Source organism: Mycolicibacterium bacteremicum, from assembly GCF_002086115.1.
Taxonomy (GTDB): Bacteria; Actinomycetota; Actinomycetes; order Mycobacteriales; family Mycobacteriaceae; genus Mycobacterium; species Mycobacterium bacteremicum.
Genome location: NZ_MVHJ01000022.1, coordinates 1 through 55,993, shown reverse-complemented (window position 1 = coordinate 55,993; position 55,993 = coordinate 1). Strand labels below are relative to the sequence as shown.

General features: G+C 68.0%; 59 protein-coding genes and 2 pseudogenes (1 of these 61 cut by a window edge). 41 read left to right on the top strand and 20 right to left on the bottom strand.

Annotated features, from left to right (window positions below; genetic code table 11):
* The 5 genes from BST17_RS21230 to trmD all read left to right on the top strand — a co-directional run.
* On the top strand, window positions 1-155 hold the end of the coding sequence (locus BST17_RS21230; RefSeq protein WP_083060879.1) for a nuclear transport factor 2 family protein. The gene continues 265 nt to the left of window position 1, outside the view; the window shows 155 of its 420 coding nt (coding positions 266-420); its start codon lies beyond the left edge, outside the window; its stop codon occupies window positions 153-155.
* A gap of 246 nt (window positions 156-401) precedes the next feature.
* Complete coding sequence (gene rpsP / locus BST17_RS21225) at window positions 402-854, top strand: 30S ribosomal protein S16 (protein ID WP_083060878.1); 453 nt, start codon at window positions 402-404, stop codon at window positions 852-854.
* Window positions 851-1,093 carry an RNA-binding protein gene (locus tag BST17_RS21220; RefSeq protein ID WP_003928628.1) on the top strand — a complete coding sequence of 81 codons (243 nt, stop codon included), beginning with the start codon at window positions 851-853 and terminating at the stop codon, window positions 1,091-1,093. The genes rpsP and BST17_RS21220 overlap by 4 nt, the downstream gene beginning before the upstream one ends.
* A 4-nt stretch (window positions 1,094-1,097) precedes the next feature.
* Window positions 1,098-1,625, top strand: a complete 528-nt coding sequence (gene rimM / locus BST17_RS21215; protein WP_083060877.1) for a ribosome maturation factor RimM — start codon at window positions 1,098-1,100, stop codon at window positions 1,623-1,625.
* Window positions 1,626-1,629: 4 nt separating this feature from the next.
* Window positions 1,630-2,313, top strand: a complete 684-nt coding sequence (trmD, locus tag BST17_RS21210) for a tRNA (guanosine(37)-N1)-methyltransferase TrmD (RefSeq protein WP_083060876.1) — start codon at window positions 1,630-1,632, stop codon at window positions 2,311-2,313.
* 81 nt (window positions 2,314-2,394) lie between these two features.
* On the opposite strand, the gene BST17_RS21205 is transcribed toward trmD, so the two are convergent.
* Complete coding sequence (locus BST17_RS21205) at window positions 2,395-3,336, bottom strand: serine hydrolase (RefSeq protein WP_083060899.1); 942 nt, start codon at window positions 3,334-3,336, stop codon at window positions 2,395-2,397.
* A 320-nt stretch (window positions 3,337-3,656) separates the two neighbouring features.
* Between BST17_RS21205 and rplS the strand changes: the two genes are divergently transcribed.
* The 5 genes from rplS to BST17_RS21180 all read left to right on the top strand — a co-directional run bounded on the left by rplS (window position 3,657) and on the right by BST17_RS21180 (window position 6,403).
* Window positions 3,657-3,998 carry a 50S ribosomal protein L19 gene (rplS, locus tag BST17_RS21200; protein WP_083060875.1) on the top strand — a complete coding sequence of 114 codons (342 nt, stop codon included), beginning with the start codon at window positions 3,657-3,659 and terminating at the stop codon, window positions 3,996-3,998.
* Between the two features lie 70 nt (window positions 3,999-4,068).
* Entirely contained in the window at window positions 4,069-4,893 is an 825-nt protein-coding gene (gene lepB / locus BST17_RS21195; RefSeq protein ID WP_083060874.1) for a signal peptidase I, read from the top strand.
* Window positions 4,894-4,904: 11 nt separating this feature from the next.
* Window positions 4,905-5,639, top strand: a complete 735-nt coding sequence (locus BST17_RS21190) for a ribonuclease HII (RefSeq protein WP_083060873.1) — start codon at window positions 4,905-4,907, stop codon at window positions 5,637-5,639.
* Window positions 5,636-5,941, top strand: a complete 306-nt coding sequence (locus BST17_RS21185) for a DUF2469 domain-containing protein (RefSeq protein WP_019511324.1) — start codon at window positions 5,636-5,638, stop codon at window positions 5,939-5,941. Before BST17_RS21190 ends, BST17_RS21185 begins: the two co-directional genes overlap by 4 nt.
* A gap of 42 nt (window positions 5,942-5,983) precedes the next feature.
* Window positions 5,984-6,403 (top strand): nitroreductase family deazaflavin-dependent oxidoreductase, encoded by a 420-nt coding sequence (locus tag BST17_RS21180; RefSeq protein WP_083060872.1) that lies wholly within the window; start codon window positions 5,984-5,986, stop codon window positions 6,401-6,403.
* A gap of 25 nt (window positions 6,404-6,428) precedes the next feature.
* On the opposite strand, the gene BST17_RS21175 is transcribed toward BST17_RS21180, so the two are convergent.
* Complete coding sequence (locus tag BST17_RS21175) at window positions 6,429-7,124, bottom strand: dienelactone hydrolase family protein (protein WP_083060871.1); 696 nt, start codon at window positions 7,122-7,124, stop codon at window positions 6,429-6,431.
* 47 nt (window positions 7,125-7,171) lie between these two features.
* Between BST17_RS21175 and BST17_RS21170 the strand changes: the two genes are divergently transcribed.
* From BST17_RS21170 to BST17_RS21160, 3 genes are read left to right on the top strand one after another with little or no spacing between them, the layout of a single operon-like run.
* A complete protein-coding gene (locus tag BST17_RS21170; RefSeq protein WP_083060870.1) occupies window positions 7,172-7,849 on the top strand; it encodes a hypothetical protein in 678 nt (225 codons plus the stop codon).
* A gap of 21 nt (window positions 7,850-7,870) precedes the next feature.
* Entirely contained in the window at window positions 7,871-9,058 is a 1,188-nt protein-coding gene (locus tag BST17_RS21165; protein WP_207573690.1) for a CoA transferase, read from the top strand.
* Window positions 9,055-9,852 (top strand): acyl-CoA thioesterase, encoded by a 798-nt coding sequence (locus BST17_RS21160; RefSeq protein ID WP_083060868.1) that lies wholly within the window; start codon window positions 9,055-9,057, stop codon window positions 9,850-9,852. Before BST17_RS21165 ends, BST17_RS21160 begins: the two co-directional genes overlap by 4 nt.
* Here BST17_RS21160 and BST17_RS29925 read toward each other — a convergent pair.
* From BST17_RS29925 to BST17_RS21135, 5 genes and pseudogenes are all read right to left on the bottom strand, one after another.
* Window positions 9,834-12,236, bottom strand: a pseudogene (locus BST17_RS29925) (AMP-binding protein); the annotation flags it as partial. The gene BST17_RS21160 and the pseudogene BST17_RS29925 overlap by 19 nt on opposite strands.
* Window positions 12,233-13,285: an ABC transporter ATP-binding protein gene (locus tag BST17_RS21150; protein WP_083060867.1), complete on the bottom strand. Its 1,053-nt coding sequence runs from the start codon at window positions 13,283-13,285 to the stop codon at window positions 12,233-12,235. The gene BST17_RS21150 and the pseudogene BST17_RS29925, both read right to left, overlap by 4 nt.
* Entirely contained in the window at window positions 13,282-14,838 is a 1,557-nt protein-coding gene (locus BST17_RS21145; protein WP_083060866.1) for an ABC transporter permease, read from the bottom strand. Before BST17_RS21145 ends, BST17_RS21150 begins: the two co-directional genes overlap by 4 nt.
* Window positions 14,839-15,855, bottom strand: a complete 1,017-nt coding sequence (locus BST17_RS21140; RefSeq protein ID WP_083060865.1) for an iron ABC transporter substrate-binding protein — start codon at window positions 15,853-15,855, stop codon at window positions 14,839-14,841. It abuts the gene before it with no gap.
* Between the two features lie 51 nt (window positions 15,856-15,906).
* Window positions 15,907-16,800, bottom strand: coding sequence for a hypothetical protein (locus tag BST17_RS21135; RefSeq protein WP_083060864.1), 894 nt, complete (start codon window positions 16,798-16,800; stop codon window positions 15,907-15,909).
* A gap of 84 nt (window positions 16,801-16,884) precedes the next feature.
* On the opposite strand from BST17_RS21135, the gene BST17_RS21130 reads away from it, so the two are divergent.
* Window positions 16,885-17,250 carry a heme-binding protein gene (locus tag BST17_RS21130; RefSeq protein ID WP_083060863.1) on the top strand — a complete coding sequence of 122 codons (366 nt, stop codon included), beginning with the start codon at window positions 16,885-16,887 and terminating at the stop codon, window positions 17,248-17,250.
* Here the strand turns inward: BST17_RS21130 and BST17_RS21125 are convergent.
* Together BST17_RS21125 and BST17_RS21120 are read right to left on the bottom strand one after the other, a co-directional pair.
* Window positions 17,247-17,579, bottom strand: coding sequence for a DUF1330 domain-containing protein (locus BST17_RS21125; RefSeq protein WP_083060862.1), 333 nt, complete (start codon window positions 17,577-17,579; stop codon window positions 17,247-17,249). The two genes, BST17_RS21130 and BST17_RS21125, sit on opposite strands and share 4 nt — an antisense overlap.
* Before the next feature lie 42 nt (window positions 17,580-17,621).
* Window positions 17,622-18,440, bottom strand: coding sequence for a DUF1206 domain-containing protein (locus BST17_RS21120; protein ID WP_083060861.1), 819 nt, complete (start codon window positions 18,438-18,440; stop codon window positions 17,622-17,624).
* Between the two features lie 150 nt (window positions 18,441-18,590).
* Between BST17_RS21120 and BST17_RS21115 the strand changes: the two genes are divergently transcribed.
* From BST17_RS21115 to dprA, 6 genes are all read left to right on the top strand, one after another.
* On the top strand, window positions 18,591-19,070 hold the full coding sequence (locus tag BST17_RS21115) for an MSMEG_6728 family protein (protein ID WP_083060860.1): 480 nt from the start codon (window positions 18,591-18,593) through the stop codon (window positions 19,068-19,070).
* Window positions 19,071-19,256: 186 nt separating this feature from the next.
* Window positions 19,257-20,012, top strand: coding sequence for a DUF1206 domain-containing protein (locus BST17_RS21110; RefSeq protein ID WP_234807764.1), 756 nt, complete (start codon window positions 19,257-19,259; stop codon window positions 20,010-20,012).
* A 45-nt stretch (window positions 20,013-20,057) separates the two neighbouring features.
* Window positions 20,058-20,555 carry a GAF domain-containing protein gene (locus tag BST17_RS21105; protein WP_083060858.1) on the top strand — a complete coding sequence of 166 codons (498 nt, stop codon included), beginning with the start codon at window positions 20,058-20,060 and terminating at the stop codon, window positions 20,553-20,555.
* Window positions 20,556-20,660: 105 nt separating this feature from the next.
* Window positions 20,661-21,029 carry a YraN family protein gene (locus BST17_RS21100; protein ID WP_083060857.1) on the top strand — a complete coding sequence of 123 codons (369 nt, stop codon included), beginning with the start codon at window positions 20,661-20,663 and terminating at the stop codon, window positions 21,027-21,029.
* Entirely contained in the window at window positions 21,029-22,540 is a 1,512-nt protein-coding gene (locus tag BST17_RS21095; RefSeq protein ID WP_083060856.1) for a YifB family Mg chelatase-like AAA ATPase, read from the top strand. Before BST17_RS21100 ends, BST17_RS21095 begins: the two co-directional genes overlap by 1 nt.
* Window positions 22,537-23,661, top strand: a complete 1,125-nt coding sequence (gene dprA / locus BST17_RS21090; RefSeq protein ID WP_083060855.1) for a DNA-processing protein DprA — start codon at window positions 22,537-22,539, stop codon at window positions 23,659-23,661. Before BST17_RS21095 ends, dprA begins: the two co-directional genes overlap by 4 nt.
* 29 nt (window positions 23,662-23,690) lie before the next feature.
* On the opposite strand, the gene BST17_RS21085 is transcribed toward dprA, so the two are convergent.
* Window positions 23,691-24,626 (bottom strand): alpha/beta hydrolase, encoded by a 936-nt coding sequence (locus BST17_RS21085; protein ID WP_083060854.1) that lies wholly within the window; start codon window positions 24,624-24,626, stop codon window positions 23,691-23,693.
* A 112-nt stretch (window positions 24,627-24,738) separates the two neighbouring features.
* Between BST17_RS21085 and BST17_RS21080 the strand changes: the two genes are divergently transcribed.
* The 3 genes from BST17_RS21080 to BST17_RS21070 are packed head-to-tail and all read left to right on the top strand — an operon-like array spanning window position 24,739 to window position 27,691.
* Window positions 24,739-25,590: a siderophore-interacting protein gene (locus BST17_RS21080; protein ID WP_083060853.1), complete on the top strand. Its 852-nt coding sequence runs from the start codon at window positions 24,739-24,741 to the stop codon at window positions 25,588-25,590.
* 5 nt (window positions 25,591-25,595) lie between these two features.
* Entirely contained in the window at window positions 25,596-26,756 is a 1,161-nt protein-coding gene (locus tag BST17_RS21075) for a lactate 2-monooxygenase (protein ID WP_083060852.1), read from the top strand.
* A gap of 47 nt (window positions 26,757-26,803) precedes the next feature.
* The gene (locus tag BST17_RS21070) at window positions 26,804-27,691 is read left to right on the top strand and encodes a tyrosine recombinase XerC (protein ID WP_234807763.1); all 888 of its coding nucleotides are present in this window, start codon (window positions 26,804-26,806) and stop codon (window positions 27,689-27,691) included.
* 52 nt (window positions 27,692-27,743) lie between these two features.
* Here BST17_RS21070 and BST17_RS21065 read toward each other — a convergent pair whose 3' ends face one another.
* Window positions 27,744-28,238 (bottom strand): M23 family metallopeptidase, encoded by a 495-nt coding sequence (locus tag BST17_RS21065; RefSeq protein ID WP_083060850.1) that lies wholly within the window; start codon window positions 28,236-28,238, stop codon window positions 27,744-27,746.
* Window positions 28,239-28,549: 311 nt separating this feature from the next.
* Here BST17_RS21065 and rpsB point away from each other — a divergent pair, with 311 nt between their 5' ends.
* From rpsB to BST17_RS21020, 9 genes are all read left to right on the top strand, one after another.
* Complete coding sequence (gene rpsB, locus BST17_RS21060) at window positions 28,550-29,374, top strand: 30S ribosomal protein S2 (RefSeq protein WP_083060849.1); 825 nt, start codon at window positions 28,550-28,552, stop codon at window positions 29,372-29,374.
* A gap of 21 nt (window positions 29,375-29,395) precedes the next feature.
* Complete coding sequence (gene tsf / locus BST17_RS21055; RefSeq protein WP_083060848.1) at window positions 29,396-30,211, top strand: translation elongation factor Ts; 816 nt, start codon at window positions 29,396-29,398, stop codon at window positions 30,209-30,211.
* Window positions 30,212-30,673: 462 nt separating this feature from the next.
* On the top strand, window positions 30,674-32,032 hold the full coding sequence (locus tag BST17_RS21050; protein WP_234807762.1) for a sugar transferase: 1,359 nt from the start codon (window positions 30,674-30,676) through the stop codon (window positions 32,030-32,032).
* Window positions 32,033-32,069: 37 nt separating this feature from the next.
* On the top strand, window positions 32,070-33,464 hold the full coding sequence (locus BST17_RS21045) for an amidase (protein ID WP_083060846.1): 1,395 nt from the start codon (window positions 32,070-32,072) through the stop codon (window positions 33,462-33,464).
* Between the two features lie 118 nt (window positions 33,465-33,582).
* Window positions 33,583-34,746, top strand: coding sequence for an ABC transporter permease (locus BST17_RS21040; RefSeq protein WP_234807761.1), 1,164 nt, complete (start codon window positions 33,583-33,585; stop codon window positions 34,744-34,746).
* A gap of 34 nt (window positions 34,747-34,780) precedes the next feature.
* Window positions 34,781-35,344, top strand: a complete 564-nt coding sequence (locus BST17_RS21035) for an FtsX-like permease family protein (RefSeq protein ID WP_207573687.1) — start codon at window positions 34,781-34,783, stop codon at window positions 35,342-35,344.
* A gap of 2 nt (window positions 35,345-35,346) precedes the next feature.
* Complete coding sequence (locus BST17_RS21030; protein WP_083060897.1) at window positions 35,347-36,066, top strand: ABC transporter ATP-binding protein; 720 nt, start codon at window positions 35,347-35,349, stop codon at window positions 36,064-36,066.
* A complete protein-coding gene (locus BST17_RS21025) occupies window positions 36,063-37,577 on the top strand; it encodes an APC family permease (protein WP_083060844.1) in 1,515 nt (504 codons plus the stop codon). Before BST17_RS21030 ends, BST17_RS21025 begins: the two co-directional genes overlap by 4 nt.
* Window positions 37,574-39,550 (top strand): primary-amine oxidase, encoded by a 1,977-nt coding sequence (locus tag BST17_RS21020; protein WP_083060843.1) that lies wholly within the window; start codon window positions 37,574-37,576, stop codon window positions 39,548-39,550. The genes BST17_RS21025 and BST17_RS21020 overlap by 4 nt, the downstream gene beginning before the upstream one ends.
* Here the strand turns inward: BST17_RS21020 and BST17_RS21015 are convergent.
* The gene (locus BST17_RS21015; RefSeq protein WP_083060842.1) at window positions 39,547-39,972 is read right to left on the bottom strand and encodes a MarR family winged helix-turn-helix transcriptional regulator; all 426 of its coding nucleotides are present in this window, start codon (window positions 39,970-39,972) and stop codon (window positions 39,547-39,549) included. The genes BST17_RS21020 and BST17_RS21015 overlap by 4 nt on opposite strands.
* Before the next feature lie 45 nt (window positions 39,973-40,017).
* On the opposite strand from BST17_RS21015, the gene BST17_RS21010 reads away from it, so the two are divergent.
* The 4 genes from BST17_RS21010 (at window position 40,018) to BST17_RS20995 (ending at window position 42,993) form a co-directional block, all read left to right on the top strand.
* The gene (locus BST17_RS21010) at window positions 40,018-40,704 is read left to right on the top strand and encodes a class I SAM-dependent methyltransferase (protein WP_083060841.1); all 687 of its coding nucleotides are present in this window, start codon (window positions 40,018-40,020) and stop codon (window positions 40,702-40,704) included.
* Between the two features lie 94 nt (window positions 40,705-40,798).
* On the top strand, window positions 40,799-41,542 hold the full coding sequence (gene pyrH / locus BST17_RS21005) for a UMP kinase (RefSeq protein WP_083060840.1): 744 nt from the start codon (window positions 40,799-40,801) through the stop codon (window positions 41,540-41,542).
* A gap of 24 nt (window positions 41,543-41,566) precedes the next feature.
* Window positions 41,567-42,124: a ribosome recycling factor gene (frr, locus tag BST17_RS21000; RefSeq protein ID WP_083060839.1), complete on the top strand. Its 558-nt coding sequence runs from the start codon at window positions 41,567-41,569 to the stop codon at window positions 42,122-42,124.
* Entirely contained in the window at window positions 42,124-42,993 is an 870-nt protein-coding gene (locus tag BST17_RS20995; RefSeq protein WP_083060838.1) for a phosphatidate cytidylyltransferase, read from the top strand. Before frr ends, BST17_RS20995 begins: the two co-directional genes overlap by 1 nt.
* Here BST17_RS20995 and BST17_RS20990 read toward each other — a convergent pair.
* A complete protein-coding gene (locus tag BST17_RS20990) occupies window positions 42,904-43,875 on the bottom strand; it encodes a DMT family transporter (protein WP_407937761.1) in 972 nt (323 codons plus the stop codon). The genes BST17_RS20995 and BST17_RS20990 overlap by 90 nt on opposite strands.
* A gap of 148 nt (window positions 43,876-44,023) precedes the next feature.
* On the opposite strand from BST17_RS20990, the gene BST17_RS20985 reads away from it, so the two are divergent.
* Together BST17_RS20985 and rlmN are read left to right on the top strand one after the other, a co-directional pair.
* Window positions 44,024-44,875: a LysR family transcriptional regulator gene (locus tag BST17_RS20985; RefSeq protein WP_083060836.1), complete on the top strand. Its 852-nt coding sequence runs from the start codon at window positions 44,024-44,026 to the stop codon at window positions 44,873-44,875.
* Between the two features lie 14 nt (window positions 44,876-44,889).
* Window positions 44,890-45,981, top strand: coding sequence for a dual-specificity RNA methyltransferase RlmN (gene rlmN, locus BST17_RS20980; RefSeq protein ID WP_083060835.1), 1,092 nt, complete (start codon window positions 44,890-44,892; stop codon window positions 45,979-45,981).
* A gap of 8 nt (window positions 45,982-45,989) precedes the next feature.
* On the opposite strand, the gene BST17_RS20975 is transcribed toward rlmN, so the two are convergent.
* Genes BST17_RS20975 through BST17_RS20955 form a run of 5 tightly spaced genes read right to left on the bottom strand, consistent with a single transcriptional unit; the run spans window position 45,990 to window position 50,023 of the window.
* Entirely contained in the window at window positions 45,990-46,403 is a 414-nt protein-coding gene (locus BST17_RS20975; RefSeq protein ID WP_083060896.1) for a nuclear transport factor 2 family protein, read from the bottom strand.
* Window positions 46,400-46,792 carry a nuclear transport factor 2 family protein gene (locus BST17_RS20970; RefSeq protein ID WP_083060834.1) on the bottom strand — a complete coding sequence of 131 codons (393 nt, stop codon included), beginning with the start codon at window positions 46,790-46,792 and terminating at the stop codon, window positions 46,400-46,402. The genes BST17_RS20975 and BST17_RS20970 overlap by 4 nt, the downstream gene beginning before the upstream one ends.
* Window positions 46,789-48,273: an aldehyde dehydrogenase family protein gene (locus tag BST17_RS20965; RefSeq protein WP_083060833.1), complete on the bottom strand. Its 1,485-nt coding sequence runs from the start codon at window positions 48,271-48,273 to the stop codon at window positions 46,789-46,791. Before BST17_RS20965 ends, BST17_RS20970 begins: the two co-directional genes overlap by 4 nt.
* Before the next feature lie 54 nt (window positions 48,274-48,327).
* Entirely contained in the window at window positions 48,328-48,867 is a 540-nt protein-coding gene (locus BST17_RS20960) for a TetR/AcrR family transcriptional regulator (RefSeq protein ID WP_083060832.1), read from the bottom strand.
* A 25-nt stretch (window positions 48,868-48,892) separates the two neighbouring features.
* Window positions 48,893-50,023, bottom strand: a complete 1,131-nt coding sequence (locus BST17_RS20955) for a phosphotransferase (protein WP_234807759.1) — start codon at window positions 50,021-50,023, stop codon at window positions 48,893-48,895.
* 67 nt (window positions 50,024-50,090) lie between these two features.
* On the opposite strand from BST17_RS20955, the gene BST17_RS20950 reads away from it, so the two are divergent.
* Window positions 50,091-51,260, top strand: a complete 1,170-nt coding sequence (locus BST17_RS20950) for a CaiB/BaiF CoA transferase family protein (protein WP_083060831.1) — start codon at window positions 50,091-50,093, stop codon at window positions 51,258-51,260.
* On the opposite strand, the gene BST17_RS20945 is transcribed toward BST17_RS20950, so the two are convergent.
* Window positions 51,248-53,473, bottom strand: coding sequence for a glycoside hydrolase family 3 C-terminal domain-containing protein (locus BST17_RS20945; protein WP_083060830.1), 2,226 nt, complete (start codon window positions 53,471-53,473; stop codon window positions 51,248-51,250). The genes BST17_RS20950 and BST17_RS20945 overlap by 13 nt on opposite strands.
* Window positions 53,474-53,503: 30 nt before the next feature.
* On the bottom strand, window positions 53,504-54,034 hold the full coding sequence (locus BST17_RS20940) for a TetR/AcrR family transcriptional regulator (protein WP_083060829.1): 531 nt from the start codon (window positions 54,032-54,034) through the stop codon (window positions 53,504-53,506).
* A gap of 85 nt (window positions 54,035-54,119) precedes the next feature.
* On the opposite strand from BST17_RS20940, the gene BST17_RS20935 reads away from it, so the two are divergent.
* The gene (locus BST17_RS20935) at window positions 54,120-55,376 is read left to right on the top strand and encodes a cytochrome P450 (RefSeq protein WP_083060828.1); all 1,257 of its coding nucleotides are present in this window, start codon (window positions 54,120-54,122) and stop codon (window positions 55,374-55,376) included.
* Between the two features lie 299 nt (window positions 55,377-55,675).
* Window positions 55,676-55,993, top strand: a pseudogene (locus BST17_RS29720) (HNH endonuclease); the annotation flags it as partial.

Here is a 55,993-nt window from a genome sequence, read left to right as displayed (position 1 = left end):
CGCGCACGCTCTGCTTCAACCCGATGGTGCTGGGCGGTGACGACGCCCAGGTGCTGTTCTGTGGGCTCTGGTACGACGACGAGTTCATCCGCACCGCCGATGGCTGGCGGATGACCAAGCGCGTCGAGGAGAAGTGCTTCGACCGGGTCGTCTGAGCCGGATCGACGCTGCGAGCGACCCCAAAGTGTCATCGGGTACGGCGTGTCGGTGTACGGACACGGTCACTGGCGCAGAGTGCGGCGGGATTTGGGCACGCCCCGGCCGTTCTGGCACAATGATCGGCTGTCCGTACGCGACTCGTTAGATGCGCCGCGCGGCGGTCACACACGTAAGGCAAAACCGGATCCCGGCATCCCGCCGGAGATCGCCGCATTGCAGCGTGGCAAGCACAGGAGTGATTCATGGCTGTCAAAATCAAGCTCACCCGGTTGGGCAAGATCCGCAATCCCCAGTACCGCATCGCCGTCGCCGACGCGCGTAACCGCCGCGACGGCCGCTCCATCGAGGTCATCGGCCGCTACCACCCGAAGGAAGAGCCGAGCCTGATCGAGATCGACTCCGAGCGTGCGCAGTACTGGCTGGGCGTCGGCGCCCAGCCCACCGAGCCCGTCCTGGCGCTGCTGAAGATCACCGGCGACTGGCAGAAGTTCAAGGGCCTGCCGGGCGCTGAGGGCACCCTGAAGGTCAAGGAGCCCAAGCCGTCGAAGCTGGATCTCTTCAACGCCGCGCTGGCCGCCGCCGATGATGCGCCCGCCGGCCAGGCCGTGACCCAGAAGAAGAAGAAGGCCCCGAAGGCCGACGAGGCGGCTGCCGACGCGGCTGAGGCTCCCGCCGAAGAGCCCGCCGCCGAATGAGCTCCGTCGTCGTCGACGCCGTAGAGCACCTGGTGCGCGGGATCGTCGACAACCCCGACGATGTCCGCGTCGACATGGTCACCAACCGGCGCGGACGCACCGTCGAGGTGCACGTGCACCCCGATGACCTGGGCAAGGTCATCGGGCGCGGCGGTCGCACGGCGACCGCACTGCGCACGCTGGTCGCCGGGATCGGTGGCCGCGGCATCCGCGTCGACGTGGTGGACACCGACCAGTAGCGTCATGGAGCTGGTCATCGGGCGGGTCGCCAAGGCACATGGTGTCACCGGTGAGATCGTCGTGGAGGTCCGCACCGATGATCCGGCGCGACGCTTTGCCCCGGGTGCGGCGCTGCGCGGACGCAAACCGCGCGGTGGCCCGGAGCGGGCCTATGTCATCGAAACGGTGCGTGAGCACGCCGGTCGACTGCTGGTGCGGTTGACCGGCGTCTCCGACCGCAACGCCGCCGATGATCTGCGCGGCACCCTTTTCGTGGTGGAGTCCGCCGACCTGCCGCCCATCGAGGACCCCGACGAGTTCTACGACCACCAGCTCGAGGGCCTGGCCGTGCGGACCGTCGACGGGACCGCCGTCGGCACCGTGACCGAGGTGCTGCACACCACGGCCGGGGAGCTGCTGTCGGTCAAGACTCCCGAGGGTGCCGAGGTGCTGGTGCCGTTCGTCAGCGCCATCGTCACCGCGGTCTCGCTGGCCGACGGAACGGTCGACATCGATCCGCCCGACGGTCTGCTCAACATCGAAGATCTGTAGCGACATGCGGCTGGACGTCATCACGATTTTTCCCGCGTACCTGGACGCGCTGCAACAAGCGTTGCCGGGCAAGGCAATTGCGGCCGGAATTCTCGAACTCGGGGTGCACGATCTACGGCGCTGGACCCACGATGTGCACCGGTCGGTCGATGACTCGCCCTACGGCGGCGGTCCCGGCATGGTGATGAAGGCCCCGGTCTGGGGTGCGGCCCTCGATGAGGTCTGCACACCGGATTCTTTGCTGGTGGTACCCACCCCGGCGGGCAGGCCGTTCACGCAGGCGACCGCGCAGCGGTGGAGCGTCGAGAACCACCTGGTGTTTGCCTGCGGCCGCTATGAGGGTATTGATCAGCGCGTGGCCGATGACGCGGCACGGCGGATGCGGGTGGAGGAGGTCTCCATCGGCGACTACGTGTTGGCCGGTGGTGAATCCGCCGCGCTGGTCATGATCGAGGCCGTTGTCCGGCTGATACCCGATGTCCTCGGCAATCCCGCGTCTCATCGCGAGGACTCGCACTCCGACGGCCTGCTGGAGGGCCCGAGCTACACCCGGCCGCCGGTCTGGCGTGAGCTGGAAGTCCCGTCGGTGTTGCTCTCGGGCGATCACGCGAAGATCGCCGCCTGGCGTCACGAGCAGTCGGTGCAGCGCACGCGCGAGCGCAGGCCGGATTTGCTGGGGCGCGAGTGAAGCGACGGGGGAATTGCTGGGGGCGAGCGAAGCGACGGGGGAATTGCTGGGCGCGAGTGAAGCGACGGGCAAGCCTGAGCCCTAGAGGTGTCCGCCCGGGAAGATCGTCTGCACCGCCTCGGTGATCGTGCGACGGGCCTCATCGGCGCCGGTGGCCTGCATCGAGCTGATCGCCATCACGAACCGCCGGTCCGGGCCGATCACCCCGGTCGACAGGTGCATCCAGTCGGCGCCCACACAGCACATCCAGCCCTGCTTGACCGCGACCGGTTCGGCGGGCACCCCCTCGGGAATGCCGAACCGCTGCGGGTACACCCCGCCGGGCACCATGCCGTCGGGCGCGGTGGGGGTGGACTGCGACAGGTTGGCCATGATGATGCTGGCGCGTTCCGGCGGCAGCCCACCGGTGCCGGCCAACAGCTCGTCGTAGTAGCGCACCAGATCGGTGACCGTACTGATGGTGTTGAACCACCGGCCGTTGCCGGGCGCCCTGGTCGAGGTCAACCCGTAGCGGTCGACGACACGGTCGATGATGTCGCTGCCGCCGCTGCGATTCCAGAACACCTCGGCCGCACTGTCATCCGAGGACCGCAGCATCACATCGAGCATGACCCGGTCCTCGGGGCTCAGTTCGGTCTCGCCGCGGGCCTCCTGCAACAACAGGTCGTCGGCGATGAAGAGTTTGACCACCGAGGCGATGGCCACCGTGTCCGGCACACCGTTGGTGATTACCTGACCGGTATTGCGGTCCAGGATTGCGACGGTGAGGTCGGCGCCGGCCGCGGCGGCGTCGGCACTGGCCTTGTTCACGCGGCCCTGTATGCCGTCGAAGGTGGCGGCCGGCTGATGGGGCGGTGCCTCCGGCAGTGGGGCAGAGGTGGCCAGCGGTGCGACGACGGTGAGCTGCGGTGCGGCCGGCGAGGCCGGCGGCGCGCTGTAGCCGCGGGCCTCGCATCCCGCGAGCAGAGTTGTCGCACACGCCGCGGCCAGGGCCATCTGCAGAGCGTTCGACGGCCGCGGCATGCAATCCTCCGAGATCACTGGTCCGACACGACTGGTGGGGCGGGGGAGGTCCCGGCCACGATGACGAGTCCTCTACCCCGGTCCCGGGTAGCCTAATCCGCATCCGCCGCGGCCGCGGACCCGGCGGGGGCGTGTTCGGCCGACCGGATCGGGCGCGATTTCGCCTGCTGCGCCTTGTCTGGCACAATTGAGCAGTTGCCTGCGCAGGGTCCTTCTCTGCTGCCCGGCACACCAAGTCAGATCCGCCCGAATACGTCGGCTCGGCTGCGTGACCACAACGCCGCCCGCGAAGAGCCGCCCACAGCAAGGAAGAGTCACCGATGAACACGCTTGACTTCGTCGACCAGGCGTCGCTGCGCGACGACATCCCGGCATTCGGCCCCGGCGACACCGTCAACGTGCACGTCAAGGTCATCGAGGGTTCCAAGGAGCGCATCCAGGTCTTCAAGGGCGTCGTGATCCGTCGCCAGGGTGGCGGTATCCGCGAGACCTTCACCGTGCGCAAGGAAAGCTACGGCGTCGGCGTCGAGCGGACCTTCCCGGTGCACTCGCCCAACATCGATCACATCGATGTCGCCACCCGCGGTGACGTCCGTCGCGCCAAGCTGTACTACCTGCGCGAGCTGCGTGGCAAGAAGGCCAAGATCAAGGAAAAGCGCTGACGCTGACCCGTGTGGTCATCCCGACACGCCTGCCGGTCCGGCTCACAGCCGCGCTGGCTACCCTGATGCCGTGACCGACGACGCCGAGGACATCGCCCAGCCCGCTCCGGGCGCCGACACCGACGGTGACGAGCAGCCGAAGCCGAAGAAAAAGGGCGGCGCGCTGCGTGAAGGCGCCATCCTGGTCACCATCGCGCTGGTGCTCTACTACGTGATGCTGACCTTCGTGGCCCGTCCGTACCTGATCCCGTCGGAGTCGATGCAGCCGACGCTGCACGGCTGCCCGGGCTGCGTGGGCGACCGGATCATGGTCGACAAGCTCACCTATCGGTTCACCGAGCCCGAGCCGGGCGATGTCGTCGTGTTCAAGGGTCCGCCCAATTGGAACATCGGCTACAAGTCGATCCGATCGGACAACACTGCGATCCGCTGGGTGCAGAATGCGCTGTCGTTCGTCGGCTTCGTCCCGCCCGATGAGAATGATCTGGTCAAGCGCGTCATCGCGGTCGGCGGTCAGACCGTGCAATGCCGTGCGGCCACCGGTCTCACCGTCGACGGCAAGAAGCTCAACGAGCCCTATCTCGACCCGACCACCATGAACGCCGACACCGAGGTGTACCCGTGTCTGGGCAACGAATTCGGCCCGGTCACGGTGCCCGAGGGCAAGCTGTGGGTGATGGGCGACAACCGTACGCACTCCGCGGATTCGCGGTCGCGATGCTCGAACCTGCCGCAGGACGCCCAGCGCGGCTTGATCTGCACCGGTGATCCGGAGGCGGGCACCATCCCGGTCGACAACGTCATCGGCAAGGCCCGGTTCATCGCGTGGCCGCCCGGTCGCTGGGGTGGCGTGGACAGCGTGAATCCGCAGACGGCCCCGCAGGCCGCCGACTAGGAGTCGCTGTCTTGCCGGCAAGCTGGCCGCCCAGAACCGTGATCCGCAGGTCCGGCCTGCGCACGCTGGAATCGGCCCTCTACCGCAGCGGTCTCGGCCCCGTCGCCGGGGTCGACGAGGTCGGCCGCGGGGCGTGTGCCGGCCCGCTGGTGGTGGCGGCCTGTGTGCTCGGCCCCAACCGGCTCAACAGCCTTGCCGCGCTTGATGATTCGAAGAAGCTGAACGAGGCCGAACGGGAGCGGCTGTACCCACTGATCCGCCGGTATGCGCTGGCCTATCACGTCGTCTTCATACCGTCGGTCGATGTCGACCGGCGCGGGGTCCATCACGCCAACATCGAGGGCATGCGGCGGGCGGTGGCGGGACTGCCGGTGCGGCCGGGCTATGTGCTCTCCGACGGCTTCCGCGTCCCCGGACTGCCGATGCCCTCGCTGCCGGTGATCGGTGGGGATGCCGCGGCGGCCTGTATCGCCGCGGCCAGCGTGTTGGCCAAGGTCAGCCGCGACCGCCTGATGGTCGCCATGGATGGTGAGCACCCCGGCTACGGCTTCGCCGAGCACAAGGGGTACAGCACACCGGTGCACACGGCCGCGTTGGAGGCGCTGGGGCCGTGCGCGGAACACCGGTACTCATTTGCGAACGTGCGGCGAGTCGCGGGCCTGGGCACGACAGCGCACAGCTTTGATGGTGACGCCGTGTGGGGAATGATGGAGCACAACCTAGACGAAGGACAGCAGAGCAGATGAGTGCCGAGGATCTCGAAAAGTACGAAACCGAGATGGAGCTCTCGCTGTACCGCGAGTACAAGGACATCGTCGGGCAGTTCAGCTATGTGGTGGAGACCGAACGACGTTTCTATCTGGCCAACAGCGTCGAGATGGTGCCCCGTAACGCCGACGGCGAGGTCTACTTCGAGCTGCGGCTCGCCGATGCCTGGGTGTGGGACATGTACCGCCCGGCGCGCTTCGTCAAGCAGGTCCGGGTGATCACGTTCAAGGACGTCAACATCGAAGAGGTCGAAAAGCCCGAGCTGCGGCTGCCCGACTGAGCCCCGGGAATATGCGTCCGGCCGCTCGGGTATGTACCTGACATGGAAAAAGCAGACTTCGATGCGATGAACCAGGCCGTGATCGAGGAGTTCCGCACCACCGGCGGCAAGGCCGGCGGCGTCTTCACCGGTAAGCCACTGGTGCTCGTGCACCATATCGGTGCGAAGTCGGGCACCGAACGGATCGCGCCGCTGGTGCCGTTGCTCGACGACGGCAGGGTCTACATCTTCGCCAGCAAAGGCGGCGCGGACACCGATCCGGACTGGTACCGCAACCTGGTGGCCCACCCGCAGATCACCGTGGAGTTGGGCACCGAGACCTACCAGGCGTCGGCCCGGGTGCTCGAAGGTGCCGAACGGGACGAGATCTACGCCAAGCAGGTCGAGGTCGAACCGCAGTTCGGTGACTATCAGCGCAAGACCAGCCGGGTCATCCCGGTGGTGGAGCTGGTACGGGCATGATTCGCTGAAGGGCGTTGTCGCGGAATTAGTTTCGCAGATGCGTCTGAAAGAACGCGAACACCCGCTCCCAGGCGTCCTCGGCGACGGCCTCGTTGTAACCGAAGCCGGTGACCCGCATCAGGCCCTGGGCGGGAAGCTGATTGGCGAAACTGTGCCCGGCGTCCGGATAGACCTTGACATCCGCCGCGATCTGCTCGGCGGCAACGGCCTTGTTGAGCTTTGCCGGGGCGCCGCGGCCCAGCGGGTCTTTCGCTCCGAAGCTCGCCACGATGGGGCAGGCCCCGCGCAGGGTGTCCTCCAGATTCTTGGGCAGCGGTGTCCCGTAGAACGGGGCGGCAGCGCCGAAACCCTTGGGGGACAAGATGAGCGCGAACTGACCTCCCATGCAGAACCCGGCTATCCCGACGCTGCCGGTGCAGTCGTCGCGCCCGGTGAGGTATTCGCGGGCGGCCAGGATGTCCTCGATGGCCGGCCCCTGGCGGGTCAGCGCCGCCCGCATGACCTTGGTGATACAGCGGGCCCGGCCGCCGCGGGCGTAGAGATTCGGGGTGATGGCCAGGTATCCGGCCGCGGCGACGCGTTCGGAAACCGCCTCCTTGTCCGGCTGGTAGCCGATCGCGTCGTGCACGATCACCACGCCCGGCCAGGGCCCGGCCCCGGTCGGGATGTCGACGAGGGCGTCGATGGGGCCGCCGGGGGTGTCGAGCGTGATCGTCGTCATGACCGCCAACCTAGTCGCCGGGCCGGCACCCCGTAACCTCTCGTCTCGTGCCTGACACCGTCGAGCTGGCCCCCGAGGTGATCTCCGCGCTGCGCGGCATGCGCGACGCGGGGGAGGTCCCGCTGCGCTGCAACAAGGGTCCGATCCGCACCGCCGTGGCGGCCGCTGTCCGGGCGCTGACGACGGACGACCTCGGCGGCAAGGTGCGGCCGTGGGACCTGTCGGGCCTGCGACGGGCGGCGGCCGAGCTGGGTGCCGTGGATGGCGCGACGGCACTCTACGTCGACGAATCGTTGCTGGTCGCCGAACTCCTGCCGGGCGCGCAGCGCATCGCCCTGCGCGGAGTCGACGACGGCTGGCGACTGGTGCGGTTCCTGGCCGACTCCGAGCGCCCGGACCATGTGCGCCTGGCTCCGGAGACGACCACGGAGATCGAGCTCGACACGCTCTCCCCCGAGGGAGTGCTCAGCGCGCTGGGCATCGCCAAACCCCAGGATGTCGAACTCGACATCGAATCCGAGGACCTGGGGCAGGGTGAAACGGAGACCCGGTACCGCTACCTGTTCACCGACAACGGTCGCTCGGTACTGGCCGAGGAGGTCACCTCCGAAATCTTCGACGGTGCGACACCGTGCTCACGCTGGGTGCGCGGCGTGGTGATCGACAACGGCCGGGGTGTGCTGATCACCGCCAACCGGGACCGCGCTGTGCTGATCCGGGGTTGATAGCTTGACCGGGTGACTGGCGTGGCGCAGGGGCCCCTGTCGGGGGTGCGCATCATCGAGATATCCAGCTTCGTGGCGGTTCCGCTGGCCGGGATGACACTGGCGCAGCTGGGCGCCGAGGTGATCCGCGTCGATCCCGTCGGCGGGGCCGCGGACTACCGGCGCTGGCCGGTCACCGATGACGGCGACAGCATCTACTGGGCCGGCCTGAACAAGGGCAAGCAGTCCGTCGCCGTCGATATGCGCTCCGAGCAGGGGCAGGAGCTGATCCGGCGGCTGATCACCGACGCCGGCATCCTGATCACCAATGTCGCCGGGCGGCAATGGCATTCCTATGACGAACTGGCGGCGCTGCGTCGCGACCTGATCCACGTCGAGATCTCCGGACGCGCGGACGGCAGCACCGGGGTCGACTACACCGTCAACGCCGCGGTCGGCTTTCCGATGGTCACCGGGCCGGCCAATCTGTCCACCCCGGTCAACCACGTGTTGCCGGCCTGGGATGTGTCGTGCGGGCTGTATGCGGCCCTGGCCGTGGTCACGGCGGTCCGGGCTCGCGAGAACACCGGAGCCGGAGCGCGGATCGCCATCCCATTGGAGAACGTCGCGCTGGCCACGGCGGGCAACCTCAGCTTCCTCACCGAGGTGATGCTCGGCGGACGTGACCGTCCGCGTATCGGCAACTCGCTCTACGGCCAGTACGGACAGAATTTCACCAGCAGCGACGGGGTGGTGTTCATGCTGGTGGCGTTGACGGGCAGGCATTTCCGTGACCTGACCGAACTGACCGGCACCACCGCGGCGGTGGCCGCCCTCGGCGACGCGCTCGGCGCGGACTTCACCGACGAGGGCCAGCGTTACCGCCACCGGGACGCCCTGACCGGGCTGTTCACCCTGTGGTTCACCGAACGCACCGCCGAGCAGATCACCGCCGCGTTGTCGCAGACGTCGGTGCTGTGGGACCGGTACCGGACTTTCGCCGAGATGGCCGCCGATCCCCGGGTCACCCAGAACCCGCTGTTCAATACGTTGGATCAACCGCGGATCGGCCGGCATCTCGCGCCCGGCCTGCCGATCTCGATCGATGGTGGATACCCGCCCGCCGTGGCGGCACCCGCGCTGGGCGACCACACGGCGCAGGTGCTGCAGACTCTGGGCCTGTCCGGTGAACAGATCGACGGTCTGTTCGGATCCGGTGTCGTTGCGTGAGTGTGCTGCTGGACCTGCTGACATTGCGGCCGACCGGTGCCGACAGCTGGCACGGGCCGGGCGCCGGACCCGCCGGCAAGCGGTCATTCGGCGGGTTGTTCGCCGCCCAGAGCCTGGCCGCGGCGGTCGCGACGGTCGACAGCGACAAACGACCCACCAATCTGCACGTGCAGTTCCTGCGCGGTGGTGAAGCCGGCGAGGGCGCCGACTACCGCGTCGACCGGGTCTATGACGGGCGGACCGCCGCGGCACGGCGGGTCGAGGGACGCCAGGGCGACCGGTTGCTCAACACCGCGACGGTGTCGTTCTCGGCTCCCATGGTCGGACCCGAGCACGGCGCCCATGAGGCGCCCTCGCCCCATCCCGACACCCTCGATTTAGCTCGTACCCTTGGCCCGTCGCCGTCGGTGCCGCTGCAGGAGTTCGACATCCGCGTCGATGATCGGGACACCGGCGAACAGTTCGTGCGGCGGTTCTGGTGGCGTACCACCGTCGCGCTGCCCGATGATCCGGTGCTGCACACGCTGGTCGCGGTGTACATCACCGATCTCTACGGGATCGATCCGATCTTTGCGGTGCACGGGCACTCCATGCAGGATCGCGTCCACCGCGGTGGTACCACCGATTCGTCGATGTGGTTCCACCGGCGCATCCACGCCGATCAGTGGAATCTGCTGGAGTCCCGGTCCCCGGCGGCCGCCTCCGGGCGCGGTGTGGTCACCGCCTCGCTGCTGCGTGCCGACGGCGTCATTGCCGCCACCATGGTCCAGGAGGGTCTGGCGGCCAATCGCTGACGGAGCCGACGGATCAGCTGGGCCAGCAGGACCCCGGCCGCCAGCGCAGCCAGGACGCCGGCCAGCCGGTGTTCGCCGAAGAGCGGATACACCTGGAAATGCGTCAGATAAATGTAGAGCGAGGCGTCGGCGAGCACCGCCAACAGACTCGTCGCCGGTACCGGACACCGGATCGAGGGGAGCCAGATCAGCAGCGCCAGCCCGCCGAACACCAGCAACTCGCGGAGCGGATCGGCGAAATAGCCGTACAGGCCGACACCGACGGCCAGGGTGAGCACTGCCCGTTGCCACGTCGACGCGGACTTGGACACCGCCCAGCCGACGGCGAAGAACCAGAACGCCGCCATGCTGAACCAGGCGGCTTCTCCGGTGATGGTGTAGCGCACCGCCAACCCGGCGGCCAGAAATGCTGCGGCGACGGCGAATTCATGGTGGCGTTCGAACCGGTCGGCGGCGGGCACCCAGAGCAGGCAGGTCAGTAGCACCAGAATCCACACCAGGACTTCGATGAACCACAACCGGCCGGCGGTCATGCTGTCGAACGGCCCCAGCAGCTTGTTGGCCAGCAGCAGATTCGTCCACTCGTAGTCATCGCTGAAGGTCATGGTGATCGCCACCCAGATTGCGGCGGGTATCGCGATCCACCCGATGGTGTTGCGCAGCTGGCGGATCCGGTCGCCGCGGGGGATGCCCGTCAGACAGAACCGGCCGAAGTTGTAGCCGGCGACACCGAGCAGTATGTGCGCCCCGCCCCACATCTCGAACAGTCCGGCATGGGAGCCGACGATCAGCACGATCGCCACCGCGCGCAGCGCGACGCTGGTGTCCAGGGTGGCCGTCCATCGCCGGCGCTGCGGTACCAACGCCTCGAGTTCGGCCAGCGACATCTGCGGCCAGTGCCGCGGCAGACGTCCCAACGCCCGTTCGATGCGCACCGACATCGACACGTAGGTCAGCGAGTTGCCGCCCAGGTCGACGAAGCTGGCCCGGGCATCGATGTCATCGGGGTCCAGGTGCAACACGTCGGCGAAGATGCCCCGCAGCCCGCCGACGGCGCGGTGACCGGGATACAGCGCCCGGACCGCCGGATAGTCCGGCTTGCCGGAGGCCCGCATCGGCAACCTGTCGACGGCGACCACATGCACCGACCCGGCCGGCAGCCCGGTGATCTCGGTGACGGCTTCACGCACCGTGGCGGCTGCCGCGGTGGTGGCGACGACCAGGCTGTCCTGCGCCGTGGTGCACAACGCGGCCAGACCGCGCTCACCCAACCCGGATTCCACCCGCTGCAGGTCGATGCGCAGGCCGAACAACTTGGCGAACCGGTCGGCCCGGCCCACCACCTCGAACAGCCCGTCCGGAGCGCGGCGGGCGAGATCTCCGGTACGCAACTCGGAGGTGTCCGGTCCGGCGGCCAGGTCGGTGCGGTAATGGGCGTAGCCCATCATCACATTGGGCCCGGTGTAGACGAGTTCGCCGACCTCGCCGTCCTCGGGCGCGTCGATGCGTAGCCGGCCGCCGGGGATCGGCAGACCGATGGCCCCGGGGCGGTCGATCGCGAGTTCGGGTGGCAGATAGGCCATCCGGGCAGTGGCCTCGGTCGCCCCGTACATCACGAAGAGCGCCCAGCCGCGTCGACGGCCCAACTCGGCGAACGCGCGTACCCGCTGGGGAGCCAGCGCGCCACCGGCCTGGGTGACATAGCGCAGGTGCGGCAGGTCCATCGAGTCGAACCCGATCCCGTCGAGCAGATCGAAGGTGTAGGGCACCCCGGCGAACGTCGTCCCGCGGTGGGTGCGGAACAGCGTCCAGAATTCTTCGTCGATGACCGACAGATCGGTCAGGATCAATGCCGCCCCACGCAGCAGATTGCTGTGGATGACCGACAGGCCATAACAATAGGACATCGGCAGTGTCGTTGCGGCGCAGTCGGTATCGCGGATGTCGAGGTACTCGGCGATGGACTGCGCATTGGCCAGCAGATTGGCCTTCGACAGCCGGACCAGCTTGGGGGAGCCGGTGCTGCCGGAGGTGGACAGCAGCAGCGCGAGGTCGGGGTGCAGCGGGTGTCGCGAGCCGCGCCGCGGGTGCGCACCGGCGGCGTCGATGACGATGTCGGGGCGGTAGCCGTCGAGCAGGTCGGAGTGATCCCCGCCGGGCGGGACCGGCAACACCACATGTCCGGCTGCCAGTGCGCCGAGGTAGTAGGTGAGCGTTGCGATGTCGTTGCGGGTCTCCAGCATGACCAGCTTGCGGGTGCTGCCGAGCTCGACGGCCGCGGCGTCCACGAGGTGCGCCAGCGCCCGATACGTCAGGGTGGTGTCGGCAGTGTGGACGGCGGCGCGGTCGCCGTGGCGGCGTAGCTGGGCGATCAGGTCTTTCATGGCACGATCAGGGCGCGCCCGAGAATGGTGATCCGCACCTTGGCGTCGACGGCGGGCGGGTCGATGCTGTGCTGGCGCACCGTGATCGGCGCCGCGTCTCCGATGTCGATGGTGAGCAAAACGTCGTGCCCGAGGAACTCGGTGGCCAGCACCGTGCCGATCCCGGGCTCGGACTGCGGTCCTGCGTCGGCGATCTCGGTGGCGATCAACTGCTCGGGCCGCAGCAGGACGGTGCCGGGGCCTTCGGTGCTCGGAATGGCCAGCGGTATCCGGCCGAGCGCGGAATCGACGGCACCGTTGCGCACCGTGCCGGGCAGGAACACGCAATCGCCGAGGAACTCGGCGGTGAAACGGTCCTTCGGGGTGCGGTACACCTGTTGTGGCGTACCGACTCCGGTGAACCGGCCGGCACGCATGACCGCGACCTGATCGGCGACCGACAGCGCCTCGCCCTGGTCGTGGGTCACCAGCAGGGTGGTCACCCCGGCCTCGGTGAGCACCCTGGTGACGGCGCGGCGCGTCGCGGCGCGCAGACCGGTGTCCAATGCCGAGAACGGCTCGTCGAGCAACATCAGGGCGGGCTTGCGGGCCATCGCGCGGGCAAGGGCGACGCGCTGCTGCTGACCACCGGACAGCTCGTGCGGGCGGCGATCGGCGAAAGACGGGTCCAGCGAGACGGTGTCGAGTAGTTCGGTGACACGGTCGCGGACCGCGGCGCTGCGTGGGCGGCCGGTCAACCCGTAGGCGATGTTGGCCCCCACGCTCAGATGGGGGAACAGCGCACCGTCCTGGGCGACATAGCCCACCGAGCGGCGGTGCGGTGCCAACGATGTCTGCGCCGACGCCACCTGGCGCCCCGCGATCTCGATCGTGCCCGTATCGGGTTTCTCGAACCCGGCGACCAATCGCAGCAGGGTCGTCTTGCCGCACCCGGAGGCGCCGACCACGGCGGTGATGCTGCCCGCGGGCAGGGCCAGGTCGACATGATCGAGAACCGGTTCGCCGGTGAAGGATTTGGACAATCCGCGCACTGTCAGGGTGTCGGTCATGATCGGGTGACCTCCCGGAACAACGCCACCGTCACCGGGATGGACAGCGCCACCAGCACCAGCGCGTACGGTGCGGCCGCGGCGTAGTCCAGCTCGCTCGACAGCGACCAGAACCTCATGGCCAGCGTGCGGGTGCCGGTGGGAGCCAGTAACAGCGTGGCGGTCAGTTCGGTGGCGACCGCGACGAACACCAGCGCCGCACCGGCCCCGGCGGCGGGCGCGGTGAGGCGCAGCGTCACCCGCAGGAAACTACGGGTCGGCGACAGGCCGAGGGACCGGGAGGCCTCCTCGAGTCCGGGCGGGATCTGGGCCAGCCCGGAGCGCAGACTGACCAGCGCGCGGGGCAGGAACATCAGCACGTACGCGCACAGCACCAGGGCGACCGTCTGATAGAGCGGGGGCGCGAACTGGATGGCGACGGTGACAAGAGCCAGCGCGGTGACGATGCCGGGCATCGAGCTGGTGACGAAGTTGGCGCCTTCGACGGTGCGGGCGAACGCACCGCGATAGCGCACCGCCAACCAGGCGAACGGGAACGCGGCCACCGTCGTCACCGCGGCGGCCACCGCGGCGAGGACCGCGGTCTGGCCGAGCGCCTGCGTCAGATCGGCGGCCTCCCACACCGCCGCGCCGCCGATCCACAGCCACCGCAGCAGCGTCCACACCGGCACACCCAACGCCAGCACCGTCAACGCCACCAGGGTGCCGAGCGCGGGCAGGGTCCACGGCCCCAACCGGATCGGAGTCGACGCGCGCGGTGCGCCGGAGCCGATCCTGGCGAACCGCGCGCTGCCGCGCAACACGGCTTCGGAGGCCAGCAGCACCAGGCACAGCAGCACGAGGACGCCGGCCAGGGTGGCGCCGGCCGCCCCGTCGAAGGTGGCCTGGAACTGTTCGAAGATCGCCGTGGTGAACGTGGAGAACCGCAGCATCGCAAAGGCGCCGTATTCGGCGAGCAGATGCACCCCGATCAGTAACCCGCCGCCCAGGATCGCCAGCCGCAGCTGGGGCAGCACCACCCGGAAGAACACCCCGAGCGACCCGGACCCGAGCGCCTGGGCGGATTCCTCGATGGCGGGATCGAGCCGGCGCAGCGTCGCGGCGGCAGGCAGGAAGACGAACGGGAAGTACGACAGCGTCGCCACCAACACACCGGCACCGAACCCGTGCAGCGTCGGCCACACGCTGACCCAGGCGTAGCTGTTGATGAAGGCGGGCACCGCCAGCGGAGCGACCAGCAGCGGACGCCACGCCGCGGCACCGGGCACATCGGTGCGCTCGACCAGCCAGGCCGCGCCGACGCCGAGCACCACACACAGAGGGACGGTCACGACCACCAGCCCCACGGTGTTGAGCAGCAGCTCGCCCACCCGCGGCCGGACCACCAGCTCGTAGATGCGGGCCGGGCCGGTGCTGATGACCGCCCATGCCACATATCCCAGCGGGATGAAGGTCGCGGCCACCAGCACGGCGATGCCGCCGGTGAGCAACGGACCCGGCCGGGCGGGCGGACGCGGTCCGGTGATCGGGTGGTCGGTCTGCGTGGAAACCACCTAGAGCAGGCCCGCCTTGGTCATCAGGTCGGTGACCTTGGCCGCGTCGAGCGTGGACGGGTCGACCGCCGGTGCCTGCAGGGTGTCCAGCGGCGGCAACGCCGGGTTGGCGGGGACGTCGCTGGCCACCGGGTACTCGAAGGAGGTGCCCTTCTCCAGCACCTCCTGACCGGCTCGGGAGGTGATGAACTTCAGGAACTGTTGGGCCTGGTCCTTCTTCTTGCTGGACTCCAGCACGCCGCCGCCGGAGATGCTGATGAAGGCACCCGGGTCCTCGTTGCGGAAGTAGTGCAACGCGGTGTTGGCGCTGATCTCCTTGGTCTTGGCCTGATCGCGGAACCAGTAGTAGTGGTAGATGATCCCGCCGTCGATCTCACCGTCGTTGACCGCGCGCAGGGTGGCGATGTTGTCCTGCAGCAGCGTCGCGTTCGATTTCATGGCGGTCAGCCACGCCGAGGTGGCCTGCTCGCCGGTCAGCTGCAGCATCGCCGAGATGATGGCCTGGAAATCGGCCTTGGCCGGGGGCGCGCCCCAGCGTCCCTTCCACTCCGGCTGCTGCAGATCCATGATCGAGCGCGGCAGCTGACCCAGCTGCAGCCGATCGGTGTTGTAGACGAACACCGTGGTGCGCGCGGCGACGCCGGTCCACTTGTTCGTCGACGGCCGGTACTGGGTCGGCACCTGTTCGACGGTGGCGGCGTCGACGTCGGCGAACAGGCCGGCGTCCTCGATGGCGGCCATGGCCGGTGAGTTCTCGGTGAGGAACACATCGGCCGGGGAGGAGTCGCCCTCGGCGATCAGCTGGTTGCCCAGTTCGGTGTCGCCGCCCTGCCGGTAGGTGACCTTGATACCGGTCTCCTTGGTAAAGGCGTCGATCCATTCCTTGGTGAGCGATTCGTGCTGTGCGTTGTAGATCAGCAGTTCATCGCTCTGGTCACTCGACGAGCATGCTGTCCCCGCCGACACGACGGCCAGGACGGACAGCACCGCGGCGATGCGGCGCATACGGATTCCCATCGGGCAATCCTTACATCCCCGACCTAGGTAAGGTTTGCCTTCCTGGCATTTTCACAGGCAACGCAGCGGCATCACCTGCGATTCGGCCCGCGTCAGTGCGATCGGATCCTCGTCGACCGTGCCGGGGTCCACCCACTGGATGGACCGGCTGTCGCCGAGACGCCGGAAGTACAGGCACCGGCCCGGGCTGGTGCGGCGATCGCGTGCCAGCCGTGGCGGGAGCGGCATCCGGTAGAGATCGCCTTCGATCTTGACCGCGCCCGCGTCCGCCGCATTATCAAAGGACAAGTAGCGCAGGGCGATCGGGCGCTGATCGCTGTCGCGCAGCCGCGCGATGGCGCGCACCGGGAGATCGCCGGTCAGGACCGCTCGGTACAGCGCCTCCTCGAAACCGACCCCGTGCAGGTAGTACGGCCCGGTGCCGTCGGACCATTCGATGGCAGGCCGACCGGTGGCGCAGTGCAACAGCTGTGCGCGCCCCGGTTCGCGCCGGACGGTCGGCATCGGGACCAGGAGTACCTCACCGGCGATCGGCAGGATCCAACCCAGCCCGACCTGCACCGCTCGGCGCATCGGGGCCGAGAAGCGCGCCCACCGGACCGCCGAGACCACCGTGTTGGGCGGCAGCCAGTCGGCATGGGGCATGCCGGCCACGAACTGGTTGTAGAGGACATCGCGTTCGTCGCGCAGTAGCACCGTGCCGGGCGCCCCCTCGATATCGCTGTTACCCGACCAGCGCGCCATCCGTGGCCACCGACGGTCCGGGCCGATCACCGATGCGATGGCCAGCGCGCGATCCAGATCCGGCACCACCGAGTAGCCGGTGCGGTGGTGCACATCGTGCTCGGCGCAGAAATCCGCGACCAGCGCGATGGCGGTGTCATCGTCGAACGCCCCGGTGGGCGCCGGGTTTTCGGGCCGGAGAACAGGGGTGGGAGTGGACATGGCGTGACAGTAGCGCCGGGGTACGACATGTCCATTTCGCGACAAGACCGTGCGGTGGCACCGGTGATCACGCAGGATCGAGGGATGAAACCGATTGCCACGCTCGCGCTCGCCGGCCTCGCCGCGTCCATCGTCTCCGTCTCGGCCGCGCCCGCAGCGTCCGCCGCGCCGCCCTGCTCGGCGAGCAACCTGGCCACCGTGGCCAGCGGTGTGCTGGCGCAGGCCGGTGGCTATCTGGACACCCACCCGTCGGCCAATGATGTGTTGACCGCGGCTGCCAACCAGCCCACCGCAGAGGCCGAGCAGTCCATCCGGGGCTACTTCCTGACGCACCCGGGTGAGTTCCTGGATTTGCAGAACATCGCGCGGCCGTTGATCGACCTCCGTCGCTCGTGCGGCGTGGCGGTGTCGCCCGGCCAGTTGGCGGCGCTGATCGACGCGCTCAGCTAGGCATTCCGGTGCGCGCGTAGCAGGGGCCCGAGACCGTCCAGACGGTCGAACAGGTGCCACACGTAGTTCGTCGTGCCGTCGACGCGGTGCGGATGCAGGTCGGCCAGATCGGGATCGTCGTTATAGGCGTCGAAACCTTCACGCGACTCCCACAGCACCAGGATCATGACCTGCCGGGGGGCGATGTCGCCGACGACGGACTCCTGGAATCCGCCGAGCGCGACGACGGTGCCGCCGTGCTTGGCGATCGCCTCCGGTGCGCGGCGTGAGTACTGCAGATATTCGTCGGCATCGGCGATGTCGAAGAGGTTGAGGGCGTAGACCGGCATGGGACTCCCTCTGGTGGCTGTCCCAGCACGGTAGCGCGCCGATCAGAGGCGACCGTAGCGGCTGCGCACGAAGCTGTACGCACCGAATGCGGCGATGCCCAGCGCGGCGATGATCAACAGGAACTTGCCGAACGGCGCCTGGCCCAGAGTCTTGACCGCCGCGTCCAGCCCGGAGGCCTTGGCCGGATCGGCCTGCAGGGTGGCGACGACCACGAGGATCCCGGCGCCGGCCAGCACGAGGCCCTTCGCGGTGTATCCCGCGACGCCGACGGCGGTGATACCGGTGCCGCCCGAGACCCGCAGGTCCTTGAAGAATTTCTTGGAGACGCCCTTGTAGACGTGGTAGCCGCCGACACCGAGCACACCGAGCCCGACCACGATCAGCACCGCCTTGCCCCACCCGGACTGCATCAGCTGGGCCGACAGCCCGGAATTCTGCTGGCCGCTGGATTGACCGGCACCCATCGCGAACCGCAACGCGGAGAGGGCGATCGCGATGTTGGCCACGGCGAGACCGACGGACTTCGCGCGTTTCCAGGCCGGTGAGTCGTCGTTACCGCGGCGTTCGCTGGGTTTGGAGCCGACCACCGCTTCGGCCAGGTGCCACAAACCCAGGGCGAACAGACCCAGCGCAGCAACCCACAACATCACCTGCCCGCCGGTCTGTGCGGCCAGGGTCGCCAGCGCGCCCGACTGATCGGCGTTACCGCCGCTGCCGAGCGCGAGCCGCAGGATGATGTAGCCCAGCAGCAGATGCAGTACGCCGCTGGCCGCGAAGCCGGCGCGTGCTCCGTACTGGAAGGCATCGCTGTCGGTGGCCCGGTCCACCGCTCCGTGGACCTGGCTCGCGCTGGTACTCATGTCATTCTCCCCGTGGCCGCCGGCATTCGATGGGCCCGGGTACCCCCTTTTTGACGCGAGCGAAACCGATCCGACTGACTTCGGGCCTGGGCCGTCGTGGGCGGGCGGCATCGGCGTGTGACGCCCAGCCGTCCGGGGTAGTCGCCCCTGATGCAGACGTTCCTGCCGTACGAGTCGTTCGCCGAGAGCGCGCTGGTGCTCGACGCGAAGCGGCTCGGCAAGCAGCGTGTGGAGACCATCCAGGTGCTGCGGGCGTTGACGGTGCCCGGTTACGGCTGGCGCCGCCATCCCGCCGCCGCGATGTGGGCCGGCTACGAGGAGGCGGTGGTGCGCTACGGGCTCGACATCTGCGCGGCCTGGTCCGAACGGGGGCACGGGGACACCTGCGCGGCGACGATGGTGGCGGATCTGACGCAGGCGACGGGTATCGGAGCGGCGCGTACGCAGGCGGAGTTGCGCGCCGTCGGCGAGCTGCCGCCGTGGCTGGGTGACGAACTGTTCCACCGCAGTCATCGATCGGCGTTGCTGCGCAAGGATCCGCCGCATTACGGTCCGCTGTTTCCCGGGGTCCCCGACGACCTGCCCTATGTCTGGCCGACCTCGGATCGGGAGCGCCGGATCCCGGTCTAGCTGGGTGCCAGGATGTCGGATCGAGCCGCGGCTTGTCTGACGATACGGTGGCCCGGGGCCGTTGCTCTTAAAGTTCTTTCGACACCATGGAGGCGCGTCGGCGTGCTCGCTGTTCGATCCGCCCGCGGGTGGCGGACATTCAAGGGTGTGGTGAACAGGGCCACCGAAAGCCGTACTGCCGAGACGATTGCACGTATCGGATACCCCGTGAGTGGAATCCTGCATCTCCTGATCGCCTACATCATCGCGCGTATCGCGTTCGGTTTCCGGGGCGAGGCCGACCAGACGGGAGCGTTGGCGATACTCGCCGGGCAGCGCGGTGGTTCGGTGTCGTTGTGGGTGGTGGCATTCGGTCTGTTCGCGCTGGCGATGTGGCGGCTGGCCGAGGTGGTGCTCGGTCTGCACCCGGGCGAAAGTGCTCATGCGCATATGCGGGATACGCCGCTGCTCAATCGACTCAAGGCACTCGGACTTGCCATCGCGTATCTGGCCCTGGCCGGTGCTGCGGTGCAGTTCGCGATCGGGGTGGGCCGGTACGGCGGTGAGCGGGCGGCGGGGCTGAGCGCCCGGCTGATGCAGACCGGCAGCGGGAAAGCCGTGCTCGTTGCCATCGGTGTGGCGGTCGCGGTGTTCGGCGGCTACTTCGTCTACAAGGGTGCTTCGCGCAAGTTCTTGGGTGACCTGACGATGCCGGGTGGGCAGGTGATGACCGTGCTGGGACTGGTCGGCCATGTGGCGGAGGGCATCGTGCTGTTCGCAGCCGGGGTCTCGGTGATCGCGGCATCGTTCCTGCAGGATCCGGCCCGGGCAACAGGTCTGGATGCCGCCGTGCGGGCGCTCGGGCAGACGCAATACGGCCAGGCGACCCTACTGGCCGCGGCGGTGGGTTTTGCCGCGTACGGGTTGTACAGCATTGCGCTGACGAGATATTCGCGGATGTGAGTGCAACGGTTGTGCGGCCCGAGTGGCGTGACCATAATCGCGGCTATGACCCCCGCTGATCCGTTCCAGACCGATTCCACGCCGGCACTGTCGGGGATCGCCCCGCAGCTCGAGGAGCTTGCTGCCCGGCTCGGTGTCAAGTCCGTGTTGGTGATGCGGTCGGATCCCGATTCCATGGTGGTTGCCGCCACCGCCGGTGAGGCGACCAAGCACTACACCGTGGGCGCCGCCGGCCAGAAGGCCGGTGCGGACACCGGCCGGATTCCGCTGTACTGCGAGCGCGTCGTGGACACCGATGAGGTTCTCTACGTTCAGGATTCGAGAGTCGACGAGACCTTCGCCGGCAATGAGGACGAGACGGAGTTCGGTCTGCACAACTACCTCGGGGTGGCGGTGCATGACGGCGCCGGTCGGGTGGTGGGCACCGTCTGCGTGCTCGACGACACCGCGCGTGAGTACACCGATGCCGAGCGTGTCGAGTTGGAGCGGGTGCGTGCCGAGGTGGAGAAGGTGGTGGCCACCGACAGCGACGCGCTGGGCTGACGGTGTCCGCGCGCTCGGTGTGGATGAACCGGTGACTGGGGATAACCGGGGTTCCTCGGCGTCGCTGCCCGGGGGTTTGTCGGAGCCCGGGGTGACGGTGTGTCCATGGAAATCTGGACTCGCGCCGAGATCGGTGCCTTGGGTGAACAGCTCGCGGTCGATCACCTGACCTCGCGCGGTTTGACCGTGCTGGAACGTAATTGGCGGTGCCGGTTCGGTGAACTGGATGTGATCGCCTTCGACCCGATCGGGCGGATCGTGGTGTTCGTCGAGGTGAAGGCGCGTACGACGGACCGGTTCGGTGGTGTCGCCTACGCCGTCACCCCGGACAAGCTACGTCGGCTCCGACGGCTGGTGGGGTTGTGGCTGGCGGCTCATCCAGGGCACTACGCGGGGACGCGTCTCGATGTCATCGGGGTCCGGTTCGGTCGCACCCGGGAACCCGAACTCAGCCATCTCGAGGCGGTCGGCTGATGGCGCTCGGTCGGGCGTTCGCGGTGGCCATCCGCGGGCTGGACGGGGTCACGGTCGAGATCGAGGCGCACATCAGTGGCGGCCTACCGGGTGTGCATCTGGTTGGGTTACCCGACACCGCCCTGCAGGAGTCCCGCGATCGGGTGCGGGCGGCGATCACCAACTGCGGGAACAGCTGGCCGGATACCAGGCTGACGCTGGCGCTGTCACCGGCGACGCTGCCCAAGGGCGGGTCGATGTATGACCTCGCGTTGGCTTCGACGGTGCTCGCGGCGCAGTTGAAGGATCCGTGGCCGCGGCTGGAGAACTCGGTGTTGCTGGGGGAGTTGGCGCTCGACGGCCGGGTGCGGCCCGTCAACGGGGTGCTGCCTGCGGTGCTGACCGCCAAACGCGACGGGTGGCCCGCGGTGGTGGTGCCGTTGGCGAACCTGGCCGAGGCCAGCCTGGTCGACGGTATCGAGGTGTGGGGCGTACAAACGCTCACACAGCTACAGGCCTGGTTGAAGGGCACCGGCCGGCTGACTCCCCGGATCGCCGACGCGGGAGCCGGCGCGATTCCGCCGTGCCTGGACCTTGTCGATGTCATCGGGCAGACCGAAGCGCGCGTCGCGGTCGAGATCGCCGCGGCAGGCGCGCACCACCTGCTGCTGACCGGACCGCCGGGGATCGGCAAAACGATGCTCGCGCAACGCCTGCCGGGGCTGCTGCCCGCTCTGACCGAGGAAGAGGCCATCGAGGTCACCGCCATCCATTCGATCGCGGGCACGCTGCTGGCCGATACCCCACTGATCACCCGGCCGACCTTCATCGCCCCGCATCACTCGTCCACGGTGGCCGCGATGGTCGGCGGGGGTTCGGGGATGGCGCGCCCGGGCGCGGTCAGCCGGGCGCATCGGGGGGTGCTCTTCCTCGACGAATGCGCCGAGATCGGTACCAGCGTGCTGGAGGCGTTGCGAACACCCTTGGAGGACGGCGAGATCCGGTTGGCCCGCCGGGACGGGGTGGCGCGCTACCCGGCTCGCTTCCAGCTGGTGATGGCGGCGAATCCGTGCCCGTGCGCACCCATGAATCCCGCGGATTGTCTGTGCAACGCCGGAGCCAAGCGGCGATACCAGAGCAAGTTGTCGGGTCCGCTGATGGACCGGGTCGACCTCAAGGTCGAGATGCACCCGATCCGCTCGGGCGCGTTCACGCACGAGGCCGGTGAACCCACCGACGTCGTTCGCGCCAGGGTCGCTGCCGCCCGCGAGGCGGCCGCGGCCAGGTGGCAACGGTTGGGGGTACGGACCAACGCCGAGGTGCCCGGCCCCGCCCTGCGCACCACCTTCCGCCCCGGCGATGCGACCATGCGGGTGCTCCGGATGGCGATCGACCGGGGCAGCATCAACCTGCGTGGCGCCGATCGCACCCTGCGGATCGCGTGGTCGATCGCGGATCTGGCGGGGGCCGACTCGCCGACCGCCGACCATGTCGCCACGGCGCTCAGCTTCCGCCAGGGCGGTGCGCGATGACCGATGAGGTGCGTCGGGCGTGGGCATATCTGTCGCGGGTGGCCGAACCGCCCAATGCCGACCTTGCGGCGCTGGTCGCCGAACACGGCCCGGTCGAGGCGGCGCAGCGGATCCAAGCCGGCGCGGAATCCGACGATCTGCGCGATGCGGTATCGGCTCGCCGTGACATCGACCGCGCCGCAGCGGATCTGGAGATCCTCGATCGACGCGGCGGCCGACTGATCACCGCGGCGGATGCCGAGTGGCCCCATCTGGCGTTCAGTGCGTTCGACTCGGCGGATGTCGCCGGCCGGGCATCGGGTCGCGTGCCGCTGGTGCTGTGGGCCGTCGGTCCGGCCCGCCTCGACGAGGTGGCCCGACGGTCGGCGGCGATCGTCGGGACCCGGGCGTGCACCGCGTACGGCGAACACGTGGCCGCCGACCTTGCGGCCGGGCTGGCCGAGCGCGATGTGGCGGTGGTCTCCGGCGGTGCGTACGGCATCGACGGCGCTGCGCATCGGTCGGTGCTGGGTGTCGACGGTGTCACCGCCGCCGTTCTCGCCTGCGGTATCGACGTCCCGTACCCGGCCGGACACTCGTCCCTGCTGCACCGGGTGTCCGGTAGTGGTCTGCTGCTCACCGAGTATCCGCCGGGGGAGCGGCCGACCCGGTACCGGTTCCTGACCCGCAACCGTCTGGTCGCCGCGCTGGGCGGGGCGACCGTGGTGGTGGAGGCCGGGTTGCGCAGCGGGGCCGCCAACACCGCAGCGTGGGCGGAATCGATGGGCCGGGTGGTGCTCGCCGTGCCCGGACCGGTCACCTCCGCGGCCTCGGCGGGCTGCCACGCGCTGCTCAAGAAGAAGGCAACCTTGGTGACCCGTGCCGAGGAAATCATCGAGATCGTCGGCAGAATGGGCGAATTCGCCGAGGACCCGGAGCATCCGCAGATGCCGTTGGACGGCCTGTCGCGCGAGGAACTGGTGGTCTACGAGGCGCTGCCGGCGCGGGGGCTGCGCAGTGTGGAGCAGATCGCCGTCGATGCCGGGATACCCGCCGAACAGGTACTCGGGCCGCTGGCGCTGTTGGAGATCGCGGGGTGGGTGGAACGCCGCGACGGTCGGTGGCGGCTGGCACGATGCTGACCAGGACTCCACATCAGCGCATTGCCAAGCTATCTGGGCGGCAGGTGCTCATGATAGAAGCTCGCGAGTCGGTCCACAGCCTGGTCGACGTACTCTGGCACGTCGTACATCTCGTAGTGGCCGGCGCCCTCCACCACCAGCAGATCGACCGGATTGGGCGCCATCTCCCACAACCGCATGCCGGCTTCGTAGGAACCGGTGACGCCCCTGCGCCCGGCGACGACGACCTGCAGCGGCTGGGTGAGGAGTTGGTCGACCAGGTGGAAGGCGTCGTAACCGATGAGCAGCGGATCGCTGCGCGACAACCGCCGGTTGGTCGAGTGCACGCTACGCCCGCGCGCGGTCCGGTAGTAGGTGATGGCCTGGACATTGTCGATATCGGAGATGCCGGCCGCCGCCGCGTCCTCCAGTGTGTCGGGAAGCCAATGGAGCCGAGACAATTCGCCGTCGCGCACCTCGCGAGTACGTTCGATCGCCAGCGCGTCCAGTGCGGCGGCCGGACCGTCCGGGGCGAACGCCGCCGACCGCCACGAGTCGCCCATGTTGCCGGCGACGACCGTGCCGACGGCGCGGATCCGATGATCGGTGCGCGCGGTGTGGACGGCGTACCCGCCGCCGGCGCAGATGCCGAGCACGCCGATCCGGTCGGGATCCACACCGGCGAAGGTATCGAGTGCATCGATGGCATAGGAGATGTCCTCCCCGCGGCGGTAGGGATCCTCCAGATCGCGCGGCTCGCCACCGCTCTGCCCCTGATGCCCGGGGTCGAAGACCAGCGCCACCAAACCGCGCGCGGCCAACCGGGAGGCGTAGTTCGCCCCGATCTGCTCTTTCACGCTGCTACCGGGAGTCGAAAGCACCACGGCCGGATGAGCCTGTGCCGCATCGAAACGGTCGGGCAGATACACGTGGCCCGCAAGGTCGAACGGACCTCGCGGAATGGACAGCGGGACGGGCGCACTCATACCTCCGTCATACCTCGCGGTTGTGTCCGCCGGGTTTCGGTAGCCGACCCGCCGGCACCGGATGCTCGTACAGTGGTGGCGAGATCAGCTGACGATATTGCGAGGTAGCGCTATGGCGGGACGTCCCATTCACACTTTCGAGGTGATCAGCAAGCATCAGTTGACACCGCATATGATCCGGTTGGTTCTCGGCGGTGTCGGCTTCGACACCTTCAAGCCGGGTGGATTCACCGACTCCTACGTCAAGATCGCGATCGTCCCGGCCGATGTCGACGTCGTCGCGCTGCCCCATCCGCTCACCCTCGACAGCTTCGACGAGCTACCCGAATCCAAGCGTCCGACCGTGCGCACCTACACCGTGCGCAGCATCGATGACGCCAAGCGCCAGATCGCCATCGACTTCGTGGTGCACGGCGAACAGGGTGTCGCCGGCCCATGGGCCGCGGCCGCCGAGCCCGGGCAACCCGTCTATCTCATGGGTCCCGGCGGCGCGTACGCGCCGGACCCGGCCGCGGACTGGCATCTGCTCGCCGGTGACGAGGCGGGGCTGCCGGCCATCAGTGCGGCTCTGGAAGCGTTGCCGCCCAACGCGATCGGGAAGGCGTTCATCGAGGTGGCCGGCCCGGACGACGAGGTGGCCATCAGCGCCCCCGAGGGTGTCGAGGTGCACTGGATCTACCGCGGCGGGCGTGCCGACCTGGTCAGCGAGAACCAGGCGGGTGACAACGCGCCACTCATCGCGGCGGTGAAAGAAGCGCACTGGCTGCCCGGTCAGGTTCAGGTGTTCGTGCACGGCGAGGCCCAGGCGGTCATGCACAATCTACGTCCCTACCTGCGCAAGGAGCGCGGCGTCGACGCGAAGTGGGCGTCCATCTCGGGGTACTGGCGCCGCGGTCGCACCGAGGAGACGTTCCGCCAGTGGAAGTCCGAACTGGCCAAGGCCGAGGCGGGCCAGCCAGACTGAGCCCCATGGCATACGGCGACTACCAGCTGGAGATCTACCTACAAGGACTCGCGGGGGTGGTGCCGTCGTTCCCGATGGCATTCGCCGAACTCGAGGAACGCGCGCAATCCGCGCTGTCGACGTCGGTGTGGTCCTATGTCGCCGGTGGTGCGGGCGACGAGCGCACCCAGCGGGTGAACGTCAGCGCGTTCGAGAAGTGGGGTCTGATCCCGCGGATGGGCGTCGGCGCCACCGAGCGCGACCTCAAGGTCGACCTCTTCGGCCTGACCCTGCCCTCGCCGGTGTTCATGGCCCCCATCGGCGTCACCGGTATCTGCAGCCAGGACGGCCACGGCGATCTCGCCGTCGCCCGGGCCGCGGCGCGCACCGGCGTGCCGATGACGGTCTCGACCCTGACCGCCGATCCGCTGGAGGACGTGGCCGCCCAATTCGGCGACACCCCCGGCTTCTTCCAGCTGTACACCCCGAAGGACCGCGAACTGGCGGCCAGCCTGGTGTCGCGCGCCGAGCGGGCCGGTTACAAGGCGATCATCGTCACGCTCGACACGTGGGTCCCGGGCTGGCGGCCGCGGGATCTGAGCACGTCGAACTTCCCGCAGTTGCGCGGCAAATGCCTGTCCAACTACACCAGCGACCCGGTCTTCCGGGCGAGCCTGGCCCAGCCGCCGGAGGAGAACCCCCAGGCGGCGATCCTGGCATGGGTGAGCACCTTCGGCCAGCCGGTCACCTGGGATGACCTGACCTGGTTGCGGTCACAGACCGACCTGCCGCTCATCGTCAAGGGCATCCAGCACCCTGATGACGTCCGGCGCTCCCGCGACGTCGGCATGGACGGCATCTACTGCTCCAATCACGGCGGACGCCAGGCCAACGGCGGGCTGCCGGCCATCGATTGCCTGCCCGAGGTGGTGCACGCCGCCGACGGTCTGCCCGTGCTGTTCGACTCGGGGGTGCGCAGCGGCGCCGACATCGTCAAGGCGCTCGCAATGGGCGCCAGCGCGGTCGGGGTCGGCAGGCCCTATGTCTACGGGCTGGCGCTCGGCGGCACCGATGGCGTGGTGCACGTGTTGCGCTCCTTGCTGGCCGAGGCCGACCTGATCATGGCGATCGACGGCTATCCCAGCCTGGCCGATCTCACCCCGGACACGCTGCGGCGCGTCAGCTAGACACTGCGCGGGGATCTGCGACGGTAGGGGGCGTGAGCGACCCGTCCATCGAGGCCCTGCTGGGGGAGTTCGACGAGTACCTGGAACTGCAGCGCGGTCGCTCGGCGCACACCCGCCGCGCCTACCTGAGCGACCTGCGCGGACTGTTCGAGTTCACCGGCGGCGGCCTGGCATCGCTGACCCTTCCCCGGCTGCGGTCCTGGCTGGCCGCGCAGGCCGGCGCCGGCGCGGCACGCAGCACGCTGGCCCGGCGCACCTCGGCCGTCAAGACCTTCACCGCCTGGGCCCTGCACCGCGGTGTGCTCGACACCGATCCCGCAGTGCGGTTGCAGACACCCAAGGCGCACCGGGTGCTGCCGTCGGTGCTGCGTCGGGAACAGGCACTCGATGCCATGGACGCATTGAATTCGGGTGCCCAGCAGGGTGATCCGATGGCACTGCGGGACCGGGTGATCGTCGAGCTGTTGTACGCCACCGGTATCCGGGTCAGCGAGCTGTGCGGTCTGGACATCGACGACGTCGACGTGACCCGCCGGTTGCTGCGGGTGCTGGGCAAGGGCAACAAGGAGCGCACCGTCCCGTACGGCGAGCCCGCCGAGGACGCGCTGGCGGCCTGGCTGCGCGATGGTCGGCCCGCGGTGGTCACCGCCCATTCTGGTCCGGCGCTGCTGCTGGGAGCCCGCGGCGGCCGACTCGACCAGCGGCAGGCCCGCACCGTGGTGCACCAGACGATGGCCGCTGTCGAGGGTGCGCCGGACATCGGCCCGCACGGACTACGGCACAGCGCGGCGACCCACCTGCTGGAGGGCGGCGCGGACCTGCGCGTGGTGCAGGAGCTGCTGGGCCACTCGACGCTGGCGACGACCCAGCTCTACACCCACGTCACCGTCGCCCGGTTGCGCGCGGTGCACGATCAGGCCCACCCGCGGGCCTGACGTGCGATTTCGGTGAGGAAACGTGTGGTGAGCGCATGTTTCCTCACCGAAATCACGACGGGGACAGCGGTTTGAGGATGATGGGGGTGGTGGCGAGCAGACCGAGCGGGTCGACATAGTCCGCCCGCGCGGCCGGGCCCCACATCGCGCCCCAGTGCAGGCAGGCCGACACCGGGCAGCCGGCGTGCCCGTCGAGCAGCACCCCCAGCGCCGTGCCGGCTGACACCCGCTGCCCGGCCTGCACCGCCGCCCGCACCGGCTCATAGCTGGTGCGCAATCCGCCGGGATGCTGCACCGACACCAGCGGGCGCCCGGCCAGCGCGGCGGCGAACATCACCACCCCGTCGGCGGCCGCGTACACCGGCTGGCCGGGTGTGCCCGCGAGGTCCACCCCGCGGTGCCCGCGCCGCCAGTTGGGGGTGGGCGCGTCGAAAGCGCGGGTGACCGCGGGGGTGGGCCGCAGCGGCCAGGACAGCCGCGCCGTCTCGGCTCCGACCGGGGCGGCCCACGCCACGGCCGCGACCGCGGTCACCGCAAACCATCTCATCGGTCCAGTTCACCGCCGTGGCGGCGGCCACGGAACCATGCGGATGCCAGCCTGTGGACCGACCGGCGACTGTGCACAATGCGCGTGGTCAGAGCACAGGTTGAAACGGTGTAAACTTCTCCCCGCAGCTCACATCCGTGGGCTGACTTCGCGCGTCTGCACCGCAGAGCTGTCCGTTTCACCATGACAGCGCTGCAACCAGCATGCCGGGCGGTCCCGACCGGGGAACCGGACGGGTCCGGCAGCAGCAGGCGCCAGGGCCGGGCATCAACCGATGTCGGGCATCAACCGAACACTAGTGAGGCATAACCATGGCCGTCGTGACCATGAAGCAGCTGCTCGACAGCGGCACCCATTTCGGGCATCAGACCCGGCGCTGGAACCCCAAGATGAAGCGGTTCATCTTCACCGACCGCAACGGCATCTACATCATCGATCTGCAGCAGACGCTGACCTACATCGACAAGGCCTACGAGTTCGTGAAAGAGACTGTCGCCCACGGTGGCAGCATCATGTTCGTCGGCACCAAGAAGCAGGCTCAGGAGTCCATCGCCGATGAGGCGACCCGGGTCGGCATGCCCTTCGTGAACCAGCGTTGGCTGGGCGGCATGCTCACCAACTTCTCCACCGTGCACAAGCGCCTTCAGCGGATGAAGGAGCTGGAGGCCATGGAGCAGACCGGTGGCTTCGAGGGTCGCACCAAGAAGGAAATCCTCATGCTGACGCGTGAGAAGAACAAGCTGGAGCGCTCGCTCGGCGGTATCCGGGACATGGCCAAGGTTCCCTCGGCCGTCTGGGTCGTCGACACCAACAAGGAGCACCTGGCGGTTGCCGAGGCTCGCAAGCTGAACATCCCGGTCATCGCGATCCTGGACACCAACTGCGATCCCGACGTGGTCGACTACCCGATTCCGGGCAACGACGACGCCATCCGCTCGGCCGCGCTGCTCACCAAGGTGATCGCCTCCGCGGTCGCCGAGGGTCTGCAGGCCCGCTCGGGTGCCGGTAAGGCCGAGGCCGGCCAGGACGCCGCCGCCGAGCCGCTGGCCGAGTGGGAGCAGGAGCTGCTGGCCGGTGCGACCACCGGTGCCGCAGAGGGCGCTCCCGCCGCCGAGACCACCACTGACGCTTCCTAAATCTTTTCAGGAGAAGGCTTTATGGCTAACTACACCGCTGCCGATGTCAAGCGCCTGCGGGAGCTGACCGGCGCCGGAATGATGGACTGCAAGAACGCGCTGGCCGAATCGGACGGCGATTTCGACAAGGCCGTCGAGCTGCTGCGCATCAAGGGCGCCAAGGATGTCGGCAAGCGCGCCGAGCGGGCAACCGCCGAGGGCCTGGTGGCCGCCAAGGATGGCGTGCTGATCGAACTCAACTCGGAGACCGACTTCGTCGCCAAGAACGCCGAATTCCAGGGTCTGGCCGACACGATCGTGGCCGCCGCACTGGAGGCGAAGGCCGGCGACGTCGAGGCGCTCAATGCCGCCAAGGTCGGCGATTCGACGGTCGAGCAGGCCGTTGCCGACCTGTCGGCCAAGATCGGCGAGAAGCTGGTCCTGCGCCGCGCCGCGTACTTCGACGGTCAGGTGGAGACCTACCTGCACAAGCGCGCCGCGGATCTGCCGCCGGCCGTGGGTGTGCTGGTGGAGTACACCGGCGATGACAAGAGTGCCGCGCACACCGTGGCGCTGCAGATCGCCGCGCTGAAGGCCAAGTACCTCACCCGTGAGGACGTGCCGGAGGACATCGTCGCCAACGAGCGTCGGATCGCCGAGGAGACCGCCAAGGCCGAGGGCAAGCCCGAGCAGGCGCTGCCCAAGATCGTGGAGGGTCGCGTGACCGGCTTCTATAAGGATGTCGTGCTGCTGGATCAGCCGTCGGTGTCCGACAACAAGAAGACCGTCAAGGCCCTGCTCGACGAGGCGGGCGTGACCGTCACCCGGTTCGTCCGGTTCGAGGTCGGCCAGGCCTGATCTCAGTCCGCCACGAAGCCCCCGAGACTCGGTCTCGGGGGCTTCGTGCTGTTGCGGCCATCGCGATTGGCCGGGGCCCGGCATCGCTGAGGTAATTGATCATGTGCGCCGGATTGTTTGCCAGTACGGCACCGCCCGGAGCGGACGGCTGGAAACCTGGCTTCTCAGCGATTCGGGCCACTTTTGCCAGACGCGCTGATGTGGTGATAGAGCAAATCGACCAGCAAACACATTAGGGTGGCCAAAGTCGCCACAACCGGTGATTATTCAAAAATCGCGCTCTTTCGAGTTAATATTCACACATGGGGAAATTTCTAAACTGCTCTGGTCACAGTGACCCGCGCGGTTGAGGCGCCTCGCGCGGCAAACCTGTTTGTCAGCGGGGATGTGAAGGAGCGGGCGGACGCGGGGGCGAACCAGCTACGTCGGCATCGGTCCTGGATCTCGTTCGCCAGTGCCGGGGTGGATCTCACGACGGCCTCGTTGGCCGTCGCGGTCGGCATGACATGGGCATCGAGCAGCCACCTCAGCCTGCCGCCGACGTGGATGCTGTTCTTCTTCGCCCCGACCATCGTCGCGCTGTCGGCGTTCCGGGGCCTCTATCGTCGGACGCTGCGGCGCACCTTCCTGGAGGAGCTGCCGACCATCCAGGCCGTCACGGCGATGGCGGCGATGCTGCTGCTGAGCGGTCTGGTCCTGAACCCGACCATCCAGGGGTCGCGGAGCAACGCGGTGGCGCGGATGTGGATGGTTGCCGCCGTGCTCGTCCCGCTGGGCAGGTTGGGGTGGATCGCGATCCGCAACCATTTCTTCCGCCTGCACCGGATGACCTCTCCGACGCTGATCCTCGGTAACGGCATGATCGCCGCGAAGGTTCTCGACCGCCTCGAGATCACCCCCGAGTACGGCTTGCAGCCGGTGGGGCTGATCGACGATGAAATGCCTACCCTCGGCGTCGACCGGGACCAGCCGGCGTCCATCCCGTATCTGGGCAAGATGGCGGCCCTCGACGATGTCATCACCGAGACCGGGGCGGAGTGCCTGGTGGTCGCCTTCTCGCGAACCCGCGATGACGCCATCACCGCGGCGATCCGCGTCGCGCACCGCCGCGGTGTGCAGGTGTGGATCGTGCCGCGGATCTTCGATGCCATGGGCGTTCACGCCCGTATCGACCACATCGGCGGTCTGCCGCTGATCGCCGTTCCGGCCACCGATCCGCGCAGCTGGCAGTTCGCGGCCAAACACATCTCCGACCGGGTGTTCGCCGCCGTGGGGCTGGCACTGATCTCACCGCTGTTCCTGACGCTGATGCTGCTGGTGAAGCTCAGTTCCCCAGGCCCGGTCTTCTTCAGTCAACCGCGCATCGGGCGCGACGGCCGGGAGTTCGGCTGTCTGAAGTTCCGATCCATGCGGCCGCCGAGTGCCGCCGACGCCGCGTTCACCCTCGGCGCGGATTCCGCACCGGGCGGCGTGGAGGGTGTGGACCGCCGCACGACCATCGGCAAGATCCTGCGGTCGACCTCGCTGGACGAACTGCCGCAGCTGCTCAACGTCCTGCGTGGACACATGAGCCTGGTCGGACCGCGCCCCGAACGGCCCGAGTACGTCGACCTGTTCAATCTGCAGATCAGCCGATACGGAGAACGGCACCGGGTGAAAGCCGGGATCACCGGATGGGCACAGGTGCATGGGTTGCGCGGGCAGACCTCGATCGCCGACCGCGCCGAGTGGGACAACTTCTATATCGAGAACTGGTCGTTGTGGCTGGACTGGCGGATCCTGGCGATGACCGTGCGGGCGGTACTGCGCCGCGCCGAATGATCCACGGACCTCTGGTACGTACTGGTACCGTCGGGCGATGGCACGCATCCACGCCTTCGGCGACGACGCACTCGGCGATCTCGACGCGGTCGGTCTGGCCGCCGCGCTCCGGGCCGGCACCGTGTCCCGGGCCGAGGTCATCGAGGCCGCCATCGCCCGCGCCGAGGCCGTCAACCCGGACCTGAACGGCCTGGCCGTGCGGGCCTACGACCGCGCCCGCGCCGCCACCCCCCGCGGTGGCTTCTTCGCCGGTGTCCCCACGTTCGTCAAGGACAACGCCGATGTCGCGGGCCTGCCCACGATGGATGGCACCGACGCCTGGGTGCCGCGGCCCGCGCCCGCCGACGGGGACTTCGCCCGCAGTTACCTGGCTACCGGACTGGTCGCGCTGGGCAAGACCCAACTTTCGGAATTCGGGTTCAGCGCCTCGGCCGAACACCCGCGTCTGGGAGCCGTGCGCAATCCCTGGAATCCCGAGTACACCGCCGGGGCGTCGTCCTCGGGGTCGGGTGCCTTCGTTGCCGCCGGCGTCGTTCCGATCGCCCACGCCAACGACGGTGGCGGCTCCATCCGCATCCCGGCGGCCTGCACCGGCCTGATCGGGCTGAAGCCCACCCGGGGCAGGCTGCCACTGGACCGGCAGATGCGTCAGATGCCGCTGCGCATCGTGGCCAACGGCGTGCTCACCCGGTCGGTCCGCGACACCGCGGCGTTCTACCGGGAGATGGAAATGCTCTACCGCAACCCGAAGCTGCCACCGATCGGCGACGTCACCGGTCCGGGAACGCGACGGTTGCGCATCGCCGTCACCACGGAATCGATTGCCCGCGAGGCCAGTCCGCAGGTGCGCGAGGCAACCATGAAGACCGCCGCCCTGTTGGAGGGGCTGGGTCACCGGGTGACCGAGATCGCCAATCCGATCCCGGCGTCGTTCATGAACGACTTCCTGCAGTACTGGTCGCTGTTGGCGTTCGCTCTGGTGCGCGGTGGCAGACGGACCTTCGGCCCGACCTTCGACCGGGGCCGGTTGGACAACCTGACCCGCGGACTGGAGCAACTGGCGGGCCGCAATCTGCACCGGATGCCGCTGGTCATCGCCCGGCTCTCGCGCATCCGTCGCATCACCGCGCGCCTGGGGCAGCGCTACGACGTGCTGCTCATGCCGACCCTCGCCGACCTGACACCGCGGATCGGGCACCTCGATCCCACCGCGGACTATCAGCAGATCATCGACCGACTGATCGACTGGGTGGCCTTCACCCCGCTGCAGAATGTCACAGGTGATCCGGCAATCTCGTTGCCGCTGAACCGGTCTGCCGACGGCATGCCGATCGGTGCGATGTTCGCGGCCACCGCGGGCAACGAACGCACGCTGCTGGAACTGGCCTTTGAACTGGAGCAGGCCAGTCCGTTCGCGCGTATCCAGGACTGACAGGCGACGAAATCCGAAGCGACCGCGACATATCGTCGTAATCGCAGTGCGGTTCGTGTAACTCCGCCGATACCGGGTATCTCGGTGGACGAAACACGTTGCGCCCACCATTCTTTCCGTGGAGCCCCTCGCACCCACAATCGTTCGGTCACCGGAGATCGCCCGCACGTCGGGGAACACCTTCGGGTGCCTTGTCCGATTCGCGGTCGCGAACATCCGCCGCCGACCCGAACGCTTTGTGCTCGCTGTTCTCGGCATCGCCCTGGCGATCGCCTGCGTCACCGTCGTGCGCACCATCTCGGCGAGTTTCGCCATCACCGGCGCGGATTCGGTGACCGAAGTCCTCGGCGAGTCCCAGTTGTGGGTGGTTCCCGCCGCCGGTGTGCACTACGACCCGGCGGCCCGGGCCCTGGTGACCGACGGCCCGGCGCCCACCTTCGTCGCACCGCCGGACTGGGGTGCGATCCGCACCCTGGCGGGGGTCACCACCGTCGGCGACACCACGGTATCGCTGCGCGGCGCCGAAGATGTCAGTGCCGGGCAGGCCATCATCGGCTCAGAGCTCGCCGCCCGGATGGGTATGGCCGACGGCGCCACGCTGGACATCGGGGGGCAGAGGTTGGCCGTGGATGTCGACGGTGACGGTGAATCCATCACGGTGACAACAGATCTGGCGCGGCAGACCATCGGTGAGAATGGATGGTGGACCGTCACCGCGCCGATCGGTCAGGAACAACGTCGTGACCTGGCCCAGATCTTCGGCGCCGCCACCGGCCTGGCGTACTCGTCCGACCCCGCGGTCCGGCCAGACCCGGCGGGCCCCGGCCTCATCTATGACACCGTGGGCGGCTCGGGCCCGCTGACCTTCGAACAGAAATTCTCCGCGCTGTTCTCCGGCAAGGTCACCAGCTCCACGCTCGGCATCATCTCGACCATCGGACTGATCCTCGGTTTCGTCATCGCGGTGTCCTCGTTCCTGGCCGCCGTCGCCGAGCGCAAGCGGGAGTTCGGCATCATGTCCAGCATCGGACTGGCCGACGAGGTGCTGTACTTCTTCCTCGTCGAATCCGGCATCGTGTTCCTGACGGCCTATATCGTCGGCGTCCTGAGCGCCGGACTTGCTGTCGCACTGGTGATCCCGCAGATCGCCACGCTGAGCGCCTGGGGCCAGGCCGCCGGCATGGTCGCCGCCTTCATCCCGGCCATGGCCATCGTCGGCGCACTTGTTCCCGTGCACCGCCTGCTGCAACAGCGCCCGGTCGATCTGCTGGGGGGCCGATGAGCGCCTGCGCGAAGAGGAGAGGGGTGCAGCTGAGATGCGATACGGATTGAGCTACGGCTGGCTGTCCGCCCGCCGACGGATCCGCGAGATGATCCTGCCTGCCGTCACGACCGCCACCGGCGCATTCCTGGTGGTGATCGTGCTCGGTATGGCAGAGGGAATCCGGGCCCAGTCCGCCGCCCTGGGAAACGCCGACGAGATCGGCGCGGCCGTTCTGCTGATCGCGGTGACCGTACTGCTGGTCGGCGTCGTGGAGGTGGCGGTAGCCACCACGCGCACCGTCGCCGGTCGCACCCGCGAGCTCGGCGTGCTGGGGGCCAACGGGATCCGGCGCCGACCGGTGGTGATCGCCCTGTTGGTGGAACCGATACTGGCCGCACTCAGCGGAGCCCTCGCCGGTGCCGCGCTGGCCGCCGTCGTCGGGATAGGACTCGGCGCCACCGGTTTCGCACCCGCCGGTGTCGACTTGCTCGGTCTGGCCGGCGGCGCCGCTCTCGCGGTCGTCGTCAGCATCACTGCCGCGCTGGCCACCAGCATCGTCCCCACCTGGAACGCCGCCTCGCGGCCCCCGATCCGATCACTGAGCAGCGGAGGATGACCATGACCGCCATCGACGAGAACCCCGTCGCCGTCACCTCGGGCGCCGATCCGGCACCCGTCGTCGACATCTCCGACGTCTGGAAGCTGCACAAGCTCGGCGATGAGGTGGTCAAGGCCCTCATCGCCGTCGAACTCACCGTGCTACCAGGTGAATTCGTCTGCCTGATGGGACCCAGCGGCAGCGGAAAATCGACGCTGCTCAACATCATGGGTGGATTGGACCGGCCGACGAAGGGCACCGTATCGGTGGCCGGCCAGGACACCGCCAAGCTGACCGAGAGCCAGTTCGCCGCGCTGCGGCACGACACCATCGGCTTCATCTTCCAGAGCTACAACTTGATCCCGTTCCTGTCGGCCGTGGAGAACGTGGAACTACCACTGATGTTCGAACCATACGACCGCAAGGCGCTGCGGCAGCGCGCCACCGAATTGTTGGAGATCGTCGGACTCGGCCACCGCGTGCACCACCAGCCGACCAGGATGTCCGGTGGTGAACAACAGCGCACCGCCATCGCGCGGTCGTTGATCTCCAACCCGACGCTCGTGCTGGCCGACGAGCCGACGGCGAACCTGGACCAGCGCACGGGGGAAACAGTGGTGCGCATGCTGCGTGACCTGTGCTCGACGCTGGGCGTCACGGTTGTCGCGAGCACCCATGACGCAGCAGTGGCCGACGAAGCAACCCGGGTAGTGCGAATGAAGGACGGACAGATCGTATGACTGCAGAATTGGAAGCCACCCCGACCGCCGCGCGGGACAAGCTCATGACCACAGAGCTTGTCCCCGAACAGATCCTGCCCAAGGTGATGACCACCTTCGGCCTGACCGCCGCGTATGTGTTCATCATCTGCTGGATCACCGGCTCGTCGGTGATGGCCGGCGGCGGCTGGACCGCCATCCCGATGTGGGTGCTCGGCATTCTCACCTTCCTGGTGCCGGCCGGCATGGCCGTGGTCGAACTCGGCAACCTCTGGCCGGGACAAGGTGGTGTGTACATCTGGGCGACCCGCACGATGGGGGAGACCTGGGGATTCATCGGCGGTTACCTGTCGTGGGTGCCGGTGATCCTGAACGCGGCATCCTCACCCGCGGTGGTGCTGCAGTTCTTGCTACTGGCCTTCCACGCCGAGCTGGGACTGACGACCAGCATCATCCTGCAGCTGGTGATCCTGTGGACGGTCATCGGACTCGCGCTGGCGAAGCTGGCCGCGAACCAGAAGATCATGAACATCGTCTTCGTCGTCTACGGCATCCTGACGCTGACGATCTTCATCTCGGGCCTGCTGTTCGCCGTCAACAACGGTTCGGCCACCCCGTTCAGCTGGGCCGAGGCGACCATCCCCAACTTCGCCGTCGCGGGCTTCCTGTACGGCACCGTGCTGCTGTACCTGCTCGGCGTGGAGACGCCCTACAACATGGGCGCGGAGTTCCTGTCGGTGCGCAAGAGCGGACCCAAGATGATCCTGTGGGGTTCGACTGCGCTGGTGGTGATCTACCTGCTGACCACGCTCGGCACCATGATGGCCCTGCCCGGTGATCAGATCGACCCGGTGACCGGTGTGATCGGCATGCTCGATGTCGCGGGCTTCCCCGGATTGATGGAGATCTGCGCCATCGTGCTGGCGTTCATCATCATCGTGGCATTGATGACCTATCAGGTGGCCTACTCGCGGCTGATCTTCGTCTCCGGACTGGAGCGTCACCTGCCGCGCATCTTCACCCACCTCAACCCGCGGACCCGCAACCCGGTCACCGCGGTGCTGATCCAGGGCGTGATCTCCTCGCTGATACTGGTCGGGTTGTACTCGCAGAGCAGCATGGCCAATGTCACCATCTACCTGCAGGGCGGATTGTCCACGGTGTGGCTGCTCAGTGGCTTCTTCTTCCTGATCCCGGTGATCGTGGCCCGCAAGAAGTACGCGGATCGCTATGCCGCCGAACAGTTCTGGCGTATCCCCGGCGGGATGGCCGGGGTGTGGACCGTCGCGGTGATCGGATCCATCGGCACCATGGGCGGCATCTACTACTCCTTCGTCACCCCGTGGATCGACGTCCCGCAGGGCACCTGGATGACGTGGGTGGGCGGGATCAGCCTGGGCATGTTCGCCCTCGGCCTCACCGTCTATGTCTTCGGGCGCCGCTCGGCCCGCAAGGTGTCACAGGACGACGCACTGGCCCACCTGGCGGTATTCGATCTCACCAAGACAGATGCGGAGGACGCAGCAAAATGACGATGGACAGCACCGTGCTGAGCGCCGGGTACACCCAACCCGACACCCGGTACCCGCTCGACCCGCTGACCGGGCCCGAGATCGAAGCGGCCGCTGCCGTCATCACCGCATCGGACTATGCGACACCGACATTGAAGTTCGTCATGATCAGCCTGGCGGAGCCGGCCAAAACACCGCAGCTGACATTCCAGGGACTCCCGGCTGTGCCGCGTCAGGCGTTCGTGACGATGTACGACGCCGCGGCGAAGATGATCTACGAGGCGGTCGTGGACATCGAGGCGCGCGTCATCGACTCCTGGACGGCGGTTCCCGGTCGCTTCCCGTCCTACCTGGTCGAGCACATGACCGGTGTGGAGGAGGCAGTGAGGAAGGACCCGCGGTGGCAGGAGGCGCTGCGCAAGCGCGGTGTCACCGACTTCGGCCTCGCGATGATCGATCCGTGGCCGGCCGGCTACTACGGTGCGCAGGACCACTACGACAATTCGCCCTTGATCTGCCGGCCGTTGACGTTCATGCGGGCCGCACCGAACGAGAACGGTTACGCACGCCCGGTCGAGGGTTTGATCGTCACGTTCGACCTGGACACCATGACCGTGCTCGACGTGGAAGACCATGGTGTGGTGGCGCTGCCGGCCAAGGGCGGCAACTACGCACCCGAGTTCATGTTCAGCCCCGACAACCGGCCCGCCTTCGACGGCTTCCGGGACGGTGTGAAGGAGATCGCGATCACCCAGCCTGACGGGCCGAGCTTCACCGTCGACGGCTGGAATGTGACCTGGCAGAAGTGGTCGCTGCGGGTGGGTTTCAACCCGCGCGAGGGGCTGGTGCTGCATGAGCTCACCTACACCGACCGGGGGACCGTGCGGCCGATCATGTACCGGGCCGCGCTCTCGGAGATGGTGGTGCCCTACGGTGATTCCTCGCCCACGCACTGGAACAAGAACGTCTTCGACATGGGCGAGGTGGGTATGGGCTTCTCGGCCAATCCGCTGACCCTCGGGTGCGACTGCCTGGGTGAGATCTTCTACTTCGACGGGACGGTCAACGATTCCGACGGCAATGCCGTCACGATTCCCAATGCCATCTGCATGCACGAGGAGGATTACGGAATCTCCTGGAAGCACACAGATTTCCGCACCGGTGCGGTGGAGGTGCGTCGCTCGCGGCGGTTGGTGATCTCGATGATATGCACGGTGGGTAACTACGAGTACGGGTTCTTCTGGTACCTGTACAACGACGCCTCCATCGAGATGGAGGTCAAGCTCACCGGCGTGCTGACCACCGGGGCGGTCGCCGAAGGCGAGATCCCGCGCTGGGGCAAGATGGTCGCCCCCGGCATGTACGGCCCCAATCACCAACACTTCTTCAACTTCCGGATGGACATGTCCATCGACGGACCGGGAAACAGTGTGTACGAGGTGGATTCGATCCCGGAGCCCGACGCGGCGCTCAACCCACACCACAATGCCTGGATCACCAGGGACACCCTGGTGGCGTCCGAGGCCGAGGGCGCGCGGGACTGGGAGTACGCGACGGGCCGGTACTGGAAGGTGGTCAATCCCAGCAAGCTCAACGAGTTCGGGTCACCGGTGGGCTACAAGCTGATGCCCAAGGACATCGTGCCGGTGATGGTGCAGGAGGGCTCGGTCATCTATGACCGGGCGCGATTCGTCCAGCACAACCTCTGGGTGACCAGGTTCGACCCTAGGGAGCTCTACGCCGCGGGCAACTACATGTACCAATCGGCCGACGCCCAGGGGCTGCCGGAGTACATCGCCGATGACGCGCCACTGGAGGACACCGATGTGGTGCTCTGGTACACCGTCGGCGCACACCACGTCGTCTGCCCGGAGGACTGGCCGGTGATGCCGTGCCACTACACCGGTTTCAAGCTCAAGCCGGTCGGCTTCTTCGACGGCAATCCCGCGCTCGACCTGCCACCGTCCCCGCCGAAGGCCTGCCACAGCCACTAGTCGGTGCCGACGGCGGCCAGGATGGTCTTGAGTGCGGCGCGGTCGCCGTCGGTCAGCCGGCCCAGTATCCGTCGCTCGGCGTCGCGCACCCCGTCGTCGGTGCGGGCCAGGAGAGTCAGTCCCTCGCGGGTGAGCTCGGCAGGTAGCGCCCGCCCGGCGGACACGGTGGCCGGGCGAGTGATCAGGCCGCGTTCCTGCAGGGCCCGCAGCACCATGTTCATCGCCTGGGGCGAGACGGCGACCTCGCGGGCCAGTTCGGCGTTCGAACGACCGGGCGCCTTGGACAGGATGCGCATGCAGATGTACTGCGGGAATGTGAGATTCAGCGGTTCCAACACGCGGGAGGTGACGTCGTTGCGCAGGGCCAGCGCGGCGCGGTGCAGCAGATAGCCCAGTGGCTGATCCGGCGACGGGGACGACATGTCAACCATATTGACACATATCAACCGCATTGATATACCGGAATCATGACCGCACCGGAACCGCAGGACATGTTCGAACAGGCCTACCGCGGCGACGCGCCCGAATTCGAGGGCGCCCGTCCGCCGTGGAGCATCGGCGCCCCGCAACCCGATATCGCCGCGCTCATCGAGTCCGGGCGGGTGCACGGCGAGGTGCTCGACGCCGGATGCGGCGAGGCCGCCACCGCGCTGGAGCTGGCCGCCCGCGGGTTCACGACGGTCGGCCTGGATCTTTCGCCGACCGCCATCGACCTGGCCCGCGCGCAGGCCGCCGCCCGCGGACTTGCCAATGCCTCGTTCGACGTCGCCGACATCAGTGCGTTCACCGGCTACGACGGCCGCTTCGGCACCATCATCGACTCGACGCTCTTCCACTCCATGCCGGTCGAACTGCGCGAGGGGTATCAGCAGTCGATCGTGCGGGCCGCCGCGCCGGGCGCCTCCTACTTCGTCCTGGTCTTCGACGCCGGGGCGCTGCCCGCGGGCGGCCCGGTGCACGCCGTCACCGAGCCCGAACTGCGGGAGGTCGTCGGTAGGTACTGGCACATCGACGAGATCCGGCCCGCCCGCATCCACGCCAACCTGCCCGCCGCGGTCGTCGCCGCCGGACCGTTCGCGCCAACCGACATCCGCGACGAGGACAGCGGTCTCAAGTCGGTCGGTGCCTGGCTGCTGTCGGCGCATCTGGCCTGAGACGCGACACGCGCCTCGCACCCCGAAGTCGCCGGGACACCATCATGAGGCAGGATTGACTCCGGATCAGGTGTCGCGGGACCGAAGGAGTCTGATGGCCGAGCCAGGCAGCACGAGCCCCGGAATCATTCGACCCGCCTATACGCGGGTCCTGCTCAAACTCGGTGGCGAGATGTTCGGCGGCGGCCAGGTCGGGCTCGACCCCGACGTCGTCGCCCTGGTCGCCCGCCAGATCGCCGACGTCGTGCGGGCCGGCGCGCAGGTCGCCGTCGTCATCGGCGGCGGCAACTTCTTCCGCGGCGCCCAACTGCAGCAGCGCGGGATGGAACGCACCCGCAGCGACTACATGGGCATGCTCGGCACCGTGATGAACAGCCTTGCGCTGCAGGACTTCCTGCAGAAGGAAGGCATCGACACGCGGGTGCAGACCGCCATCACGATGGGTCAGGTCGCCGAGCCCTACATCCCGCTGCGGGCGCGCAGACACCTGGAGAAGGGGCGGGTCGTCATCTTCGGTGCCGGCATGGGCCTGCCGTACTTCTCCACCGACACCACCGCCGCGCAGCGCGCACTCGAGATCGGCGCCGAGGTGGTGCTCATGGCCAAGGCCGTCGACGGTGTCTTCACCGCCGACCCGCGCAAAGACCCGGACGCACAACTACTGACCGCCATCACCCACCGCGAAGTGATCGACCGGGGCCTGCAGGTGGCCGATTCCACTGCCTTCAGCCTCTGCATGGACAACGGCATGCCCATCCTGGTGTTCAATCTCCTCACCGACGGCAATATCGCGCGAGCGGTCGCAGGTGAGAAGATCGGAACACTGGTCACCAGCTGAGCGCGCCCTGAAGGAGATAGACACGTGATCGACGAAACCCTCTTCGACGCCGAGGAGAAGATGGAGAAGGCGGTGTCGGTGGCTCGCGACGACCTGTCGTCGATCCGCACCGGCCGTGCCAACCCCGGCATGTTCTCCCGCCTGAACATCGATTACTACGGCTCGATGACCCCGATCACCCAGCTCTCCAGCATCAACGTGCCGGAGGCGCGGTTGGTGGTCATCAAGCCGTACGAGGCCAACCAGCTCAAGGCCATCGAGGATGCGATCCGCAACTCCGATCTGGGCGTCAACCCCTCCAACGACGGCAGCGTCATCCGGATCTCGGTGCCGCAGCTCACCGAGGAGCGCCGCCGTGAACTGGTCAAGCAGGCCAAGGGCAAGGGTGAGGACGCCAAGGTCTCGGTGCGCAACATCCGGCGCAAGGCGATGGACGAACTGGCCCGCATCAAGAAGGACGGCGAGGCCGGTGAGGACGAGGTCGGGCGCGCCGAGAAGGATCTGGACAAGACCACCGGGCAGTACGTGAACCAGATCGACGAGTTGGTCAAGCACAAAGAAGGCGAGCTGTTGGAGGTCTGATGACCTTTCAGCAGGGCAGTCCAGTGGTAGACGCCGACCCACCGAAAAAATCTTCGCGCGCAGGCCGTGACCTGCCCGCGGCCATTGCCGTCGGCGTCGTCCTGGGCGGGCTGGCGATCGGCACACTGCTGTTCGCGCCGCTGTGGTGGCTACCGCTGCTGGCGGTGGCGATCGCGATCGCCACCCACGAGGTGATCCGGCGCCTGCGCGAGCAGGGGTTCGCGCTGCCGACCGTGCCGCTGCTGGTCGGCGGGCAGGCGATGATCTGGTTGACCTGGCCCTACGGGGCGACAGGACTGCTCGGTGCCTACGCCGGAACCATCGTGATCTGCATGGTCTGGCGGCTGCTGGGCCAGGGGCTGAACAAACAACCCGTCAACTATCTGCGTGATATCGCGGTGTCGGTGCTGTTGGCCACCTGGGTGCCCATGTTCGCGGCGTTCACCGCACTGCTGATCTTCGCCGAGGACGGCGGCGGGCGGGTGTTCACCGTCATCGCGACCGTGGTGTTCGCCGATATCGGCGGATACGTCGCCGGCGTGCTGTTCGGCAAGCATCTGATGGCGCCGGCGATCAGCCCCAAGAAATCCTGGGAGGGCCTGGGCGGCTCGCTGGTCTTCGGCACCGCCGCCGCGATCCTGTCGGTCACCTTCCTGCTGGACAAGCCGGCCTGGATCGGTGTGCCGCTGGGCGTGCTGCTGGTCATCACCGGTGTCCTGGGCGACCTGGTCGAGTCTCAGGTCAAGCGGGATCTGGGCATCAAGGACATGGGCACACTGCTACCGGGGCACGGCGGCATCATGGACCGCATCGACGCGATGCTGCCCTCGGCCGTCGTCGGCTGGATCGTCCTCACGCTGCTTGCCTGACCCCCGGCTGCGTCCCGACCGTGCGTTCAGCCAGCACGCCAGCGCGCCCAGCACCAGGCCTGCCCCGATCCCGATGTCGACGCGCTCGCCGAGCATCAGCCAGGACAGCACGCCGGCAACGGCGGGGATGACGCAGAACAGCATGGCCACCGAGGACGCGCCGTGCAGGTTGATCGCCCGGACATACATCGACACCCCGATCACCGCATTGAGCAGCACCACGCCGGCGACCCCGAGCACGGCCCGGGCGGCATCGTGGACGACGACCGGCGTGGTCAGCGCCAGTGCGAGCGCCGGGACGAAGGCCACCAGGTTCTGCACCGACGTGGACGCCCGGAAGTCGACATCGGCACAGAAGCGCTGCTGGTAGACCCCGCCGGCGGCCAAGCCCAGCAGGGCCACGAGCAACAGTCCGACCACGGGATCGACACCGCCGGTCGCGATCAGTCGGGTGGCACACGCGGCGAGCACCGCGGCCACCCCCAGCACCAGCGCGACGATCCGGCCCGGGGTCAACCGGTCGCGCAGGAACGCCGCGGCCAGTAGGGCGGTGGCGACCGGGTTCATCGCGATGACGACCGCGCACAGCACGGCGGGCGCGCCGCGTTGGATGGCCACATACAGCGCGCAGAACTGGACGGCCTGCATCAGCAGCCCCGCCACCGCGACATGGGCCAGGGTGCGCCCGGCCGGGATCCGCACTCGCGCGGCCAGTGCCCAGATGCCGAGGATGGTGCCGGCAAGACCGAATCGCAACGCCAGCACGGCCATCGGCGACAACGCGTGGACGGCGATGTTGCCGATCGGGTACCCCAGCGCATAGAAGAAGGTCACGGCGGTCGCCGTGCGCATCGGCATCCGGGTCGGCGTCATGGTTCTCATGGTGGGGGTTGCCGGCGGGCCCGGTCCAACGAATATCGGCAATCACGATCGATCGACAATCGTGATCGGTCGATGCGTCCTACGGGTGAAACTGCGTGGTTTTTTTCGGTCTTTTGATCGTTACCGCTGATCGGAGTACCTTGTCGGCATGGGTCAGGTCCTCGATATCGCGCCGCTGCGCAGCGTCGTCGCGGTCGCGGACTGTGGCGGGTTTCACCGCGCGGCGGCCGTGTTGCACATGACGCAGTCGGCGGTCAGCCAGCACGTGCGCCGTATCGAGGCCGTCGTCGGCGGCCCGGTCGTCGAACGGTCCGGCCGCGGCATCGCGTTCACCGAACTGGGGCACCGCGTGCTGGGCCACGCGCGCACCATCCTCGCCGCGCACGATGCCGCCCTGCTCGACCTCGGGGCCGCCGAGGAGCGGGTCCTGTTGATCGGGGCGACCGAGCACGGTGCCGACGTGATGTTGCCGCGGCTGACCGCCGCCCTCGGTGAACGGCTGCCGGACTGGCGGTTGCGGTTCCGCCTCGACCGCAACGTCATGCTGGCCGACGCGATCGAACACGGGCACGTCGACCTGGCCGTCATGCTGGACGGCTCCGGCCTGGATCCCGCGCACGCATCCGGAATGCTGGCGCTGAAATGGGTGTCCGGCCGCGGTTTCGAGCTGTCGGCGGGACAACCGCTGCCCGTGGTGATGTTCTCCGAACCCTGCACGCTGCGCGAGCCGACCTTCGCAACCCTGGAACGGCTGGGCACCGATTACCGCATCGCCGCCGAATCCGCCGATCTGTCCGGCCTGTACGCGGCCGTCCGGTCGGGCCTGGGAGTGGCGCTGCTGCCGATGATCGGCCGCTTACCCGACGGATTGTGCCCGGCCGAGGGACTCCCGCCGGCCAACCGGGCGTCGGTGTTCGTGCGCGGCCGCACCGGGATGGATTCCGCGGTCCTGGAAGCGGTCGAGCAGACCGTACGTGACGTCCTGGCCGAACAAGCCTGATACTGGAGCTGACGATGAAGCAGGAACTGGTTTTCGATGCACCGCGACGCGGACTGCCGCCGCGGCACCTCGCCGACCTCGATGCCGATGGCCGGGTCGCGGCCGTCGCCGAGCTCGGTCTGCCCAAATTCCGGGCCAAGCAGTTGGCCAACCACTACTACGGCCGGTTGAGCACCGACGCACACGAGATGACCGACCTGCCGGCGGCCGTCCGTGACCAGGTGGCCGAGGCGCTCTTCCCGACCTTGATCACCCCGGCCCGGCAGATCCAGTGCGATGCCGGCGAGACCCGTAAGACGTTGTGGCGCGCCCTGGACGGCACCACCTTCGAATCGGTGCTGATGCGCTACCCGCAGCGCAACACGGTGTGCATCTCATCGCAGGCCGGCTGCGGGATGGCGTGCCCGTTCTGTGCGACGGGACAGGGCGGTCTGCAACGCAATCTGTCCACCGCCGAGATCCTGGAGCAGGTGCGGGCCGCGTCCTCGGCGATGCGGTCCGAACATGACGGCAGGCTCTCCAACATCGTCTTCATGGGGATGGGGGAGCCGCTGGCCAACTACAACCGGGTGGTCGCCGCCGTGAAGCGCATCATCGCTCCGCCGCCGGAGGGATTCGGGATCGGCGCGCGATCGGTGACGGTGTCCACCGTCGGGCTGGCGCCGGCCATCCGCAAGCTCGCCGACGAGAAACTCGGTGTGACACTGGCACTGTCGCTGCACACCCCGGATGACGAACTGCGCGACACCCTGGTCCCGGTGAACAACCGCTGGAGGGTCGACGAGGTGCTCGATGCGGCCCGCTACTACGCCGATGTCACCGGCCGCCGGGTCTCGGTGGAGTACGCCCTGATCCGTGATGTGAACGACCAGCCGTGGCGTGCTGATCTGCTGGGCAAGAAGTTGCACAGCAAGCTGGGGCCACTCGTGCACGTCAACCTGATCCCGCTCAACCCCACGCCGGGAAGCGAATGGGACGCCAGTCCCAAACCGGTCGAGCGCGAGTTCGTGCGCCGAGTCCAGGCCAAGGGCGTGTCCTGCACCGTGCGCGACACCCGCGGTCGTGAGATCGCCGCCGCCTGTGGGCAGTTGGCGGCCGAGGGCTAGCTGTACAGCTAGCCCGGCTTGTTGACGAACCAGATGCTCTCCTCGCGGAGACGGCGGCTGCGCCAGCCGCCGTCGGTGCGCACCATCTCGTGGTGGTAGTACCCGCCGCAGGTGCTCTGCTCGGGCAGGCCGCGAACCTGAAATGGGTTGTAGAACATGGCTCGTACGCTTGCGCGGTCACCGTCGACCTGGGCCTCGACATTGGTGATGTAGTGCATGCTCCACGCGATCAGGCCCCAGTTCGCGGTGAACCAGTCCACCACCTCTTCGCGTGAGCCGCTGATGGCGCCGGCCGAGGAGTAATCGATGTGGGCATCGGCGGTGAATACCGACCGGTACAGCTCCCAGTCACTGCTGTCGACGGCGCGGGCATAACGGGTCAACAGCGCGGTGATCTGTAGCTGGTCGTCCACCCAGCTCACCACACCACCTCCAGTCGCAGGTTCTGGATCTGCCAGCCGTCCGATCCGCGCACCAGATGGTCATGCCAGCGGCCGCCGAAGAAGCTCGTCGTGTCGGTGCCCGGCAGGCCGACGGCGTTGAACCACATGGCGATCGCGGTGGCGGTGTCACCCTCCACGGTGCTCTCGATGTTGGTGACGTAATGCATGCCCACCGAGATGGACCCGCGATGTCGGGCGAGGTAGGTGACCGCCTCGTCGACGGAGCCGACGACCAACCCGGCCGCCGAATAGTCAACGTGTGCGTCGTCGGTGAACAGGGATCGGTACAGCGGCCAGTCTCCGGCGTCGACGGCCCGGCAGTACCGGGTCAGCAGCGCCGCGATCTCCAGGTTGTCGGCGATCGTCACTGGTCGGGCAGGCCGATGGTCTTGGCATCGAGGTACTCCTTGAAGCCCTCGGCGCCGTTGCGGTAACCCAGCCCGCTCTGCTTGGTGCCGCCGAACGGGCTGCCGATGCCGAAGTGGCTCTTGCCGTTGATGGTCACGTTGCCGGTGCGCATCCGGGTGGCCACCCGGAAGGCCCGCTCCAGATCACCACCGGACACCTCGCCGGACAGCCCGTAGATCGAGTTGTTGGCTATCGCGATGGCCTGCTCGTCGGTGTCGTACGGAATGACCGCCAACACCGGTCCGAAGACCTCCTCCTGGGCGATCTGGGAATCGGGGTCGACGTCGGCGAGCAGGGTGGGCTGGGTGTAGTAGCCCACCGGCAGATGCTCGGGCACACCACCACCGGTCACCAGCCGGGCACCGTCGGCGACCGCGTTCGTGACCAGACCGAGCACCTTCTCGCGCTGGGTCTGGCTGATCTGCGGACCCTGCATGTTGGCCGGATCCCACGGATCGCCCACCGCGAAGTTCTCCATCATTGCAGCCATGATGGCGATGCCCTCGTCATACCGACTGCGCGGCAACAGGATGCGGCTCGGCAGGATGCAGCTCTGCCCGCTCATCACGCACGCCATCAGGGCGGCCATCGGCAGCGCCATGCTGAAGTCGGCATCATCGAGCACGATGTGCGCACTCTTGCCGCCCAGCTCCAACAGCGTCTTCTTCACGGTGGCGGCACCGGCGGCCAGGATGGCCCGGCCGGTCGCGGTCGACCCGGTGAAGGTGATCATGTCCACCCGGGGGTCCGCCGACAGCGCTGCCCCGACCTCGTTGGCGTTGCCCACCACGACGTTGAACACCCCGGCCGGGATATCGGTCTCCTCGGCCACGATGCGCCCGTACTCACTACCCGACCAGGGGGTGAGCTGAGCGGGCTTGAGGACGACGGTGTTTCCCGCCATCAGCGCGGGCACCGTTTCGGCCACATTCAGATAGAAGGGCACATTCCACGGCGTGATGGCGCCGACGACGCCGACCGGCTCGTAGTGGATCTTGCGCCGCGCCGGACCCAGCGGGGTGTCGTGCACGCCGTTGTCGACCAGGTACTCGAATGCCCGGCCGTGCTCGGCCCAGTGTCTGACCTCGTCGATCGGGCTCTCGATCTGACTGCCGGTCACCTTCACCGGGCAGCCCACCTCGGTGATCAGGATGCGGCGCAGACGCTCCTTGTTGCGTTCGAACGCCTCGTGCAGCTGGGTCAGGCAGTGGTACCGGAACTCGAGATCGCGGGACCAGTCCGTCTCGTCGAACGCGCGCCGGGCCGCTCCCACCGCACGTGCCATATCGTCGACGGTTCCGTCGGTGGCCTGCCCGGCGACCTGCTCGGTGGCCGGGTTGATGACATCGAAGGTCGCACCGCCGGCGGTGTGTTGCAGTTCGCCGTCGATCAGCATCCGCTCGTCGCCGGCCAGTACGCCCGTCTCTTCTACGCTGGTCATCTGCTCAGCATTACAAATCGGGCGCGCAGTGTCAGCCCCTTGGGCCGAAGTCGGCTACTTGATACCGACGGCGTGGCGCAGTTGGGCCAGGAACTGACCGTCGTCGTCGCTGCGGACGATGTAGTGCGATATCGCCACCCGGATCGCGGTGGCCGCCTTCACGTGGGCGTTGGCTCCGCTGAGCAGTTTCAGCAACCGGGCCCGCATGACCGGGATGACGTGGCCGAGCTGGGCGATGACGACTTCGGGTTCGATGTCGACCACCCGTACCCCGGAGTAGGCCTGCTGGTATTCGACGATGAAACGCAGTGCCGCATCCAGCTTTTCGGTGCCGCGCAGACCCGCGGTCGCGGTGCTGATACCGGTGTCGAACATCTCACGCTCGTAGATGCCGAAGGCGCGCAACAACTCTTCCTTCGAGGCGAACCAGCGGTACAGCGTCGGCCGGGAGACCCCGGCCTGCAGCGCGACCTCGGACAGACTCAACTTGGTCTGCCCGTTGCGTCCGAGCACCTCGGCCGTCGCGGCCAGGATCCGGCGCTGCGTCGAGGTGTCCTCGGCGGCATCGGGCTGGGCGGGCAGGGGCTTGTTCACGTCAACGATGGTAGTTGCTGTCGCATCACAAAGAGGCCCGTAAGGCCGGAACCGTGTCGAGATCACCCAATGCCGACACCGCGCGCTGCAGTCCCGCCATCGCGATGTCATCGGCCTGCATGCCACCCATGCCGGCGGTGATCAGCGTCGCGACATAGGCGTACAGCGCGGCCTGCCGATAGCGACGCCACAAGTCGTCGCGGCCGAGTTCCGGTCCGCCGGCGGCGGCCAGTGCGGTGCGGTAGAGGTCGAGCAGATCACGTTGGGTGGCCACCCGGTCGGCGGTCGTCATGCTGGTGATCAGTGTGTAGGACAGTTCCCGTGACGGATGCCCGCGGCGCACCGCCTGCCAGTCCAGCAGGCCGGCTCTTCCGTTGCGGAAGTAGACATTTCCCGGATGCGCGTCGCCGTGCATGACGGTGTGCGGACCGGCGTCGACCAGGGTCGCCACGGCGCGGTAGTTGTCGATGATGAACTGCCCGTCGCGCACCCCGATGGTGGTCGTGTCGCCGAGCCTGCGGATCGCTGCGGTGGCCAGCGGTCCGGTCAGCAGGGAAGTCGCGTCACCGGAGGCCGAGTAGATCCAACGATGGCGATCGGCCCGATCCCAGAACGTCGCGTGGACCCGAGCCAGCAGCTCGACGACCAGCGCTGCCCGGTCGGTGCCGAGCGGATGCAAAGTGTCGGGGAACTCACAAGCCGGTGCGCCGGGGTCGGCCAGATCTTCCAGGACGATCACGAACCGGCCCGTCACCGGATCGAAGGTCGCACCGTGGCAGACCGGCACATCGTCGAGCCGGTCGGACAGCTCGCGATAGAACCGGACCTCGGTGGCGGCGAGGCGGCCGAGCTCACCCATCAGGCGGGTGGCCACGGTGTGGGCGGGCATCTTGACGAACACCGAGGCCGGCACCCCGTCACCGGTCAGCGCCAGACGTGCTCGCGATGAGGTGCCGGCGTCCCCGGCGAGGCGCCGCACGCCGGTGACGGTGCGATCCAGCACGGCGGACAGTCGGGCGGCGGTCAGGTCGGCGGTGCGGCGTGGCATGGCGCGGGCGCGGCCGAACACTGCGTCGGTTGCGATACGTTGCACACCACGACTCAGGTGCGCAGCCAGATCGAACATCGGACCGACCGTGCTGACCTGCAAAGGCATCGTGCAAGCTTACAAATCAATTGAAAATTGTAAAGCCTGAGAGTTGGGCGCGATCGGAAGGATCCTCATGGCGGGACCGATGCACGGTTTCCGGGTGGTCGAACTCGGCGTCTGGGTGGCCGCGCCGGCCGCCGGGGCGATCCTGGCCGACTGGGGTGCCGATGTCGTCAAGATCGAGCCCCCCGGTGGAGATCCGGCGCGCGGTTTCGGCCGGATGATGGGTCTGGACGGCGACCTGGGCATCGCGTCCAACCCGCCGTTCCAGATGGACAATCGCGCCAAGCGCAGCATCGTGCTCGACCTGACAGCGCCCGACGGTCGGGCCACCGCCCTGGAGTTACTGCGCACCGCCGACGTGTTCCTCACCAACATCCGGCCCGGCGCGCTGGCCCGGCTGGGCCTGGACTTCGCCACCGTGGCCGCCGTGAATCCGCAACTGGTGTACGGGTTGATCACCGGGTACGGCACCGAGGGGCCCGACGCCGACCGGGCCGCCTATGACGTCGCCGCATTCTGGGCCCGCGCCGGCATCGCCGACCTGTTGACGCGACCGGGGGACACCCCGCCGTTCCAGCGTGGCGGGATGGGCGATCACTCCGCCGCGATGACCCTGGCGGCCGCCGTGTGCGCAGGGTTGCTGGCCCGGACTCGCACTGGCACAGGGCAACTGGTCACCACATCGCTGTACCGGCAGGGCGCGTACACGGTGAGCTTCGACCTGAACACCGTGCTGATGACCGGACAGCAGGTTGCGATCGGGCAGCGCGAAACCATGGGTAATCCGTGTATGAACAACTACGCCGCGGGTGACGGTCGGCGGTTCTGGATCGTCGGCCTGGACGTCTCCCGGCACTGGCCGTCGCTGTGCCGGGTGGTCGGTCGCGACGAATGGCAGCACCGGTATCCGACACCGCGGGACCGGTTCACCCATGCGCGCGAGATCATCGCCGAACTCGACGACATCTTCGCCGGCCGGCCGTTGGCGGACTGGGAGCGGGTGTTCGCCGATGAGCCAGACTTCTTCTGGTCGCCGATCAACACCCTCGACGATGTGCTGGCCGACGCGCAATTCCATGCCGCCGGTGGCATCGTCGATGTGCCCGACGGGGATTCGGCCACACCGATGGTGGCCAGCCCGGTCGATTTCTCCGGCACGCCGTGGCAACCGCTCGGGCGGGCCCCGGAGCTGGGCGAGCACACCGAGCAGATCCTCGCCGAACTGTCTCAGGACCGCTGACGGTTCACCTCGCCGATCAGCTGAGCGACCTGCTGGTGGCTGACCGATCCACCGCTGAACGAGGTGATGCGGCCGATCGGGATGGAGGCGAGCATGCGGATCATGTCGGTGCCCAGGCCCGCGCCCTGACCCTCGCTCTGGCCATCGCTCTGGCCGAGTTCGGACATGGCCGCGGCCAGGATCGGCGCGGCCACCGGGTCGGCCAGCAGTTCACCGAGGGTGGAGTCCAGGGTGAACGGGGTGGTCACGGTGTCACCGGTCACGCCGATGGTGGCGTGCAGCCGCAGATCCCGGCTCGACGAACCGGCGTACACCGAGTACTCGCCGGCTTCGACCGTCCAGCGCGCCGAACCGGCATCCCAGTACGCGAGTTCGTCCCGGGGAACCGTGATGTCGACGGCGCGCCGGTCGCCGGGGGCCAAGGTCACATCGCCGAACCCGACGAGCCATCGCGGCGGCCGGGACACCCGGGAACCGGGCAGGCTTGCATAGATCTGCACCACCTCCCGGCCGAGCCGGTTGCCGGTATTGGTCACCGTGACGCGGACCGTCAGTTCGTGGGTGCCCTCGTGGACGGCCAGGTCGCTGTAGCCGAAGCTGGTGTAGGACAGCCCGTGCCCGAACGGGAAGGTGACCTCCAGGTCGCGCGCGTCATACCAGCGATAACCGACGAAGATCCGTTCGCCGTAGCGGATCTGGCCGTCCTCGGGGGTGAAGTTCAGATACCCGGGGCAGTCCTGCAGCCGCGCGGGCACGGTCTCGGTCAGCCGGCCCGACGGGTTGACAGCGCCGAACAGCACATCGGCGATGGCGGCCCCGCCACCCTGGCCGAGCAGGGCGCCGTCCAGGATCGCCGGCGCCAGTTCGGCCACGGTATCGAGCCGGACGACACCACCGTGGGACAGGACCGCCACGGTGCGTGGTTGGGCCTGCACCACCGCCGCCAACAGCTGCATCTGCTCCTCGGGCAGATCGATGTGGGTGCGGTCGAAGCCCTCCGACTCCTCCGCGGCGGGCAGGCCGAGGAAGACGACCGCGACGTCGGCCGCCCGAGCCGCCTCCAGAGTGTCCTCGGTGATGCCGTCCACATGACTGACCGATGCGGCGCGCGAACGGATCTCGTCGAGCGGGATGTCGAGGCGAGTCGGATTCACATGCGAGCTGCCGCCGCCCTGATAGCGCGGGTCCGTCGCGAAGCTGCCGATCACCGCGACCGACGAGGCCGGTGACAGCGGCAGCAGGTCGCCGTCGTTCTTGAGCAACACGATGGCACGCGCCGCCGCGGCGCGTGCCAGGTCATGATGCTCGTCGACGTCGAAAGATGTTGATTTGCCCGCGTGTTCGGACACCTTGGCGGCGAGCCGGGCCACCCGGGCGGCGGCACGTGCCACCACGGCAGCGTCCAGGGCGCCGGACTCGACCGCTGCGCTGACCTCGGTATCGGTCACCCCGCCGGTGGCGGGCATCTCCAGGTCCAGTCCCGCCGCGACGGCGCTGACCCGGTCGCGTACCGCGCCCCAGTCGCTGACCACCACGCCGTCGAAACCCCACTCGTCGCGCAGCACGGTGGACAGCAGCCACTCGTTCTCCGCTGCGTACACCCCGTTGATGCGGTTGTAGGAGCACATCACGGTCCACGGCTGCTCGCGGGTGACGATGCGCTCGAAGGCGCGCAGATAGATCTCCCGCAGCGTGCGCTCGTCGACCTGCGAACTGGCCCGCATCCGGTCGTCCTCGGCATTGTTGGCGGCGAAGTGTTTCAGCGAGGCACCGACGCCGCGGCTCTGCACACCGGCCACCCATGCCGCACCGAGGACGCCGGAGATCAGCGGATCCTCGGAGAAGTACTCGAAGTTGCGGCCGCAGCGTGGATCTCGTTTGATGTTGACGCCCGGGCCGAGCAGCACCCCGACGCCCAGCGCCCGGCTCTCGGTGCCCAGCGCCTCGCCTATCTGACGCACCAGTTCCGGATCCCAGGACTGACCCAATGCCACCGCCGGCGGGAAACAGGTGGCCGGTTCGCTCGCGCCGATGCCGACGTGGTCGGCGCTGCCGGACTGTTTGCGCACCCCGTGTGGGCCGTCGGTCAGCACAATCGACGGGATGTCGCCGACGGCCTTGGTGCTCCAGAACGTCTCGCCGCTGCCCAGGGCGGCCTGTTCGGCGGTGGTCAATGCGGTGGTGGGGTCGGTGCGCTCGGTCACCGTCTCCATTGTCCACATCGGTGGGTGAGCGGTTCCGGTCTAGCTGGGGCGGGTAGTCGGGAGGCCGGCGGCGTGCCGCAGTTGGGCCAGGAAATCGTCTCCGTCGTCGCTGCGGACCAGATAATGCGCAATCGCGACGCGCACTGCGGTGGCCGCCGCCACATCGGCGTCCTTGCCGGTGGTCATTCGCTCCAAGCGGGTCCGCAGCAACGGGATGATCTGGGCGAGGCGCGCGATCACCTGTGCGGGCTCGATGTCGACCATCCGCAGACCGGGGTAGGACCGTTGATAGTCGACGATGATGCGTAGCGCGGCATCCAGTCGCTCGGCGGCCGGTAGATCGCTGTCGATACGCGCCACCGCCCGGTCGTAGTGCCTGCGCTCCCAGACCACGAACGCATCGAGCAGGTTTTCCTTGGAGGCGAACCAGCGGTAGAGCGTGGGCCGCGACACCCCTGCCTGGGTGGCGACCTCGGACAGGCTGAGCTTGGTCATGCCGTAGTTGCCCAGCACCTCGGCGGTCGCGGCGAGAATCCGTTCCCGGGTGCTGTTGTCCGCCTCGTCGGCCATCCGCACAGCTTTACAAATTATCGACGCACTGTCACGCTGATTCTGCCGCGACATCGACGTCGCGTGCCGCTGTAGGAGGAATGCCGTGACAGTCGCCAGTGCCCCGCAGGCCCACGAGTACAGTCCGTATGACATCACCTCGCGCGACTTCTGGGCGCAACCCTTCGACATCCGCGACCAAACGTTCGCGCAGCTGCGGGCGCTGGACGGGCTCAGCTGGCACCGGCCGCTGTCGACGCTGTTCGAGATCTCCGAACCGGGGTTCTGGGCGTTGACCCGACGTGCGGACATCCATTTCGCGAGTCACCATCCCGAACTGTTCACCTCGACGCTTGGTGTCGCACTGGATCCGATGCCGGCCGAGGTGCAGCGCTTCGCGTCCTTCTTCCTGACCATGGACCCACCGGAGCACACGGTGTACCGCAAGCTGATCAGCTCCGCGTTCACCCCGCGCAATGTGCGCCGGATCGAGGAACAGATAAACGCCAACGCGGTCGCCGTGGTGGACAACCTGATCGGCGCGGGGGACATCGACTTCGTGCACGACTGCGCCGCCAAGCTGCCGATGGTGACGATCCTGGACATGCTCGGCGTGCCGAGCGCCGACCAGCCGGCGCTGGCCGCGGCGGCCGAGAAGCTGTTCAGCATGAGCGATGACGAGTACTCCAGCATCGAGGAACGCGCCGCCGACACCATCAACGAAATCATGCTGCTCAACGGCACCGGGGTGGAGCTGGCCAAGTTCCGCCGCGCCAACCCGGGTGACGATCTGATGACCAGCATCGTGCACGCCGAGGTGGACGGCCAGCGGCTGACCGACGAGGAGATCGGCGCGTTCCTGATCCTGCTCGCCTCGGCCGGTAACGACACCACGAAGCAGGCGACGACGCACGCGATGCTGGCGTTGGCTGCCCAACCGGCGCAACGGGATTGGTTGATGGAGGACTTCGAGGGTCGGATCGGTCTGGCCACCGAGGAGTTCGTGCGATGGTCCACCCCGGTGTTGCAGTTCGCCCGGTTCGCCACCGTGGATGTCGAGATCGCCGGTCAGCTCATCGGTGCCGGGGACAAGGTGGGTCTGTTCTACTGCTCGGGTAACCGGGATGAGAGCGTCTGGGCCGACCCGCAGGTGTTCGACCTGAGTCGAAAGCCCAACCCTCAGATCGGATTCGGCGGGGGAGGGCCGCACTTCTGTCTGGGACACGGTCTGGCCAAGAGCGAGTTGCGGCACATCTTCCGGGAGTTGCTGACGCGGCTGACGACGATCGAGTTCGGTGAGCCGGAGTTTCTGCACAGCAGCTTCGTCCATGGCATCAAGCGGTTGCCGGCGTTCGTGCGGTGAGCTGAGTTCGGTCGGCTGGCGGGGTGGACGTTCGCGGCTCTGAGTGGGCTCAAGCGAAGAACAGCCGCGAATGGTAGGCCGTCTCGGCCTGGGTCGGCGGCTCGGAAATTGCTGTTGCACGGCAGGGATTCTCGATGTAGACTCGAACACAAGTTCGAATGCAACATCGCTCCCAGTCTTCACCCGGTGAGCGCCAGACCGTGGCCCCGGTCGCGGCGAGGTTGCCCTGGTCTTGCGGGACCAGGCATGTGTTGCCTCATCGTGCCCTCGGGCACCGAGTGTGAAAGCCGGTATCCATCATGGACGCCACCGATTTCGACTCCTTTGTCGATGCGCTGATCGATGACCTCACCCCGGCTGAGATGCCGGACGATGACGCTGATCGGACGCTGTTTCATTTGTTGGAGTGTCCGCGGCCGGTCGTCGATGACGCGGCGCTGCTGGGCGTGTTGGCCGCGGCGGTGACGGCGGGCAATCTGCTGGCGTTCGTTGTTGCCTCGGCGGTGGCGGCCGCGGAGCGGGCCGGGATCCCGGCGCGAAGACATCTGAAGACGGGCACCGATCTGCTGACCCTGTTGGGGATGGCCCCGGGTGCGGCGGCGCGGGCGGTGCGGGTG

Bases quoted from the DNA above. Each gene is read 5' to 3' on its own strand.
- rpsP (WP_083060878.1), top strand. From the start codon at position 402: ATGGCTGTCAAAATCAAGCTCACCCGGTTGGGCAAGATCCGCAATCCC.
- BST17_RS21220 (WP_003928628.1), top strand. From the start codon at position 851: ATGAGCTCCGTCGTCGTCGACGCCGTAGAGCACCTGGTGCGCGGGATC.
- rimM (WP_083060877.1), top strand. From the start codon at position 1,098: ATGGAGCTGGTCATCGGGCGGGTCGCCAAGGCACATGGTGTCACCGGT.
- trmD (WP_083060876.1), top strand. From the start codon at position 1,630: ATGCGGCTGGACGTCATCACGATTTTTCCCGCGTACCTGGACGCGCTG.
- BST17_RS21205 (WP_083060899.1), bottom strand. From the start codon at position 3,336: ATGCCGCGGCCGTCGAACGCTCTGCAGATGGCCCTGGCCGCGGCGTGT.
- rplS (WP_083060875.1), top strand. From the start codon at position 3,657: ATGAACACGCTTGACTTCGTCGACCAGGCGTCGCTGCGCGACGACATC.
- BST17_RS21185 (WP_019511324.1), top strand. From the start codon at position 5,636: ATGAGTGCCGAGGATCTCGAAAAGTACGAAACCGAGATGGAGCTCTCG.
- BST17_RS21180 (WP_083060872.1), top strand. From the start codon at position 5,984: ATGGAAAAAGCAGACTTCGATGCGATGAACCAGGCCGTGATCGAGGAG.
- BST17_RS21175 (WP_083060871.1), bottom strand. From the start codon at position 7,124: ATGACGACGATCACGCTCGACACCCCCGGCGGCCCCATCGACGCCCTC.
- BST17_RS21150 (WP_083060867.1), bottom strand. From the start codon at position 13,285: ATGACCGACACCCTGACAGTGCGCGGATTGTCCAAATCCTTCACCGGC.
- BST17_RS21140 (WP_083060865.1), bottom strand. From the start codon at position 15,855: ATGGGAATCCGTATGCGCCGCATCGCCGCGGTGCTGTCCGTCCTGGCC.
- BST17_RS21135 (WP_083060864.1), bottom strand. From the start codon at position 16,800: ATGTCCACTCCCACCCCTGTTCTCCGGCCCGAAAACCCGGCGCCCACC.
- BST17_RS21130 (WP_083060863.1), top strand. From the start codon at position 16,885: ATGAAACCGATTGCCACGCTCGCGCTCGCCGGCCTCGCCGCGTCCATC.
- BST17_RS21125 (WP_083060862.1), bottom strand. From the start codon at position 17,579: ATGCCGGTCTACGCCCTCAACCTCTTCGACATCGCCGATGCCGACGAA.
- BST17_RS21120 (WP_083060861.1), bottom strand. From the start codon at position 18,440: ATGAGTACCAGCGCGAGCCAGGTCCACGGAGCGGTGGACCGGGCCACC.
- BST17_RS21115 (WP_083060860.1), top strand. From the start codon at position 18,591: ATGCAGACGTTCCTGCCGTACGAGTCGTTCGCCGAGAGCGCGCTGGTG.
- BST17_RS21105 (WP_083060858.1), top strand. From the start codon at position 20,058: ATGACCCCCGCTGATCCGTTCCAGACCGATTCCACGCCGGCACTGTCG.
- BST17_RS21100 (WP_083060857.1), top strand. From the start codon at position 20,661: ATGGAAATCTGGACTCGCGCCGAGATCGGTGCCTTGGGTGAACAGCTC.
- BST17_RS21095 (WP_083060856.1), top strand. From the start codon at position 21,029: ATGGCGCTCGGTCGGGCGTTCGCGGTGGCCATCCGCGGGCTGGACGGG.
- dprA (WP_083060855.1), top strand. From the start codon at position 22,537: ATGACCGATGAGGTGCGTCGGGCGTGGGCATATCTGTCGCGGGTGGCC.
- BST17_RS21085 (WP_083060854.1), bottom strand. From the start codon at position 24,626: ATGAGTGCGCCCGTCCCGCTGTCCATTCCGCGAGGTCCGTTCGACCTT.
- BST17_RS21080 (WP_083060853.1), top strand. From the start codon at position 24,739: ATGGCGGGACGTCCCATTCACACTTTCGAGGTGATCAGCAAGCATCAG.
- BST17_RS21075 (WP_083060852.1), top strand. From the start codon at position 25,596: ATGGCATACGGCGACTACCAGCTGGAGATCTACCTACAAGGACTCGCG.
- BST17_RS21065 (WP_083060850.1), bottom strand. From the start codon at position 28,238: ATGAGATGGTTTGCGGTGACCGCGGTCGCGGCCGTGGCGTGGGCCGCC.
- rpsB (WP_083060849.1), top strand. From the start codon at position 28,550: ATGGCCGTCGTGACCATGAAGCAGCTGCTCGACAGCGGCACCCATTTC.
- tsf (WP_083060848.1), top strand. From the start codon at position 29,396: ATGGCTAACTACACCGCTGCCGATGTCAAGCGCCTGCGGGAGCTGACC.
- BST17_RS21045 (WP_083060846.1), top strand. From the start codon at position 32,070: ATGGCACGCATCCACGCCTTCGGCGACGACGCACTCGGCGATCTCGAC.
- BST17_RS21035 (WP_207573687.1), top strand. From the start codon at position 34,781: ATGCGATACGGATTGAGCTACGGCTGGCTGTCCGCCCGCCGACGGATC.
- BST17_RS21030 (WP_083060897.1), top strand. From the start codon at position 35,347: ATGACCGCCATCGACGAGAACCCCGTCGCCGTCACCTCGGGCGCCGAT.
- BST17_RS21025 (WP_083060844.1), top strand. From the start codon at position 36,063: ATGACTGCAGAATTGGAAGCCACCCCGACCGCCGCGCGGGACAAGCTC.
- BST17_RS21020 (WP_083060843.1), top strand. From the start codon at position 37,574: ATGACGATGGACAGCACCGTGCTGAGCGCCGGGTACACCCAACCCGAC.
- BST17_RS21015 (WP_083060842.1), bottom strand. From the start codon at position 39,972: ATGTCGTCCCCGTCGCCGGATCAGCCACTGGGCTATCTGCTGCACCGC.
- BST17_RS21010 (WP_083060841.1), top strand. From the start codon at position 40,018: ATGACCGCACCGGAACCGCAGGACATGTTCGAACAGGCCTACCGCGGC.
- pyrH (WP_083060840.1), top strand. From the start codon at position 40,799: ATGGCCGAGCCAGGCAGCACGAGCCCCGGAATCATTCGACCCGCCTAT.
- BST17_RS20995 (WP_083060838.1), top strand. From the start codon at position 42,124: ATGACCTTTCAGCAGGGCAGTCCAGTGGTAGACGCCGACCCACCGAAA.
- BST17_RS20990 (WP_407937761.1), bottom strand. From the start codon at position 43,875: ATGAGAACCATGACGCCGACCCGGATGCCGATGCGCACGGCGACCGCC.
- BST17_RS20985 (WP_083060836.1), top strand. From the start codon at position 44,024: ATGGGTCAGGTCCTCGATATCGCGCCGCTGCGCAGCGTCGTCGCGGTC.
- rlmN (WP_083060835.1), top strand. From the start codon at position 44,890: ATGAAGCAGGAACTGGTTTTCGATGCACCGCGACGCGGACTGCCGCCG.
- BST17_RS20965 (WP_083060833.1), bottom strand. From the start codon at position 48,273: ATGACCAGCGTAGAAGAGACGGGCGTACTGGCCGGCGACGAGCGGATG.
- BST17_RS20955 (WP_234807759.1), bottom strand. From the start codon at position 50,023: ATGCCTTTGCAGGTCAGCACGGTCGGTCCGATGTTCGATCTGGCTGCG.
- BST17_RS20950 (WP_083060831.1), top strand. From the start codon at position 50,091: ATGGCGGGACCGATGCACGGTTTCCGGGTGGTCGAACTCGGCGTCTGG.
- BST17_RS20945 (WP_083060830.1), bottom strand. From the start codon at position 53,473: ATGGAGACGGTGACCGAGCGCACCGACCCCACCACCGCATTGACCACC.
- BST17_RS20940 (WP_083060829.1), bottom strand. From the start codon at position 54,034: ATGGCCGACGAGGCGGACAACAGCACCCGGGAACGGATTCTCGCCGCG.